Consider the following 57,245-nt stretch of genomic DNA (forward strand, 5'->3'; position numbering starts at 1 on the left):
GGGTGCGAACCGCGCGGACCGGGGTCTCCAGGGCGCTCGGCGCGCGGGCGCGATGCGAGGATGAGGAGCGTACGACGGATGGTGGACTCGAGGGGTGCCCTCACGCAGGACGGGCGGCGCGCCGAGCGACTGGAACTGCGGGTGCCCACCACCCCGACCCAGCTGCCCGCCGTGCGGGCCATGGTCGGTGACCTGGCGATGCGGATGGACTACGACCTCGACGCGGTGGAGGACCTCCGACTGGCCGTGGACGAGGCCTGCGCGACGCTGTCGGCGATCGTCTCCGACGACCGCCGGCTGACCGTGGTCTTCGAGACCACCCGCCGGGGCCTGCACATCGACGCCTGGGTGCCGACCACCGAGGGCACCGACGTCCCCCGCGACGGCTTCGGCTGGGCGGTGCTGCACACCCTGGTCGACGAGGTCGAGGCCGGTCCCGCCACCCAGGCCACCGTGCCGGCCGGCGACGGCACCAGCTCACCGGTCGCCGTGATCTCCATGGACAAGTACCTGCCGGGACAGCACCCGGACCAGCGGCTCGGGGACGCGGGCCAGAACGTCTCGGTCGCGCGGTGACCGGGGCGCCAGCCCCGGAACCCCGGACCGTCGAGGAGGACACCCTGCGCGACGACGAGTTCCCGACCGGCCGCCGCGGCACGGAGGGAGAGGTCGCGTCCGAGGAGCAACCCGTCGTGGTGCCCGACCCGCGCAGCGAGGTCGTGCCCGGCCCGGACGCCGGCACCCCGGTCGGGAGCGACGTGGCGGACGAGGACACGGCGGACGCCGACGCGGAGCTCGAGGACGACGTCACCGAGGACGCCGACTCCGAGGACGAGGAGTCCGACGAGGACGACGAGACCGCGTCGGGCGACACCGGCTCCTCCGGCGCCGCGCCCGTCTCGGAGAACCGGCGGCGGGCGGAGCGCACCGCGCCGCTGTTCGCCGAGCTGGCCACCCTGGACAAGGACGACCCGCGCCGTGAGCGGCTGCGCGAGATCCTCGTCGAGGAGCACCTGCCGCTGGTGCGGCACTTCGCCCGCCGGTTCAGCAACCGCGGCGAGCCCTTCGACGACCTGCTGCAGGTCGGCACCCTCGGCCTGATCGCGGCCATCGACCGGTTCGACCCGAGCCGTGGGGTGGAGTTCCTCTCCTTCGCCGTCCCCACCATCACCGGCGAGATCAAGCGGCACTTCCGCGACCAGGGCTGGTCGGTGCGCGTCCCGCGGCGGCTGCAGGAGCTGCACCTGTCGCTGAACGCGGCGGTCGGCGAGCTGGCGCAGAAGAACGGCCGCGCGCCGACGCCGTCGGAGCTGGCCGAGCACCTGGGCATCCCGCGGGCGGAGGTGCTCGAGGGCCTCGCCGTCGCGAACGCCTACCGCAGCAGCTCCCTCGACGAGCGGCTCTCCGGTGAGGACGACTCCCCGACCCTGGCCGCCACGCTCGGCGAGGAGGACGCCGCGCTCGAGGGCGTGGAGTACCGCGAGTCGCTGCAGCCGCTGCTGGCCACCATCCCGGCGCGGGAGCGGCGGATCCTGATCCTGCGGTTCTTCGGCAACATGACCCAGTCGCAGATCGCCGCCGACATCGGCATCTCGCAGATGCACGTGTCCCGGCTGCTCAGCCAGACCCTGGCCAAGCTCCGCGAGGGCCTGCTCAAGGACTGAGGGAGGCCCCCTGCCCCCGCCACCCGCGAGCAGGCGGCGGGACCCTGCAGGGGGCCGGCCGCTGGCCGTGTCCCGGTCGGGAGGTCCTCCGGACCCCGCGACCGGGACACCCCGGCCGGGTGCCGTACCCGGCCGGCACCGGACCGCGCGCTGTCGCGGGTCGGGTCAGCTCGACGGCTGCGGGTTCTCGCCGGCGGCCTCGTGCTCGGCGGCGCGGGCCAGTGACGTCGTGTCCGGGATCGCCGGTGCCGGCACGGCGGGCGCGGTGTCGGCGATGCTCGTCAGCTCGATCTTCGCCTCGGGCTGGTCGGCGGCGCGGGGCAGTGCCGACTCGAACCAGCCCGACGTGTCCAGCTCGGCGGCCGGCCGGCCGGCACCGTCCGCCGACCCGTCGACGTCCATCCAGGACCGCCCGTCGCCGTCCGCCCCGCCCAGCTTGGCCAGGCCCTCCAGGGCCTTGCTGAACTCGCTCGGGACGATCCACATCTTGTTCGCGTCGCCCTGGGCGATCTGCGGGAGCGTCTGCAGGTACTGGTAGGCCAGCAGCCCCTGGTCGGGCTTGCCGTCGTGGATGGCCTGGAAGACCGTCTCGATCGACTTGGCCTGGCCCTGCGCCTGCAGGAACAGCGCCGCGCGCTCACCCTCGGCCCGCAGGATCCGGCTCTGCCGCTCGGCCTCGGCCTCGAGGATCGCCGCCTGCTTCTTGCCCTCCGCGGAGAGGATCGCCGAGGCCTTCTGCCCCTCGGCGGTGGTGATCGCCGACTGCCGGGCACCCTCGGCCTGCAGGATGATCGCCCGCTTGTCGCGGTCGGCCCGCATCTGCTTCTCCATCGAGTCGCGGATGGACGGCGGCGGGTCGATCGCCTTGATCTCCACCCGGGCGACGCGCAGACCCCAGGGCCCGGTCGTGCCGTCGAGCACCTCGCGCAGCTGGCTGTTGATCCCGTCGCGGCCGGTCAGCGCGCCCTCGAGGTTCAGCCCGCCGACCACGTTGCGCAGCGTCGTCGTGGTCAGCTGCTCCATGCCGGTGATGTAGTTGGCGATGCCGTAGACGGCCAGCCGCGGGTCGGTCACCTGGAAGTAGACGACGGTGTCGATGCCGACCTGCAGGTTGTCCGAGGTGATCACCGGCTGCGGCGGGAAGGAGACCACCTGCTCGCGCAGGTCGATCGTGGCCCGTACGCGGTCGATGAAGGGCACCAACAACGACAGGCCCGGCGAGAGCGTGCGGCTGTAGCGGCCGAGCCGCTCGACGACCTTGGCCTGCGCCTGCGGCACGATCGTCACGCTCTTGGCGACGACGACCACCACCAGCAGGGCGATCACGATCAGGGCGATCAGTGCGGGTGTCACGGGAACGCTCCCTCCTCCGGGTCCAGTCGCCGATCCTGCCCGGCTCCGGTGACGATGCGGTCACGGCGCGACGCGCGATCACCCGTGGGAGGCGCTACTCCAGTTCGAGGGCGTCACCGACGACTGCGGTGGCGCCGTCCACCTGGAGGATCCGCACGGTCGCGCCGACCGGGAAGTGCTCACCGCCGTACTGGCTGCGGGCGGTCCACTCGTCGGCACCGAGGCGGATGCGCCCCCCGTGCCCGTCGACGGCCCGGGTCACCTTCGCGGTGCGGCCGACGAGCGCGGCGACGCCGTCGGGCTGCTCGGGGGTGCCCTCGGTGAGGTGGCGCCTGGCCAGTGGCCGCACCACCGCCAGCAGCAGCGCCGAGACCACGACGAAGGCGACCAGCTGCAGGACGACGGGACCGCCGAGCAGCGCGACCCCGACGCCGCCGAGCGCGCCGCCGGCCAGCATGAGCAGGAACAGGTCGCCGCTGGCCAGCTCACCGGCGGTGAACAGGCCCGACGCGATCAGCCACAGCACCCAGGCGTCCACGTCCGCACTCTCCCAGATCCGGACCGCGCTGTGATCGATCGCGACCGGATCGTCATCTCGGCCGGGGCCCGGCATAACCTCGCCGGGTGCACGACTTCCCCGCGGGCCGGTTCGCGGTGTGGGCGACCGCCTGGCTCACCGGCCGCGCCTCCTACGACGACGCACTCGACGCCCTGGTCGGCGACACCGCGCACCGGGTCTGCGGCCTGCCCGGCACCGACGCGGCGGTCCCCCTCGGCTGGGCTCTGAGCGCACTGCGCGGCGCCGGCGAGCACCGCGTCCGGCTGGTGCTGCCGGTGCCCGGCGACGTCCGGGGGCTGCCGCGCGTCCCGGGTCTGGCCGAGCTGGCCGTGGAGGCCGGGCAGGCCGCCGTCGGCGAGCGGGTGGCGCTGGTGCCCGAGCCCCTGGGTCCCGAGGTGGTGCAGTGGACGGCGTTCGACCTGACCGGCGCCCCTCCGGTGCCGCCGCCGGTCGAGGGATCGCTGCGCGCGGTGTCCGGCGCGCTCGACCTGGCCGTCGGCGACGCGGCCCGCACCCTGGCCGGGCTCGACCTGGCGCGGTGGCACCCCGAGGTGCCGGCGCTGCTGGCCGGGCTGGCGAAGGCCGCGCACGTGCCGGGGATGCCGCCGGGCACCGACCCGGTCGCGATGGCCCTGCTGGCGCGCGCCCAGCGGCTGGCGAGGGTGCTCGACCTGGCGCTCACCGACGCGCCCGGCGGCGCGGTCACCCACCGCCAGGCCGCGGCCCGGGACGACGCGCTGCGCCCGCTGGGCGACGCCGTGCGCGAGGCGGTCACCGCCGCCTACAACGCCGTCCCGAGGTGACGGACCGCTCGGCCCCCACGAGTACCTCCGACGAGACCATGGCGCAGATCGTCGCCGCGGTGGAGCTCGGTCGTGGCGGTGCACGTGCCGAGGCGCGCCAGCGGCTGACCGGCCTGTGGGAGCGGGTGGGGCCCGACGGCGACCCGCTGCACCGGGTGACGCTCGCCCACTTCCTCGCCGACCTGCAGGACGACGTCCGGGCGGAGCTCCGCTGGGACGAGCGAGCCCTGGCGGCAGCGGGCGCCCTCACCGACGAGCGCGCACGACAGCACGACGCGGCACTCCGGGTGCGCGGCGTGCTGCCGTCCCTGCACCTCGACCTCGCCGACTGCCTCCGCCGGCTCGGCGATGCGCCGGGCGCACGGCGGCACCTGGCAGCGGCGGCGTCGTCGATCGACGAGCTCACGGACGACGCCTACGGGCGCATGGTCCGCGCCGGCCTGTGGCACGTCCAGGAGGCGCTCGGGGCGGGGTCGACCGAGCCGCTGCCCTCCGCGCCCTGAGCGGCGGATCCCGCCGAGTGGGGCCCGGAGGGCTCCGCGCAGGCGGGATGCAGCGGCTCAGCTCAGGCCGGGGACGGCTCCTGGCCGCGGCGGGGGCCGGTAGGCCGACGGACGAAGCAGCAGGCCGCCGGGCAGTTGGTGCCCAGCCGCGGCGGGGTGCCCGACCGGCGCTCCTCGACCAGCTCGCGGACCATCGCCACGAACGCCGGGTGGGTGCCCGCCGTCCCCGCCCGGACGAAGGCCATGCCGAGCTCCTCGGCGGTCTCCTCGGCCTCGTTGTCGAGGTCCCAGATCACCTCGACGTGGTCGCTGACGAAGCCGATCGGGAAGACGACGACGGCCTTCTCGCCCGCCGCGGCCAGCGCCCGCAGGTGGTCGTTGACGTCGGGCTCGAGCCACGGCACCGACGGCGGGCCGCTGCGCGACTGCCAGACCAGGTCGACGTCGCGGCCGGGCACGACCGCGTCGACCACGAGCCGCGCCGAGCGCAGCAGCTCGGCCTGGTAGGCGCCGCCGTCCGGCCCGGCCACCGCGGCCATGGTGTCGGGGATGCTGTGCGCCGTCGCGACCAGCCGCGCGGTGTCCCGGAGGTCCTCCGGCAGCGAGGCCAGCGCGGCCGCCAGCGCCTCGGCGTTGGCCTGCACGAAGCCGGGGTGGTCGCCGTAGTGCGGCAGCTTCTCGGCGGTCGGCCCGCCGCCGGGGGCCGCACCCGTGAACACGGAGCGGGCCCGGGCGACGTCCTCGTGGTACTGCCGGCAGCCCGACCAGGAGGCGAACCCCGACGTGGGGAAGACGTAGACGTGCTCGATGCCGTCGTCGGCCATCTGCTGCCAGACGTGCTCGACGTAGGGCGACCAGTTGCGGTTGCCCCAGTAGACCGGCAGGTCCAGGCCGGCGTCGGCGAACTCCTGCTCGACCGCCGCGGTCAGCGCCCGGTTCTGCTCGTTGATCGGGCTGACCCCGCCGAAGTGCATGTAGTGCTCGGCGACGTCGAGCAGGCGCTCGCGCGGGATGCCGCGGCCGCGGGTGACGTTCTCGAGGAACGGCATGACGTCGTCGGGCCCCTCCGGGCCGCCGAAGCCGAGCACGAGCAGCGCCTCCCGCCGTCCGGACGGCGCGGGGTCGGCGGACGGCGGCGTCCCGCCGTTGTTGCGGACGGCGAGCGACGGGTCCTCGTCGGGACGCTGGCCGGCGGGCGTGATGTCGACGTCGGTCTGGAGCGGCACGCTTCCCCTTCTACCCCAGGCCGCGGGCGGATGCGGCGAGACCTCTCACACGCCGACGGCGTGGAAGCCCCCGTCGACGTGCACGATCTCCCCGGTGGTGGCCGGGAACCAGTCCGACAGCAGCGCGACGACGGCCTTGCCGGCCGGCTCGGTGTCGGTCACCGACCAGCCGAGCGGGGCGCGCGCCTCCCACGCCTCCTCGAACTGGGCGCTGCCCGGGATGGACTTCATCGCCATGCTGCGCAGCGGACCCGCGGCGACGAGGTTGACCCGCACGCCCTCGGGGCCCAGCTCCCGGGCCAGGTAGCGGGAGGTGGACTCCAGCGCCGCCTTGGCCGCGCCCATCCAGCCGTAGACCGGCCAGGCGACGGTGGCGTCGAAGGTCAGGCCGACGACCGACGCCTGCTCCCCGAACAGCGGCCGGCAGGCCTGGGTGAGCGAGGCCATCGACCAGGTCGACACCTGGAACGCCGTCGCCGCGTGCTCCCAGGCGACCTCGGGGAAACCCTCCCCCATCGCCTCCTGCGGCGCGAAGCCGATGGAGTGGACGACGCCGTCGAGGGTGTCGCCGACGTGCTCGCGCAGCCGGTCGGCCAGCGTGGCCAGGTGCTCGGTGTTCGTCACGTCGAGCTCGACGACCGCCGCCTCCTGGGGCAGCCGCTTGGCGATCCGCTGGCACAGCGACAGCGCCCGGCCGAAGTTGGACAGGACGACGGTGGCGCCCTGCTCCTGCGCGATGCGCGCGGTGGCGTAGGCGATCGAGGCCTCGGTGAGGACCCCGGTGACCAGGATCTTCTTGCCCTCGAGGATGCCGCTCATCAGTGCCCCATTCCCAGTCCGCCGTCGACCGGGACGACCGCCCCGGTGATGTAGCCGGCCGCGTCGCTCGCCAGGAAGCGCACCACGCCGGCGATCTCCTCCGCCGAGGCGTACCGCCCCAGCGGCACCTGCCCGAGGATCTCCTGCTGCCGCTCCTCCGGCAGCGCGGCGGTCATGTCCGTCTGCACGAAGCCGGGGGCCACCACGTTCGCGGTGATGCCCCGGCTGCCCAGCTCGCGGGCGATCGAGCGTGCGAGCCCGACGAGCCCGGCCTTGGACGCCGCGTAGTTCGTCTGGCCCGCCGAGCCCAGCAGCCCGACCACCGAGGAGACGAAGACCATGCGGCCGCGACGCGCGCGCACCATCCTGGCCGCGGCCCGCTTGGACACCCGGTAGGCGGCGGTGAGGTTGGCGTCGAGGACGTCGGTGAAGTCCTCCTCCTTCATCCGCATGAGCAGCCCGTCCCGGGTGATGCCGGCGTTGCTCACCAGGACCTCGACCGGCCCCTGGTGCTCCTCGACCTCGGTGAAGGCCCGGTCGACCGCCTCGGTGTCGGTGACGTCGCACTGCACCGCGAACAGCCCCTCGGGGGCGCCGCTGCCACGGTGGGTCACCGCCACCCGGTCGCCCTGCTCGGCGAACGCGCGGGCGATCGCCAGCCCGATGCCGCGGTTCCCACCGGTCACGAGCACCGATCTCGCCACGTGCCACACCCCCTGCGCCGATCGCTGACGTCCGGGTCCCGAACCTAGTCGGTGGGTGCAGGTCACACCCGGTGACGGGCTGCCCGGGCGTGACGTGCGGGGGCCCGGGCTGGTGGAGTAGTGGGGCACGGCTCGGGTAGAGCGCGACGGACGAGGGCGGCACGTGATGGGGAGCCGGCCCGGCGGAGGACTGGATCCCACAGATGAGCAGCAACAGCACACGCAGGTTCACGAACACGGCGGTCCTGGCCGTCCAGACCGAGGACGCCACCCGGGTGGTCGGCTCCGACGACCTCGACGACGCGCTCGAGGGGACCTACCAGCGGGTGGGCCTGCGGCGCGGCCTGCTCGAGCGCCTCGCCGGCATCCGGGAGCGCCGCTGGTGGGCCGACGGCGTCACGTTCGTCGACGGGGCCGCCATGGCCGGCGCCAAGGCGATCAGCGAGAGCGGCGTCGACCCGGCGTCCATCGGCCTGATGGTCAACACCTCGGTGAGCCGCCGGTACCTCGAGCCCTCGACGGCGGTCGCGGTGCACCACGCGCTGGGCCTGCCGCGCTCGTGCCAGAACTTCGACGTGACGAACGCCTGCCTCGGCTTCGTCAACGGCATGGAGCTGGCCGCCGCCATGATCGACTCCGGCATGGCCGACCACGTCCTGGTGGTCAACGGCGAGGACTCCCGGCCGGTCCAGGAGCGCACCGTCGAGCGGCTGAACCGCCCGGACACCACGTCCAAGGACGTGCTGGCGCAGTTCGCGACCCTGACCCTCGGCTCGGGTGCGGTCGCCATGGTCCTCGGGCGCGCCGACCGGCACCCGGAGGGGCATCGCCTGGTCGGCTCCGCGAGCCGGGCCGGCAGCGAGCACCACGAGCTCTGCACCGGCGACAACGACGAGATGCGGACCGACCTGAAGGGCCTGCTCGAGGCCGGGCTCGGCCTGTCCGAGGAACTCTGGGCGGACGCCGCCGGTGAGTTCGACTGGGCCCGCGGCATGAGCCGGTACATCGTCCACCAGGTCTCCAAGGTGCACACCAAGGCCATGTGCGACCGGTTCTCGATCGACCCGGCCCTGGTGCCGACGACGTTCCCGACCCGGGGCAACCTCGGCCCGGCCTCGGTCCCCTTCACGCTGGCCGGCCAGCAGGACTCCCTCGTCGGCGGCGACCGGGTGCTGCTCATGGGGATCGGGTCGGGCCTCAACGCCTCCTGCCTCGAGATCGCCTGGTGAGGGCGGCCGACGAGACGCCCGCCCGGCCGGCGCTCCCGGGGCTGGACCCGGCCTGGTCCCGGCTCCTGACCGTCGCCGATGCCGACGGCGTGGAGCACTGCTGGCACGTCCTCGACAACGGCGTCCGGGAGCCGGTCGGCACGCTGCTGTGCGTCCACGGCAACCCCACCTGGTCCTACCTGTGGCGCCGGCTGCTGGCCGCCGCCCCGCCCGGCTGGCGGGTGGTCGCCCCCGACCAGCTCGGCATGGGGTGGTCCGACCGGCTGACCGGGCCGCGGCTCCTGCGGCAGCGGGTGGCCGACCTCGGCGACCTCACCGCGGCGCTGGGCGTCACCGGCCCGGTGGTCACCGTCGGGCACGACTGGGGCGGGGTCATCTCGCTGGGCTGGGCACTCGAGCACCGCGACCAGCTGCGGGGCGTCGTCCTGGCCAACACGGCCGTCGCCATGCCCGAGGGCGACCTCGGGCCGGCCCTGATCCGGCTGGCCTCCGCGCCCGGCGTGCGCGCGGCGGTCACCGTGGGCACCCCGGTGTTCGTCCGGGCGACGACGGCGCTGTCCCGGCCGGCCCTGCCCGCCGACGTCCGCCGCGCCTTCGCCGAGCCCTACCGCTCCCCGGCGCGGCGCCGGTCGGTCGGTGACTTCGTCGCCGACATCCCGTTCTCCCCCGGCCACCCGTCCCGCCCGGCACAGGAGGCGATCGCCGAGGGCATCCGCGGCCTCGACGTCCCGGCACTGCTGCTGTGGGGCCCCCGCGACCCGGTGTTCGGCGAGCGGTACCTGACCGACCTGCGCAACCGCCTGCCGCAGGCCCGGCTGCACCGCTACGAGGGCGCCTCCCACCTGCTCCCCGAGGACGCGCCGCAGTACGCGCGAGCCGTGGCGCAGTGGGTGGCCGACCTCGACGCCGGGGACCGCGCACCCGCGCGGCCGGCGCCCGCGACGACCGGACGCCGGCTGTGGTCGGCCCTGGACGAGCGGGCGGACGACGACTCGCCCGCGGTCGTCGAGGTCGGCGGCGCGACGGTGAGCTGGTCGCAGCTGTCCCGGCGGGTGGCGCACCTCGCCGCCGGGCTGGCGGCGACCGGCGTCCGCCCGGGGTCCCGCGTCGCGCTGCTGGTGGAGCCCTCGGCCGACCTCACCGCGACGGTCTACGCCGTCTGGCGGGCCGGGGGCGTCGTCGTCGTCGCGGACAAGGGCCTCGGGCTGGCCGGCATGCGCCGGGCGCTGCGCAGCGCCGCGGTCGACTGCGTCGTCGGCAGCCGGTCGGGTCTGGCCGCAGCGCGCCTCATGGGCCTGCCCGGGTCCCGCGTCGCCGCGGGTCCGGGAGGCCGGACGGCGCTGCGCGGCCTGGGTGCCCGCTCGACGCTCGCCGACCTGGAGGCCCTCGGCCGGTCGGCACCGGTGCCCGCCGAACCGCCGCTGGACGCCGACTGCGCCGTGCTGTTCACCTCCGGGGCCACCGGACCGGCCAAGGGCGTCGTCTACACGCACCGCCAGGCGGCCGCCCAGCTCGAACTCGTGCGGTCCACCTACGGCCTCACCGCCGACGACCGGTTCGTGGCGGCGTTCGCGCCGTTCGCGATCCTCGGGCCGGCGCTGGGCATCGGGTCGGCGGTGCCGGACGTCGACGTGACCGCGCCCGGCTCGCTGACCGCGGCGGCGCTGGCCGACGCCGCGGCCGCCGTCGACGCGACCGTGGTGTTCGCCTCCCCGGCGGCGCTGCGGCGCGTGGTGGCCACGGCGGCGGGCCTCTCGGCGCAGCAGCGCACGGCCCTGGCCCGCGTCCGGCTCCTCATGTCCGCCGGCGCGCCCGTCCCGGCGTCCCTGCTGCGGTCGCTGCGGACGGTGCTGCCCGCCGCCGATCCGCACACGCCCTACGGGATGACCGAGGTGCTGCCGGTCACCGACGTCTCGCTCGCCGAGATCGAGGCCGCCGGCACCGGCGACGGGGTGTGCGTGGGCCGGCCCCTGCCCGGCGTCGACGTGCGGGTCAGCCCGCTGTCCTCCGACGGGCGGGCCGACGGCGCGCTGACCGACCGCCCGGGCGTCCCCGGCGAGGTCTGCGTGCGGGCCGCGCACGTCAAGGACCGCTACGACGCGCTGTGGGCGCTGGAGCGGTCGACGTCCCGGGACCCCGGCTGGCACCGCACCGGCGACGTCGGGCACCTCGACGCCGACGGGCGGCTCTGGGTCGAGGGGCGTCTCCAGCACGTGGTCACGACGGCCGCCGGGCCGGTGACGCCCGTCGGGGTCGAGCAGAGGGTGGAGGCGGTCGACGGCGTGTCGGCCGCCGCGGCCGTCGGCGTGGGACCCGTCGGGGCGCAGGTCGTCGTGGTGGTCGTCGTGCCGTCCGGACGCCGGACCCGGCTCGGCGGCCGACCGGCCCTGGCCGGGGCGGACCTCGCCGACGCCGTCCGCGCGGCCGCCGGCGTCGACGTCGCCGCGGTCCTGGTCACCTCCCGGCTGCCGGTGGACGTCCGGCACCAGTCGAAGGTGGACCGGGGCGAGGTCGCCCGCCGGGCCGCGCGGGTGCTGGCCGGCGCACGGGCCCCCCGCCGGCCGTGAGGGTGCTGGTCACCGGGGCGAGCGGGATGCTCGGCCGGACCACGGCCACCGGGCTGCTCGGGCGCGGGGACGAGGTGACGGTGCTGCAGCGCCGTCCCTCCGGCCTGCCGTGCGCGGAGGTGCTGGGGGACGTCGCGGACCCGGACGTCGTCGGGCGGGCCGCCCGGGGGCAGGACGCCGTGCTGCACCTGGCCGCGAAGGTCGACGTCACCGGTCCGTGGGCCGAGTACGCGCACGCGAACATCGCCGGCACCCGGGCCGTCCTCGACGCCTGCCGGGCCGCGGGCGTCGGCCGGCTGGTGCACGTCTCGTCCCCGTCGGTGGCGCACGCCGGGACGGCGCTCGCCGGGGTCGGTGCCGGACCCGCCGACCCCGCACGTGCCCGCGGCCGCTACTCCCGCTCCAAGGCCGTGGCCGAGCTCGACGCGCTGGCCGCGGACTCCCCCGCGCTGGCCGTGCTGGCCGTCCGCCCGCACCTGGTGTGGGGCCCCGGCGACACCCAGCTCGTCGGCCGCATCGTCGAGCGGGCGCGGGCCGGGCGGCTGCCGGTGATCGGGTCGGGCGCGGCGCTCATCGACACGACCTACGTCGACAACGCCGCAGCGGCCCTGGTCGCCGCCGTGGACGCGTGCGGACCGGTGCACGGCGAGGCGCTGGTCGTCTCGAACGGGCAGCCCCGCCCCGTCGCCGAGGTGCTCGGCCGGCTGTGCCGGGCGGCCGGGGTCCCGGGGCCGCGCGGCCGGGTGCCGTTCGGTGCGGCCTGGGCGGCCGGCGCTGCCGCGGAGGCGGTCTGGGCAGTCACGCGCCGGCGGTCGGTCCCCCCGCTCACCCGCTTCCTGGCCGAGCAGCTGGCGACCGCCCACTGGTTCGACCAGCGGCGCACGCGGGCCGCGCTGGGCTGGCGGCCCGAGGTCAGCCTGGACGAGGGGTTCGCCCGCCTGCGCGCCTGGTACGCCGGGGACGACGTCCGCTCCGCCGCCTCCTGACCGACGAGTTCGTGGGGTGGTCGGAGTCGGGACCGCATGAGCACCCCGCCTGCCCTGTCCCGTGCCGCCGTCGACGCGGCGGTGGCCGCCGAGCGGCACCGCGTCGCCGACCTCGTCACCGACCTCCCCGACGAGGGGTGGACGACGCCGTCGCTGTGTGCCGCCTGGACGGTGCGCGACGTCGTCGCCCACCTGACGGTCACGACGAGGATCACCGTGCCCCGCCTGCTGCGCGCGGCGGTGCGGGCGCGCGGCAGCTTCGACCGGGTGGCGGTCGACCTGGCAGCGGAGCGGTCGGCGGCGTACGGCCCCGAGGATCTGGTCGCGCAGCTGCGCGAGAGCGCCGACTCCACCCGGCGGTTCCCCGGCAGCACCCCGAGGGACCCGCTCATGGACCTCGTCGTGCACGGTCAGGACATCGCCCGGCCCCTGGGCCGGCGCCACGTGTCGCCTCCCGACGTGGTGGCGGACTGCCTGGCCTACGTCGCCACCAACCGGTTCATGGGCGGGCCGCGGCGGCTGGCCGGGGTGCGACTGGTCTCGACCGACACCGGGTGGACCCTCGGCGACGGGGCCGAGCTGCGCGGGCCCGACGTCGACCTGCTGCTGGTCGCGGCGGGACGACGCGCCGGCCTGGAGGCGCTGGAGGGTCCCGGGATCGCGGTCGTGGGCGCCCGCCTGGGCTGAGGGCCGCTGCCCCGGCGCGGGTCGGCCGCGCAGTCCCCTGCCACCATCCCCCGCATGCGGAAGCGCGCGCTGGTCCGCCGCCCCGGCCCCCGGCTGGCCGACGGGCTGGTCACCCACATCCCCCGCACGCCCGTCGACGGCGACCTGGCGCTGCGCCAGTGGCAGGGCTACGTCGACGCGCTGCGGGCCGAGGGCTGGGAGACGATCGAGGTGCCGCCCGCTGACGACTGCCCCGACGCGGTGTTCGCGGAGGACACGGTCGTCGTCCACGGCGACCTCGCCGTCGTGTCCCGGCCGGGCGCCGACGAGCGCAGGCCCGAGACCGCGGGGACCGAGCGGACGCTGGCGGCCCTCGGCTACCGGATCGCCCGGATCGAGGCGCCCGGGACGCTCGACGGCGGCGACGTCCTCGAGCACGACGGCACCGTGTGGGTCGGGCTGGGCGGGCGCACGAACGAGGCCGGTCTGGCGCAGCTCGCCGCGCTGCTCGCTCCCCTGGGCGCGGAGGTGGTGGGCACCCCGGTCACCCGCGTCCTGCACCTCGAGTCCGGCGTCACCGCGCTGCCGGACGGCACGGTGGTCGGCTTCGAGCCGCTGGTCGACGACCCCGCCGTCTGGCCCGGGTTCCTCGCCGTCCCCGAGCGGGAGGGGGCGCACGTCGTCCTGCTCGACGGCACGACGGTGCTGATGTCCTCGAGCGCGCCGGCCACCCGGGAGCTGCTCGAGGCGCGCGGCCTGCGCGTCGTCGCGGTGGACGTGACCGAGTTCGAGGAGCTCGAGGGCTGCGTGACCTGCCTGTCCGTGCGCCTGCGAGGCTGACCACGGGCCCGCTGCGACCACGGGTGCCGGGAGAGAGGACCTCGCCAGTGCAGGAGCCAGTCGCGACGTCCGGCGCGGGCGCGCCGCCCGTCGTCCGCGAGACGGTGCAGCAGTTGGTCGACCGGGCGACGGCCCTGGCGTCCGGAGGGCGGCGACTGCTCGGCATCACCGGCGCGCCGGGGGCGGGCAAGTCGACCGTCTGCGCGGCACTGGTCGAGGCACTCGGGGAGCGGGTCGCGCTGGTGGGGATGGACGGCTTCCACTACGCCAACCAGGAACTGCTGCGGCTGGGGCGCCGGGACCGCAAGGGCGCTCCCGACACCTTCGACGTCGACGGCTACGTCGCCCTGCTCCGGCGGCTGCGGACGCCGTCCGACCGCACGGTCTACGGCCCCGTCTTCGACCGCGACCTGGAGGAGGCCATCGGCAGCGCCGTCCCGGTGCCCCCGGACACGCCCCTCGTCCTCACCGAGGGCAACTACCTGCTCGTGCAGGACCACGGGTGGGACGAGGTCCGGCCGTGCCTGGACCAGGTCTGGTACCTCGACGTGCCCCCCGAGGTGCGCACAGGGCGGCTCCTCCGTCGCCGCCTGTCCCACGGCCACGAGCGCCGAGCGTCCGAGGACTGGGTGCAGACCGTTGACCTGCCCAACGGCGAGGTCGTCGAGGCCTCGAGGGAACGCGCCGACCTCGTCGTGCTCCTCGACGCCCCGGAGCTCCCGGCCGGGGAGGGACAGCAGGGCTGAGCTCGGCGGCGCTCCCCTCAGCGGTCCCCGGACCGCCGTGACCGCACCGCCTCGGCCAGCTCGGCCAGCATGACCTCCGTCGTCCCGGGGTCGACGCAGGCGTCGGTGACGCTCAGGCCGTACTGCAGCCGCTCGGGGTGCCGGCGGTCGAGGTCCTGCCTCCCGGCGACGAGGTTGCTCTCCACCATCACGCCGCGGATCGCCCGCTCACCGCCGGCGACCTGCCCGGCCAGGTCCCGTACGACGTGGATCTGGCGCCGGTGGTCCTTCTGGCTGTTGCCGTGGGAGGCGTCGACGACGACCACCTCCGGCAGCCCGCGCTGCGCCAGCTTCCGCTTCGTCTCGGCGATGTGCGCGGCGGAGTGGTTGGGGCCGTCCTCGTCGCCACGGAGGATCACGTGGGCGGTGTCGTTGCCGGTCGTCGACAGCTGGGCGCTCACCCCGTGGTGGTCGACGCCGAGGAACTCGTGCGGTGCCCGCGCGGTCAGCACGGCCGAGACGGCGGCGTCGATGCTGCCCTCCGGGGAGTTCTTGAAGCCGACGACGGACGAGAAGCCCGACACCCGTTCCCGGGCGGTCTGGTCGGTGACGTTGCGCGCGCCGACGCCGTTGTAGGTGACCAGTCCGTTGACGTACTGCGGCGTGAGCGCGTTCAGCGGCTCGGCCGCCACCGGCACGCCCAGGGCCGTGATGCGGCACATGAGCAGCCGGGTCGCGACCAGCCCGACGCTGATCCGGCTGGACCCGTCGAGCAACGGGTCGTAGGCGAACCCCTTCCAGTCGACCTCGGTCCGCGGCTTCTCGGTGTAGGTCCGCATCAGGATCTCGAGGTCGTCGCCGTGCCGCTCCCGCATGCGGGCGAGGAAGGCGGCGTACTCCAGCGCGGCCTCCGGGTCGTGGATCGAGCAGGGGCCGGCGATGACGGCCAGGCGGTCGTCGCGGCCGGCGACGATGTCGGTCACGGCGCGACGCCCGGCCCTCGTCGTGGCGGCGGACCCGGCCGGCAGGGGGACGACGGTCGCGACCGCGGCCGGGGTCACCACGACGCTCAGGCCGGTGATCCTGGTGTTCACCAGGCCGGAGGGGTCGACGCCGTCCGCCGGTGAGACGCCCAGCCGCTGCTGGACCCCGGGCAGCAGCTCGGTCAGCGCGGCGTCGATCTGCCCGTTCACCCGCGTCTGGACGTCGAGCAGGAGATCGGCGATCCGCGTCGCCTCGTCCAGGATCTGGTCAGCCGGAATGAGGCCCTCCTCCGTCGTCCCCGCTCGTCGAGCCAACCACAGCCTCCGCCGGTGGCACGGCAGCCGCAGCTGCTGCGACCCCACATCGTGACGGGCCCTCGACGCGCCGCTGTGGGCGGCGGCAGGATGCCCGGTGACCCATCGTCCCCACCCGGGGACACGAGGGGGTGGGCGGCCGCAGGAGGCCCTCGTGCCGGACCCGTGCCAGCGCCCGAGCGACGACGTACCCGGCTCCCCCGCCGGGATCACCCGGCGGCGCGTGCTGCAGGCCGGCGGACTGCTCGCCGCGGCCGCCGCACTGCCGATCCCGTGGGCTCCGCCCGCGCGAGCGGTGGACGGCCTCCCCACGACGCTGCGGCAGGCCACCAACGTCATGGTCGCCGCATCGCCCGACGGACGGGAGCTCGCCCTCGACCTGGTGGTGTCGATCTGGGTGCTGCCCACCGGCGGCGGCCCGGCCCGACGGCTCACCGACGACCTGCAGGACGCCACCCGGCCCGCCTGGTCGCCGGACGGGCGGACCCTCGCGTTCCAGTCCTACCGCGACGGCAACTACCACCTGTGGACGATCCGTGCCGACGGCAGCGGGCTCACGCAGCACACCTCCGGCCCGTACGACCACCGGGAGCCGCGGTGGCTGCCCGACGGCTCGGGGATGCTGCTCTCCTCCGACCGCGCCGGTGCCGGCACGTACGACATCCACCTGCTCGACCTCGCGACCGGACGGGTCCGCGCCGTCACCGCCGGCCCGGGGGAGGACGGGGAGCCGACGGTGTCGCCCGACGGCACCCGGGTCGCCTTCACCGTCGACGCCACCCGCATCGACGAGGTCGTCCTCGCCAGCGGGGCCCGCCGCACGCTCGTGCCGACCGTCGAGGGCAGCTCCGTCCACGGCCCGTCGTACTCGCCCCGGTCGGGCCGGCTCGCGCACGTGCGCCTGACCGGCGCACGCAGCGACCTCGTGGTCGACGGCAAGCAGGTCACCCAGGGACGGGACGTCTTCGCCCTCCCGCCGTCGTGGTCGTCCGACGACGAGCTCGTCTACACCGCCGACGGGCGCATCTGGCGGCAGCTGGTCGACGGGTCCCCCGGCGAGGTCCCGTTCACCGCGGTCGTGCCCGTGCGGACGCGTCGCCCGGAGCCCCGGCGCCCCGACCTCGGCTCCACGGGCACGCGCCGGGCGCTCGGCATCGCCGGGCCGGTCGCGTCGCGCGACGGTCGCCGGATCGCCTTCCGGGCCCTGAACGCGCTGTGGACCGCCGACGTGGCCGGGAGCGGCCGACCGCGCCGGCTGGTCGCCGACGGCTACGTCAACTCCGACCCCGACTTCGCCCCGGACGGCCGGAGCCTGGTCTACGCCAGCGACCGGGCCGGTGAGGCCGACCTGTGGCTGCACGACCTCGTCACCGGCACCGACCGGCGGGTCACCGCCCTGCCCGGCGCCCAGACGGCGCCGCGCTTCTCCCCCGACGGCCGGCAGATCGCCTTCCAGGACCAGAACGGTGTCGGCAGCGTCCTCGACCTGGACACCCTGCAGGCGCGCCCGGTGACGCCGGCCCTGTTCCAGCCCGGCCGGATGAGCTGGTCCCCCGACGGGCGCACGCTGGTCCTGGCCGCGGTCAAGCCGTTCTCCGGGCGCTTCCGGGAGGGCACCAGCCAGCTGCTGTTCGTCGACGTCGCCTCCGGCGCCCTCGAGTACGTCGAGCCGATGCCGTTCCGCTCGCTGTCGACGCGCGGCGACGACGGGCCGGTCTTCTCCCCCGACGGGCGGCACCTGGCCTTCGTCGTCGAGAGCCTGCTGCACGTCGTGCCGGTCGGCCCGACCGGCCGGCCCGCAGGCACCCCGCGCGCGGTGACGAGCGAGATCACCGACTCCCCGGTCTGGCTCGACGCGCGCACCCTGCTCTACCTCAGCGGCGGCCGGCTGCGGCGGACGACCATCGCCGGGAACCCGGCGACCACGGTGCCGCTGGACCTCACCTACACCCGGGCGAGCGTGCGCGAGCCGCGCACCGTCCACGCCGGCCGGCTCTGGGACGGCGTCGCGCAGCAGCTGCGCCCGGACGTCGACGTCGTGCTCGACGGGCCGCGCATCGCCGCGGTCCGCCCGCACGACCCCGCCCGCCGTCCCGACGTCGACGCCTCCGGGCTCACCGTGATGCCGGGCCTCATCGACGCCCACGTCCACTGGCACCTGCGCGGGCGGGCCTGGGGAGCACGGCAGGGCCTGGTGTGGCTCAGCTACGGCATCACCACCACCCGCTCGCCGGGCGACCCCGCCTACCAGATGCAGGAGACCCGTGAGGCGCTCACCGCGGGCACCCTGGTCGGCCCGCGCCTGTTCGCGACCGGCGAGGCGATCGACGGCTCGCGCGTCTACTACAACTTCATGCGGCCCACGCTCTCGGCCGAGCAGCTGGACCTGGAGGTGCAGCGCGCCCGCCGGCTGCGCTACGACCTGGTCAAGACCTACGTGCGCCTGCCGGTGCGGCTGCAGAGACGCGCCGTGCGGCTGGCCCACGACCTCGGGCTCCGGCTGACGTCGCACTACCTCTACCCGGCGGCCACGATCGGCATGGACGGCATGGAGCACACCGGCGCCACCAACCGCCTGGGCTACTCGCACACGGTCAGCCGCCTCGGCCGCGCGTACGACGACGTGATCACCCTGTTCACCACGTCCGGGATGTCGATCACCCCGACGCTGTTCAACTCCACGGTCGTGCACGTCGACGACCCGGCACTGGTGGAGGACCGGCGCACCCGCACGCTGTACCCGGCGTGGGAGTACCAGCTGCTGCTGGACCGGGTGGCGCAGGCCGCGGGCCCGGCCGGTGCGACCACCCGCGCGCTGCTGGCCGGCAACGTCGACATGCTCCTGCGCATCCACCGCGGCGGCGGGTTCGTCATCGCCGGCACCGACGCCCCGCTGGACAACGTGGCCATCTCGCTGCACGCCAACCTGCGGGCGATGGTCGGCGGCGGTTTCACCCCGTACGAGGCGCTGGTCACGGCGACCCGCAACCCGGCCCGGTGGCTGGGCGCGGAGGACCGGCTCGGCGTCGTGCGGCCGGGCGCGCAGGCCGACCTGTCGTTCGTCCGGGGCGATCCGCTCGCCGACATCCGCGCGGCCGCGGACGTGGCGCAGGTGATGGTCGGCGGGCGGCTGCACACCGTCGACGAGTTGCTCGCGCCCTTCGACGAGCGCGCCCGGCCATCCGCCGTCCCCGCGCTGGTGCGGGCGACCGCGGGAGCGACCCCCGGCTGGCGGCTCGGCGACCACCCCCACGACCGGACCCACTGGTGGCACGAGCCGGAGTGGCTGCACCGGGCGTGCTGCGAGGGGTGATCGCGGCCCCGGTCCGACCCGGACGGCGAACGGACACGACGGATCGACGGGAGCCTGGGCAGCAGGTGCTCGACGTCTCCGCCGGCGCCCACTACGCCGACGCGCACCCCCGTCCGTCCGTCAACTGCCCTGACGCTCGCGGAGCTGCGCAGCCGGGACCGTCACGACCGGATGAACTCCAGCAGGTCGGCGTTGATCGTCTCGGCCTGCGTCGTCGGCATACCGTGCGGGAAGCCCGCGTAGGTCTTCAGGGTCCCGTTCTGCAGCAGCTTGGCCGACAGCGGTGCCGAGTCGGCGTACGGGACGATCTGGTCGTCGTCGCCGTGCATGACCAGCACCGGCACGGTGATCTTCCGCAGGTCCTCGGTGAAGTCCGTCTGGGAGAAGGCCACGATCCCGTCGTAGTGCGCCTTCGCACCACCCATCATCCCCTGCCGCCACCAGTTCTGGATGATCGCCTCGGACGGCTCGACCCCGGGCCGGTTGAACCCGTAGAACGGCCCGGCCGGCAGCGCGCGGTAGAACTCCGACCGGTTGGCGGCCAGCTGGGCCTGCAGGTCGTCGAACACGCTCTTCGGCAGGCCGCCGGGGTTGTCCTCGGTCTGCACCATGAGCGGGGGGACGGCGCTGATGAGCGCGGCCTTCGCCACGCGGTCCTCACCGTGGCGAGCGATGTAGTGCGCCACCTCGCCGCCGCCGGTGGAGTGACCGACGTGCACGGCGTCGTGCAGGTCCAGGTGCGTGGTCAGGGCAGCCAGGTCGTCGGCGTAGTGGTCCATGTCGTGCCCGTCCCCGGTCTGGCTCGAACGACCGTGTCCGCGCCGGTCGTGCGCGATGACCCGGTAGCCCTGCTGCAGGAAGAACAGCAGCTGCGCGTCCCAGTCGTCGGCCGACAGCGGCCAGCCGTGGCTGAACACGATGGGCTGGCCCGTGCCCCAGTCCTTGTAGAAGATCTCGGTGCCGTCAGCGGTCGTGATGCTGCTCATCTCTGTCTCCCGGGTTCGGCACTGGATGGGATGGGGCCCGGGCAGACCGCCGCCCGCCGCACCACCGCGGGACCCCCGGCAGGAGGATCGCGGCCGCCCGTCACGCACCGAGGGGTTTCGTCGCCGGGTGTCCGCACGCTGCGAGCGCCCCACCGGATGCGTCACGGGGCGGTCGCGTTCCGCTGACTAGCCTCATCCGCATGCGAGCCGTGCAGATCACCGAATCCGGTGGCCCCGAGGTCCTGGACGTCGTCGACCTGCCCGACCCCACGCCGGGCGAGGGACAGCAGCTCTCCGACGTCTCCACCGCCGGCGTCAACTACGCCGACACCCACCACCGGCTGTCGACCAACTGACCTGACAGCCGCACCCGCAGTTCCGTGTCTCGCCGACCCGCAACGGCACGCGTCAGCGGTGCAGCGCGGTCCGGACGAGTCCGGCTACCGCGAGGGATCGACCATGCGGAGGCCACGCGCTGACGGTGGCGACCGCTGGCGCATCCACGACTGGCACCAACGGTCCTTCGCGCAGCAGGAGACCCATGAACTCGGCAGTCCTCGGTGATAGCAAGGTCGGATCCGCCTTCGAAGCGCGGCTGGCATCCAGCGGTCACCGCGTGATCTACGGAACGCGCATCCCACCGAGCTCGACAGCTCGTGGCAGCGAGTTCGGGTGGAGCGTCATGGCTCCAGGACGTCCAGCGCCCAGGGCGTGTGCGGCGATCTCCCGGGAGCTCGGCCACCGGGGTCCCCGCCCGGCGCACCACCGCGAGCTCCCGAGCGATGGCGACCAGGTGTCCGGCCGGACGGCCAGCCGTCCGGGAGAGGGACGGCGTGCTCACAGAGACGGGTCGCCCTCCGGAACCTCGGTCGCGACCACCTCGGCCACCTCCGCGTCCCTACCGGCAAGCCGGACCGCCGGTGGACCGGCCGGCCTACGGAGCCGCTGACCGACGGTCACCCGGCTCGCGCTGCGGATCAGCCCTCGAAGTCGGTGCTGACGCTGAGCTCCTGCCACTCGTCGGTCTCGGCGAGGGCCGCGCCGAGCACCTGCCGGTAGCTGGTCAGGGCGTCGCTGCCCAGCATGAGCATCGCCGGCGGCTCGGCGGACTCGACGGCGGTGAGGATGGCCCGGCCGGCGCGCACCGGGTCGCCTGGCTGGGTTCCGTGCGTCGTGTCGCGCTCCTTGCGGCGCCTGCCCGCCGTCTCGGCATAGTCGTCGATCACGCTCCGGGACTGGGTCAGCGACCGACCGGAGAAGTCCGTGCGGAATCCGCCGGGCGCGACCACCGTCACCGAGATGCCCAGCGGTCGCAGCTCGGCGCGCAGGGAGCCGGACATCCCCTCGAGTGCCGCTTTCACCGCTGCGTAGTACCCCGATCCCGGTGGCTTGATGTGGGCCCCGATCGAGGAGATGTTGACGATCGCCCCCGCGCGACGCGCCCGCATCCCGGGCAACACCGCCTTGATCATGGTCACCGCCCCGAAGAAGTGGGTCTCGAACAACGCACGGACGTCGGCGTCCTCACCTTCCTCGACCGCGGCGCGGTACCCGTATCCGGCGTTGTTGACCAGGACGTCGACGGCGCCGAAGCGATCCTCGGCCTGTCGAGAGACAGCTGCCCCTCGCGCCGGGTCGGTGACGTCCAGTGCCGCGCCCAGCACGCGATCCGGAGCCAGCTCCACGAGGTGGGCGACCTTGGCCTCGTCGCGTGCGGTGACCACGGCGTGATGGCCGGCCCGGATGACTGCCTCGGCAAGGGCTCGCCCGAGCCCGCTCGAGCAGCCGGTGATGAACCAGGTGGACATGCTGTTCCTCTCCAGGGTGGTCCCGTGCGGGCTGCCGAGGCCCGGACGGTCGACCGCGACCGCTCCCGGTCTGCTGGCAGGTTCCCCAGCCGGGAACGGTCCCAACCACACGGGCCAGCCGCTGACGGACGGTCCACCGCGTGCCGGTCGCCCCGTGCGCGGACGGCTTCCCGGCCGCGTGGACGCCGGTCGCGGGGCTCGGGGAGGATGGTCGCGCCATGCTCACAGCCCCGCCGCCCCCGCGACCGGACCCATGGCCCGGAGGCAGCCGACCCCTGGCCGTCATCGTCCTCCGGGAGTACTGGTGATCGGCCGGTTGCTCCTGCTCGGTGCCACGGGCGACCTCGCTGGGCGGTTCCTGCTGCCTGCGCTCGCCCGGCTGTCGGCCGACGGCCGGATGCCCGACGGCCTGCAGGTCGTGGGCGGCGCCGTCCAGGACTGGGACGACCGGACCTTCCGATCGCACGTGGCCACCCGATTGCACGAGCACGCCGGGGACGTACCGACCGCGGTACGGGACGCGCTGGTCGGTCGCCTGCGGTACCGGACGGTCGACCCCGGAGCGGCCGGCACCGTCGCCGCCGCGGCGCGGGCCTTCGACGACGGCGACGGCGATGCCGCTGACCGCGCGGCGGTGGCCGTCTACCTGGCCCTGCCCCCGGCGCTGTTCCCCGCGATGCTGGGCGCGCTCGGCGACGCGGACCTGCCGGCCGGCAGCCGCATCGCGGTGGAGAAGCCGTTCGGTACCGATCTGGCGAGCGCAGTGGCACTGAACGACCTGCTCACCCGCGTGACCGGCGGCGTCGAGGAGGCTGCGTTCCGCGTCGACCACTTCCTCGGGATGCCCAGGGTGCAGGCGCTGCTGGACCTGCGCGCGCCCGGCCGCTCGCTGGCACCCGTCTGGGACAGTGCCTCCATCGCGGAGGTCGACGTGCTGTGGGAAGAGACGCTGGGGCTCGAGGGCCGGGCGGACTTCTACGACCGGACCGGTGCCGTCAGGGACGTCATGCAGAACCACATGCTCCAGGTCCTGACCCTCGTCGCGATGGAGCTGCCGGCTCGGCAGACCGAGGGCGACCTGCACGCGGCCAAGCTGGAGCTGCTGCGGTCGGTCCGCGTGCTCTCCGCCGCGGAGGTCCCCGTCCGGACCCGACGGGCGCGCTACACCGCCGGGACACTGAGCGGGACGGGCGCCACCGCCGGTCGGACCGTGCCCGGGTACACCGACGAGGACGGCGTCGACCCCGCTCGCGGCACCGAGACCTACGCCGAGGTGCTCCTGGAGCTGGACACCCCTCGGTGGACCGGCACCCGGTTCGTGCTGCGCACCGGGAAGGCTCTCGGCACGCCCCGCAAGGGAGTCGCCCTCCACTTCCGGACCGCCGCGCCGGCGTGCGACCCGTGCGACGCCGATCGGGTGGCGGCCGACCGGTCGTGGATCGAGCTGGACGCGCCGGAGGAGGGCCGGCAGCCCGGTGCGCACGTGGCAGCCCCGGGCGAGCGCACCGCCTACGGTCAGGTCCTGACCGACCTCCTGTCCGGCGGGAGCCGACTCTCGGTGAGCGGCGAGGAGGCCGAGCAGGCCTGGCGGATCGTCGATCCGGTCCTGCAGGCGTGGGCGCAGGACGCCGTGCCGATGCTGGAGTACCCCGCCGGCGGGGCCGGCCCTCCCCCGCTCGAGGAGACCGCCGGCTCGAGGCGGTGGTGAGCGTTCCGAGACGAGCGGCACCATCCGGTGTCGGGGGCCTGCCCGCACAGGACTGCCTCGTGCGCCGTCCGCTGTCGGCCCCTGGAGCCGTTGCATGCCGGTGGAGCCCTAGCCTCAGGCGCGTGCGAGCCGTGCAGATCACCCGCTTCGACGGCCCCGAGGCATAGAGCTCTCCTCGTCGACGCGATGTGCGGAGGCACAGTGTGCCTGCCGAGGCGCCAATGGACGCCGCTGTGGATGCCGGCGATCCGCTCTGCCTCCCTCGGCGCTGGAGCCCAGGACGATCGCCCAGCCGTGCTCCCGGCGCAGCTCGGGCACGTCATCGCACTGGGCACCCAGAAGGAAACAGCGGACCGGGTCGCGGTGTTCACCCGTCGTGCTGGACACAGAGGGAGGCACACGTGACCACTGAGACCGCGATCCTCGCCGGGGGCTGCTTCTGGGGCGCCCAGGAGCTGCTGCGCCAGCGCCCGGGAGTGCTCTCCACCCGGGTCGGGTACTCCGGCGGCGACACACCCAACGCCACGTACCGCAACCACGGTGACCACGCCGAGGCGGTCGAGATCGTCTTCGACCCCGAGAAGATCTCGTTCCGGGAGCTGCTGGAGTTCTTCTTCCAGATCCACGACCCGTCGACGAAGGACCGGCAGGGCAACGACATCGGCCGGAGCTACCGCTCGGCGATCTACTACACGAGTGAGGAGCAGCAGCGCGTCGCGCTCGACACCATCGCCGACGTCGACGCCTCGGGCCTGTGGCCGGGCAAGGTCGTCACCGAGGTCGCGCCGGCCGGCCCGTTCTGGGCGGCCGAGGAGGAGCACCAGGACTACCTGCAGAAGATCCCCTTCGGCTACACCTGCCACTACATGCGCCCCGACTGGGTGCTCCCGCGTCGCGAGGCGCAGACCACCCGCTGACCTGAGGTCCCGATCGGCGCGTCCCGGATAGTCCAGCCGGGGCGCTCATCGAGGCCACCGGTGCGACGACGCCGAGGGGGACGTCCCTGCGAGGGGTGCGTCCCCCTTGACGCCTCTCCTGCCGGTGCTGGTGGGACACGTGGGGGTCGTGGGGCGCGGTCTCACCACGGCGCAGCGGCCGTGCGCACGATGGGGGCATGCCCGCCCGACCGGATGCCGTCGCCGCGCTGCCGACCGCTCCGGGCGTGTACCGCTTCCGGGACGACGGCGGCCGCGTGCTGTACGTCGGGCGGGCCGGAGAGCTGCGCCGCCGGGTCAGCTCCTACTGGGGCGACCTGCGGGACCGCCGCCACCTTCGGGGGATGATGCCCCAGGTCGCCCGGATCGAGGCGCTGGTCTGCGACTCCACGCACGAGGCGGCCTGGGCCGAACGGAACCTGCTCGAGCGGTCGCTGCCGCCGTGGAACCGGATCGTCGGCGGCCTGGAGGTCCCCGTCGGTATCCGCCTGGACGCCTCGCCGGAGGCGCCGCGCCTCGGCCTCGCCTCAGTGCACCGGCCGGCACCGGGTGTCCGGTTCTTCGGGCCCTACCTCGGGGCCCGCAAGGTGCGGCTAGCCGTGTCCGGACTGGAACGGCTGTACCCGCTCGGCCACGCCGGTCCGACCCGCAGCGCCGGCGAGCGGGAGCTGGCGCGGCTGCGCGGCGGGCAGGGCACCCCCGTCGCGCAGTTGGCGAGCGCCGTGGCGTCCGTGCTCGACCGCGAGCCGACGGCGGTCGCCGACGCCCTGGCGGCGCTGGCCGCCCGGCGCGACGCCGCGGCCGGGGCGCAGGCCTACGAGGCTGCGGCCCGGCTCCAAGCGGAGATCGAGGCTGTCGAGTGGGTGGTCGCGCCGCAACGGGTCACCGCACCGGGCCAGGGAGGCGACGAGGACGTCACCGCCTGGGGGGACGACGTCCTGGTCCGGCTGCGGATCCGGGACGGCCGGCTCCGCGCCTGGGAGCAGGAGACCTGCACCCGGTCGGCGCCCGGCACGCGGGCGCCCGACGGATGGGTGCCCTTCCTGCGTCGCAACGCGGAACTGGCCGCCCGACTCGCCTCGCTGCCCGTCGGCTGAGCTCCTCCGCGGCGAGAGGTGGCCCCCGCCGCGTGCGGGGGCCCGGCCGGCGGGTGCGCCGCCGAGCGCTGCCGCAGGTGAGGTGCTGGGGCGGGTCGGTGTCGGCTGTTTGACCAGGGAAGCGATGCGCGGATGCAGCCGGAGGCCGGATCTTGGCGTCACCGTTCGCAGTGGACTTCTTCGCGCACCCGCTCACTGTCAGATTGGCCGACGGCGCACCCGATAGCGCAGGTGGAGCACCCGGTTGCTCTGGATCACGACGTCCGGATCCTCCAATAGGTGCTGCGCGTGGACCGACCCAAAGTAGCGCTTGCCGGACCCGAACACGACGGGTATGACGTCCATGCGCACCTCGTCGACCAGACCCGCGGCAAGCACCTGGCCACCGACGTCGCCAGCGGCGACTTCGACCATGCGGTCACCCGCAAGCTCCTGCGCCTTGGCCACGGCTGCCTCGACGCCGTCGACGAAGTGAAACGGCGCCTCGGGGTCCCAGCCCTCGGGCTCCGACCGGTGCGTCACGACGACCACGTGGTCGATCCCGCCCGGAGGCTTCCCGTCCCAGCCGTCCGTCATGTCGAAGACGTGGCGGCCGACGACTGTCGCCCCGATCTGGTCCCAGTACGGCCGGGTGTAGTCGTAGGAGGTCTGCGAGACCTTCAGCTCGCCGCTCTCGTCCAACGGGACATCGCCGCGGGACAACCAGTCGAACAGCGGTCCGGGCTGGTCATTCTGGTCCGCGACGAAGCCGTCCACCGACACCGAGCTGTACGTGACCACCGTGCTCACGGGGCTCTCCTCTGCTTCGGGGTGTCCGCAAGTTGGCGCGTCGTGAGCTGTCGCTCTTGTGCGCAATCAATCGGCCGGCAGGAGATCGCCGGCGCCGCCGGCATCCTCATCGGCCTGTGGCTCGAGCCGCTTGGCACAGCCGCCGCCATCGGGCTCGTCGCCTACTTCGTCGGTGCCCTCATCGGCCACCCCCCTGTCGGGGACACCAAGGGCGCAACTGCCCCCGTCGTCCCGCTGGTGCCCTCGATCGCCGTCCTGGTGCCCCCGACTCCCCACCGTTTGTGCGTGGCCGACCGCTCGGGTACGCGCGCCATAGCCTGACCGTCATGCGCGCTGTGCAGATCACCCGCTTCGGCGGCCCCGAGGTCCTCGACGTCGTCGACCTGCCCGACCCCGTCCCCTCGGACGGCCAGCAGCTCTTCGACGTCGCCACCGCCGGCGTGAACTACGCCGACACCCACCAGGTCGAGAACAGCTACCTCGCCGCCCAGCAGCTGCCGTTGGTGCCGGGCCTGGAGTTCGTGGGGACGCCGGCCGGCGGCGGCCCGCGGGTGGTCGGCCTGCTCGACGGCGGCGGCTACGCCGAGAAGGTCGCCGCACACCCGCGGCTGACCTGGCAGGTGCCCGACGGCGTGACCGACGAGCAGGCGCTGGCCGTCGTCCTGCAGGGCAGCACCGCCTACCACCTGCTGCGCACCAGCGCCCACCTGGCCGCCGGCGAGACCGTCGTCGTCATCGCCGGCGCCGGCGGTGTCGGGTCGCTGGCCGTGCAGCTGGCCCGCCGCTGGGGCGCCGGCCGGGTGATCGCCACCGCGTCCAGCCCGGAGAAGCGGGCGCTCACCGAGGAGCTCGGCGCCGACGCCTCGGTCGACCCGGCCCTGGCCGACGACGACCCGAAGGCCTTCACCGCCGCGCTGCGCGAGGCCAACGGCGGCCGTCCGGTCGACGTCGTCCTGGAGATGACCGGCGGCAACGTCTTCGCCGGCTCGCTGTCCGCGCTGGCTCCCTTCGGCCGGGTCGTCACCTACGGGATGGCCGCCCGCCAGGAGACCGCCCCCGTCCCGCCAGGGGTGCTGCTGCAGAAGAGCCGCGCGGTCGTCGGCTTCTGGCTGGCCCACTGCATGGCGCGGCCCGCGATGCTCGACGACGCCATGGCCGAGCTGCTGCCCCTGGTGGCCGACGGCGCGCTGCGCCCGGTGGTCGGCGGCCGCTACCCGCTGTCCGCCGTCCGCGAGGCGCACCAGGACCTGCTCACCCGCCGCACCACCGGCAAGCTCGTCCTCGACCCTGCCCGGTGACCGTCCGGGCAGCCCCCGACCAGCGGGAGTCCTCCCCGGACGGGTGATACGAGCCTGACTTCAGGTGACGATCCCCCTACTCTCAGGCATGACCGCAGCCGGAGGCCGATGCCGCTCTCCCCCGTGCGGGTGTCCGTCAGCCGCGGCCTCGTGCCGCACCCAGGGAGAACCTCGTGATCACACCCGTGTCCCGGCAGCTCCGGGTGGGGGTCGTCCTGCTCGTCGCCGCCGGCGTGGCCCTCTCGGGCTGCACGCTGCCCGACGTCAGCATGAGCCCCGGACTCGGCGACGCATCGGCGTCGACCGCTGCGCCCCCTCCGAGCCCGGAGCCGGAGGCACCCGCCACCGTCCCGGTCGTCGCCCCCGCCCCGACGCGGCCGGCCGGTGACCTCGACACCGGCTCCACCACCCGCACCGTGCCGGCCGGCGAGCGCACCCTGGTCGTCGACTGGTGGACGACCGAGCAGGCCACGCAGTGGCGGGCCGCCGGCACCAAGGGCGTACAGCTGTCGGCCCACCTCGAGGGTGGGGACGCCGACGTCGAGGTGCTGGTCACCCGCTTCGTGGCCACCACGGACGACGGGACCGCGCGCACCACCGTGGCCGAGGACCGCGGCGAGTTCGCGCTCCAGCCGCCCTACAGCTACGGCACCGCCCTCGTCCTCACCCCCTCGGCCCCCGACGCCGAGCAGGTCACCCTGTCGATCCAGTTCGACCTGCTGGTCGAGACCGAGCCCGGGTCCCAGCGCTACTTCCGCCAGACCGTCCTCGACAGCATCGTGCTGCCCTTCTCCCAGGAGGAGACCCCGTGAGTCAGGTCGTCCTGCACGGCATGCGGCGGGCGACCGACCGCGTCCAGCTGCTCGCCAGGGGGACCGCGCAGGTCCCCGACATCAGCTCCCTGGTCCCCGCCGAGTTCGGTGGTCCCCAGGCCGCCGAGGAGCGGCGGCACGCGACGATCAGCTGCGTCATCCCGGCCTACAACGAGGAGTCGACGATCGCCGACGTCCTCTCCTCGCTGCTCAGCCAGACCCGGCTGCCCGACGCCATCCACGTCGTCGTCAACAACACCGACGACGACACCCCCGAGATCGCCCGCCGCTTCGAGGGCGAGCACCAGCGGGTGGTCAGGGGCGAGGTGTTCACCACCGTGGTGCACGTCCACGACATCGGCGCGAACCCCGACAAGAAGGTCGGCGCGCTCAACTTCGGCTACTACGTCAGCCGCGGCCACGACTACATCCTCGGGGTCGACGGCGACACGACGCTGGACCGGCGCTGCGTCGAGTGGCTGGAGAAGGAGATGGTCTCCGACCCGCGCATCGGCGGGATCTCGGCCATCTACACGTTCGACAAGACCAGGGTGAAGGGCGCCATGGCGAGGTTCCTGGTCGCCGGTCAGCGCGCCCAGTTCGCCGGCTTCAACATGGACAACCTGGTGCGCGGGCGGAACATGGCCGTGCTCGGCGGCCAGTGCAGCCTGTTCAACGTCCGCGCGCTGGAATCGGTGATGTACCGCCACCACCAGGCCGCGCCGTGGGTGCGCGACTCGGAGGTCGAGGACTCCAAGCTCTCGCTGCAGATCAAGGACGCGGGCTTCAGCACGAAGATCAGTGCCCATGCACGGGCGTTCGTGGGTCCGATGGAGACCCTGCGCGCCCTGCACGGCCAACAGGTGAAGTGGAACTACGGCGGCATCGACCTCCTGTGGCCCGGTCAGCGAGGCGACAGCAAGGGGCAGCCGCTGCACCCCAACCTGCGGCTGCGCTGGTACGAGAACATCGCGATGCTGTCCAACATCACCGCGCGCATGGGCTTCCTGCTGCTCCTGGCCGCGGCACTGTCCATCGACGCGTTCGTGTTCAACCCGGTCTGGCTCATCCCACCGGTGGTGGCGACGCTGCTCAACCTGCGGATCGCCGCGTCGATGCACGACAAGAGCGCCTCGGACATCCTCTACGCGCTGCTGGTCGCGCCGGCCGAGCTGTACATGTGGCTCCGGATGGGCCACTTCCTCACCGCGTGGGTGCAGTTCTTCGCCCGGGTGGAGAAAGACAACTGGGCCGCGCAGGCGGCCGCGGAGCGGGGCCGCGGGTCGGCCTACGTCATGCCCGCGGTCTGCGCCGTGGCGACCTTCGTGGTGCTGATCGTCGCCTGGGGTCAGCAGAGCATCGGCATCCAGTCGGCGATCCTGTCCATCGGCTGGCCGGTGCTCTACCTGCTCACGGTGCTCCAGACGCTGTTCATGGTGCGGAAGCTGGTTCGCCGCCAGCGCGGCTTCACGGTCTGAGCGGACCCCCTCCCGGGTCCCCGGTGAGCGCGGGGACCCGGGAGGCCTCCCCCACCTACAGCAGGCGGTTGGTCCAGAGCAGGCTGAGGACGACGCCGAGCAGCGCGAACAGCACCCCGCCGCGGACGAACCAGTAGCTGACGTCGCGCGGCTCGGTCGTGTAGCCGATCTGGCTGCCCAGGTCCTGGTAGACCTCCTCGAGCTCGGCGGCGCTGGCGGCCTCGCTGTAGCTGCCGCCGGTCTGGTCGGCGATCTCCTCGAGCGTCGCGCGGTCCACCGGCACCGGGACCCGCTCGCCGTCGAGGTCGAGGGTGCCGTAGTCGGTGCCGAACGCGATGGTCGAGACGGGGATGCCGGCGTCAAGCGCGGCGTCGACGGCCTGCGTGTCGGGGCGGCCCACGGTGTTGTAGCCGTCCGAGAGCAGCACGATCCGCGCCGGCGGCACCTCCTCGCCGTCGGCGTCCAGCGACGACTGGAAGTTCTCGATGGCGGTCAGCGAGGTGAACACCGCCTCGCCGATCGCGGTCGACTCGGCCAGCTCCAGGTTGTCGATCGCGGTGCGCACCTGACCGCGGTCGGTCGTCGGGGTGACCACCGTGGTCGCGGTGCCGGCGAAGGACACCAGGCCGAGGTTGATCCGCTCGGGCAGCACGTCGACGAACTGCTTGGCCGCCACCTGCATCGCCTCGAACCGGCTGGGCTCGATGTCGGTCGCCTGCATCGACAGCGAGACGTCGACGGCCATGACCACCGTCGCCCGCTCTCGCGGCACCCGCACCTCGGTGCTGGGCACCGCCAGGGACACGATCAGCGCGGCCAGCCCGAGCGCGACCAGCCCGAAGGCCAGGTGCCGCCGCCAGCCGGGGCGCTTGGGCACCAGCGTGCCCAGCAGCGCGACGTTGGTGAACCGGGCGGCGTAGGCCTTGCGACGCAGCTGCAGCACCACGTACAGGGCCACCAGCGCGACGACGGCCAGCAGGCCGAGCAGCCACCACGGGGCCTGGAAGCTCATCGGGAGGCTCCTCCGCTGCCGGCGCGCCGGCGGTCGGCGACGAATCGGACGACGTCCATCAGCCAGTCGCGGTCCGTGCGCAGCTGCAGGTGCCCGGCGCCGGCCCGGCGCAGCGCCGCGGCGATGGCCCGCCGCTGGGCCGCGGCGCCCTCGGCGAACCGGGCCCGGAACCCGGCGTCACCCGTGGGGACCTCCAGGGTCTGGCCGCTCTCCGGGTCGACGACGGTGAGCAGGCCGACGTCGGGCAGCTCGAGCTCCCGCGGGTCGACCACCTCGATGGCCAGCAGCTCGTGCCGGGCCCGCAGGCCCCGCAGCGGGCGCTCCCAGTCGGGCGCGCCCTGGGCGTCGGAGCCCAGGAAGTCCGAGACGACGACCACCAGGCCCCGGCGGCGCGGCGGACGGCGCAGCGACTCCAGCGCGGCGGCGAGGTCGCCCCGGCGCCCGCCGGCGGCCCGCGGCGTCGCGACGACGGCGCGCAGCAGCCGGTCGGCGGCCAGCCGTCCGGCGGTGGCCGGGTAGCGGTCGACCCGCTCGCCGGTGGTGACGACGGCGCCCAGCCGGTTGCCGCCGCGGACGGTGAGGTGGCTGACCGCGGCCAGCCCGGCGATGGCCAGGTCGCGCTTGGTGCAGTTGGCGGTGCCGAAGTCGAGGCTGGCCGAGAGGTCGACCACCGCCCAGGTCTCCAGCTCGCGGTCGGCGATCGTCTCGCGCACGTGCGGCACCTGGGTGCGCGCGGTCACCGGCCAGTCCATCCGCCGGACGTCGTCCCCCGGGTGGTAGGTGCGGGAGTCGCCGGCCTCGGTGCCCGAGCCCGGCACCAGGCCGAGGTGGTCGCCCTGCAGCAACCCGTCGAGCCGGCGCCGGACGGTCAGCTCGAGGCGCTGCAGCAGGACGTCGGCCGGGCCCTCGGCGAAGTGCGGCGGGGCGCCGTCCCCCGCGCCGGGGTCGATGCCGGAACCCGGGGTGGGCGGCGGGCCGGCCTGCTCCGGAGCGTGTTCCGGGGTCGTGGCGCCGCCGGACCGGCGACGCAGGATCACGCCGGCGAGGACCCGCGCTCGGCGCCGTTGGCGGACGGGTCCGGGTGGACCTGCGGCGCCGGGCTGGGCTGACCCGCGGCCGGCTGACCCGGGGCACCGAAGGGACCGGTCGGCGGAACGGGACCGGGCTGGCCGGGACCGTTGTAGGGCTGCCCCGGCTGCCCGTACTGGGGTCCGGGCGGGCCGAACTGCGGCGCGCCGAACGTCGGCGCGGCCGGCACCGAGGGGCCGCCGGGGGTGCCCGGGCCGAAGCCGCCGGAGCGCTGGCGCGGGGCCACCTGCGGCAGCGGCACGCTCTGCAGGATCCGCTTGACCACGTGGTCGGCGGGCACGCCGTCGGCCAGCGCGTCGTAGGAGAGCACCAGCCGGTGGCGCAGCACGTCGGCGGTGACGTCGAGGACGTCCTGCGGCAGCACGTAGTCGCGGCCGCGGACCAGCGCCAGGGCACGGCCGGCGGCGATCAGCCCGAGCGAGGCGCGCGGGCTGGCGCCGTAGGAGACCCACTGCGCGACGTCCTCCATGCCGTGCTCGCGCGGCGCGCGGGTGGCGACCACCAGCCGGACGACGTAGTCGACCAGGGCGTGGTGCACGAACACCTGCGAGGCGGTGCGCTGCATGCGCACGAGGTCCTCGGGGCCGAGGACGGTCTCGGGCACCGGCGGCGTCGAGCCCATCCGGTAGATGATCTCGCGCTCCTCCTCCGGGCTCGGGTAGTCGACGAGCACCTTCATGAGGAAGCGGTCGCGCTGGGCCTCGGGCAGCGGGTAGACGCCCTCGGACTCGATCGGGTTCTGGGTGGCCAGCACGAGGAACGGGTCGGGCAGCGGGTGGGTCACCCCGCCGATCGACACCTGGCGCTCGGCCATCACCTCCAGCAGCGCCGACTGCACCTTGGCCGGCGCGCGGTTGATCTCGTCGGTGAGCACGAAGTTCGCGAACACCGGGCCCAGCTCGGTGTCGAAGGCGTCCTGCCCCGCCTTGTAGATGCGGGTGCCGATGATGTCGGCGGGCACGAGGTCGGGGGTGAACTGCAGGCGGGCGAAGCGACCGCCGACGACGGTGGCCAGCGTCTCGACGGCCAGGGTCTTGGCCACGCCGGGGACGCCCTCGAGCAGCACGTGGCCCCGGGCCAGCAGGGAGACGAGCATCCGCTCGACCAGCCGGTCCTGACCGACGATCACCCGCTTGATCTCGAACAGCACCCGCTCCAGGCGGGCGGCGTCGACCGACGGCGGGACCGGCTGCCCGGCGGACTGGTCGAGCGAGGTGCTGGCGGCGCTGCTCACGGAACTCCCCGATCGTGCCGGTCCACGGCCCCGGGTCCGACGAGGCGCCGCGGGGTCGGCGACGGGCGGCGTGCCCGTCCCCGCCAGTGTCCTACACGTTCCTGGGGGCCAGCTGGGCACGCACGCGGGCGAGCCGATCGGACACCGAGGGTGAGCGACGCTCGGGGAGCACGGGTCGCGTGCACACACCTGCCCGCAGCCTCCGCCGACTGCTAGCCTCGGTCCTGCGTCGGGCAGCTCCCCCCGTGGCTGCCCGACGCCCCATCTCGTGGCCCCGTCCCGCGGTCCCGTCGGCCCCCTGCAGGTCGCGGCGAGCCCGCGAGCGGTGAGGGGCAGGGGTCCTCGGTCAGGCGGTCGGCCGGACGGCGCCGTAGTAGTCGCGGCCGAACCACATGTCCGAGATCCGCACGACGTCCCCGCTCTGCGGCGCCTGGACGACCTGGCCGCCACCGATGTAGAGCGCCACGTGGTAGATCGACGTGTGGTCGGCGGTCTCGCCCCAGAACACCAGGTCGCCGGGCTGCAGGTCGTCGGCGGCCACGGTCCGGTCGCGGAAGCGCCAGTACTGCTCGCGGCTGGTACCGCCGATCCGCACGCCGGCCTGCGCGTAGGCGTACTCGGTCAGGCCCGAGCAGTCGAACCCGAAGACGTCGGTGTCCGGCGGGATGCCCCACGTCGGGCCGTTGGCGTTGCCGCCGCCCCAGCTGTAGGGCAGCCCCCGCTGGCTCTTCGCCGCCGCGATGGCCCGCTGCACCACCGACCCGGTGGGTGCCCCGGCCGTGGTGTCCGTGCCGGTCGGCGAGTCGCTGCGGGAAGACGACGACCCGGAGGACGACGTGCTCCGCGCCGGGGACCCCGCCGACGGGGAGACCGACGGCGTCCTCGGCGCCGGCGGGCGCGCCTGCGCCGCAGCGGTCGCGGCCTCGGCAGCAGCTGCCGCGGCCGCCGCACCCTGGGCGCCGTGGAGGACCTCCTGCGCCTCGGCCAGCTCGGCCTCCAGCACCTCGCGCCGGTCGGCGAGCTCGGCGGCCTGGGCGCGCGCCGAGACCTCCTGCTCCTGGGCGCTGGCCAGGGCCCCGGCCGCGGCGTCCTCGGCCTCGTCGGCCGTCCGCACCGCGGTCTGCGCCGCGACGTCCGCCGCGGCGGCCTGCTGCTCCAGGACGGTCAGCTCGGCGACGACGTCGGCCCGGTGACCACCCGCGGCCTCGAGCAGCGCGGCGCGCTCCACCAGCTGGGCCGGACCCTCGGCGGTGACCAGCGCGGCCGCCCCCGGGGTGGTGCTGCCCTGCATGTAGCTCGACCGCGCGAAGGCGACCACCTGGTCGCGGCCGCGGCCCAGCTCGGCAGCAGCCCGCTCGGCGGCAGCGGCGGCGGCGTCCGCCGCGACGCGCGCCTCCTCCTGCGCGGCCTGCCGGACCTCGTACTCCTGCAGCGCGATCTGCGCGCCCCGGCGGGCGGCGTCCACCTGCTCCTGGGCCTGCGCGAGCTGCGCGCTGATCGCGCCGACGCGGGCGGCCGCGGCGTCGCGCTCGGTCTGCGCGGCGGCGACCTCGTCGTCCCCGGGGGCGGCCACGGCCGTCCCCGGCACCAGACCGGCCAGCACCAGGGCGGTGACCGCCGCCCCGGCTCCGCGCGCCAGCCACCCGGAGCGCCTCGGATGGCTCTCCCGCTCGTCCGTCCTGCCCACGTCCGACCTTCCTCACGACCTCGTCGACCGGCGCCCGGAGGCGCACTCCGGTGCCGATACGACAAGATCAAGGAAGGGGTTGAGCGGGCACTCCCCACATGGGGGGACGCCGCTGCCGGAACTGGGGTGTCGGGCGCGGCCCCTCCAGGAGGTCCTCTCACGCGCTCGGGGACCTCCTGGACGGGCCTCCTTCAGTTCACCTGGCGGTCGGAGTCCGACCAGAAGGCCTCGCGCAGCTTGAACTTCTGGATCTTGCCGGTCGCGGTGCGGGCCAGCTCGTCGCGGAACTCCACCCGCTTGGGGATCTTGTACCCGGCGATGCGGCCGCGGCAGTGGGCGACGATCTCCTCGGCGGTGACCTGCTGGCCCTCGGCGACGACGACCACGGCGGTCACCATCTCGCCCCACTTCTCGTCCGGGACGCCGATGACCGCGACCTCCGCGACCGCCGGGTGGCTGAAGACGACGTCCTCGACCTCGATCGACGAGACGTTCTCGCCGCCGGTGATGATCACGTCCTTCTTGCGGTCGGAGATCGTGAGGTAGCCACCGTCGTCGATGCTGCCGCCGTCCCCGGTGTGGAACCAGCCGCCCTCGAGGGCCTCGGCCGTGGCGTCGGGGTTGTTCCAGTAGCCGGCCAGCACCGTGTTGCCCTGCGCGAGGACCTCGCCGGACTCGCTGACCTGCAGCCGGGTGCCCAGCGCCGGCACCCCGGCGCGGGAGAGCCGCTTGGCCCGCTCCTCGCGCTCCAGGTCGTCGTACTCGGCGCGCGGCCGGTTGATGGTGATCAGCGGCGCGGTCTCGGTCAGGCCGTAGATCTGGTTGAACTCCCAGCCGAGCTCCGCCTCGACCCGCGCGATCGTCTTCGAGGGCGGCGGGGCGCCGGCCACGATGATCCGCACCCGGTCGCGCCCGGGGACCTCGCCGTCCCACTCGGCCGCGGCGTCCAGGACGGCGTTCCACACCGCCGGCGCCCCGGCCATGACGGTCACGCCGTGCTGCTCGACCCGCCGCAGGATCTCCGCGCCGTCGACCTTGCGCAGCACCACCTGGCGGGCGCCGACGCCGGCCGTGCTGTAGGGCAGGCCCCAGCCGTTGCAGTGGAACATCGGCAGCGTGTGCATGTAGACGTCGCGGTCGCTGAGCTGCATGTGCATGGCGAAGGTGACCGCGTTGACCCATTCGTTGCGGTGGGTCATCTGCACGCCCTTGGGCCGGGCCGTCGTCCCGCTGGTGTAGTTGATCGTGGCGGTGGCGTCCTCGTCGGGCTCGGACCACGGAACCGGCTCGGTGTCGAAGCGCAGCAGCTGCTCGTACTCCTCGCCGGTGGTGAACCGGTGCTCGGCCTCCACGCGCTTGAGCGAGGTCTCCAGCTCGGGGTCGACGAAGAGGACCCGCGCGCCGCAGTGCCCGACGATGTAGCTCACCTCGTCCGGCTGCAGCCGGAAGTTCACCGGGACGACGACCCGCCCGGACGACGGCAGCGCCAGCAGGCACTCCAGCAGCCGGCCGGCGTTGTGGCTGACGACGGCGATCCGCTCGCCCTCCCCCACGCCGAGCGCGTCGAGGCCGGCCTGGAGCGCGCGCCCGCGCCGGGCGACCTCCCGGTAGGTGACCTCTCCCAGCGAGGGCGCGGGCTGGTTGGGCTCGTCGACGATCCCGACGCGGTCGCCGTAGACCAGCTCGGCGCGGTCGAGGAAGTCTCGGGTGGTCAAGGGCACGCGCATCGGGGCTCCCGGGTCCTCGGGCCGACCAGCCGGCCGGCCGCTCGACGTGGTGCCGATCACGCTAGCGGCCGGTCCGGCTCCGGTGGTCCCCGGCTCAGCCGAGCAGCGCGGCCAGTGCGGTCGCGACCCCTGCCGTGGCCGCGACCGCGCGGCCGGTGTCGACGCGCAGGAGCCGCCGGTACGCCGCGTCGTCCCACGCCGTCCCGAGCCCGCGGTGCAGCGGGACGGCGCCCAGCGCGGTGGCCCCGAGGACGACGGCCAGGCAGGCCGCGCCGAGGAGGACCGGCAGCAGCGGCGTCCCCTCCGGGCGGGCGACGAGCAGCCACGCCGTCGTGACGCCCTGGCCGGCGAACAGCGGGCCCACGACCCGGGTGATCCGCTGCTGGTGGCGGCGCTCGTAGGCCGGGAAGGCCGCCGGCGGGACGAGCGCGAACTGCGGGTAGACCAGCGCCCGCACCGTCCACTGGAAGCCGGCGTAGGCGGCGGTCAGCGCCAGGTGGACGGCGAGCAGGGTCACCGCTTCGATCGCTTGCCGCGCCAGGCCAGGCTCCGCGCGTCGAGCGCACGCAGCAGCGGGTCGCCCTCGACGAGCACCCGCTCGGCCAGCGCGACCGCAGCGGCCAGCTGGGCGTCGTCCAACTGGGCGGAGGCCGGCGAGCGGCGCCGGTCCAGGACGTCGTACCAGCGCCCACCGACGGCGTGGTCGAGCAGGATCCGCCCGAAGCAGTGGTCGGCGGTCACCACCCAGCGGCCCTCCCGCGCCCGCCGCGGCAGCTCGTCGTCCACCAGCTCCCGGTAGCGGGCGAGCAGCGCGTGCCGGCGTGCCCGGCCCAACGGCTCGTCCCGCGTCACGGCGCCAGCAGCCGCGGGAGCGACGTCCCGATCGGCTCGCGCACGACCAGGTCGGCGAGGTGGTCGTAGGGGGTCGGCTCGGCGTTGACGACCACGACCCGCGCGCCGGACTGCTGGGCCAGGTCGGTCAGCCCGGCCGCCGGGTGCACGGTCAGCGAGGTGCCGACGGCGAGGAAGACGTCGCAGTCGGTCGCCGCCTCCGCCGCCGCCTCGACGACCGCGGGGTCCAGCGCCTGGCCGAAGCTCACCGTGGCCGACTTGAGGATGCCGCCGCAGACGCGGCAGGCCGGGTCGGGCTCGCCGGCGGCGACGCGGGCCAGCGCCTCGGCCATCGTCGTCCGGTCGCCGCAGGCCAGGCACTCGACGGCGTGCACCGTGCCGTGCAGCTCGACGACCAGCTCCGGTGACGACCCGGCCGCCTGGTGCAGCCCGTCGACGTTCTGGGTGAGCAGCGCCCGCAGCCGACCCTGCCGCTCCAGGTCCACCAGCGCGGCGTGCCCGGCGTTGGGGCGCGCGTCGGGCGCGGTGTCGCGGCGCATCAGCCAGGCCCGGCGGCGGATGTCGGGGTCGGCGACGTAGTAGGACAGCGTCACGAGCTTCTCGGCGTCCGGGTCGCGGGTCCACAGGCCGTCGGGCCCCCGGTAGTCGGGGATGCCGCTGTCGGTGGAGATGCCCGCGCCGGTGAGCACGGTCACGCGCCGCGCGCCGGCCAGCCAGCCGGGAGTCGTCACGTCGTCCACCGTAGGAGCCCCTCCCCCGAGGATCAGCCCGGACCACCGATCCGGCTCCTGGCTCACCACCGGTGCTGGCCAGGAGCCGGATCGATCAGCTCACCTGGTCGTCGAGGGGCCGCCAGGAGCGCCGCGGGACAGCCCTCGGGACGAGGAAGGGTCGCCTCACCTCCGCAGGGTGGCGGGGCCCTGGGATGATGCGGGGTGGCAAGCAGCGCGACGGACGAGCTGAGGGGTAGGCGCAGAGAAGTGGCAGCCAGCAAGGACAGCTTCGGAGCGCGGGCGACGCTGAGCGTCGACGGCACCGACTACGACATCTACCGGCTCGACGCGGTGGAGGGCGCAGAGCGGCTGCCCTTCAGCCTCAAGGTCCTCCTCGAGAACCTGCTGCGCACCGAGGACGGCGCGGACATCACCGCCGACCACATCCGCGCGCTGGCGAGCTGGGACCCGAACGCCGAGCCGGACCAGGAGATCCAGTTCACCCCCGCCCGGGTGGTCATGCAGGACTTCACCGGCGTCCCCTGCATCGTCGACCTGGCCACCATGCGCGAGGCCATGGCCGAGATCGGCGGCGACCCGCAGAAGATCAACCCGCTGGCCCCGGCCGAGCTCGTCATCGACCACTCGGTCATCGCCGACGTCTTCGGCACGCCGGAGTCCTTCGAGCGGAACGTCGAGATCGAGTACCAGCGCAACGGCGAGCGATACCAGTTCCTCCGCTGGGGCCAGGGCGCCTTCAGCGACTTCAAGGTCGTCCCGCCGGGCACCGGCATCGTGCACCAGGTCAACATCGAGCACCTGGCCCGCGTGGTCTTCCCGCGCCAGGAGGGGGACCGCGTCGTCGCCTACCCCGACACCTGCGTGGGCACCGACTCGCACACCACGATGGTCAACGGCCTGGGGGTGCTCGGCTGGGGCGTCGGCGGCATCGAGGCCGAGGCCGCGATGCTCGGCCAGCCGGTCTCGATGCTCATCCCCCGCGTCGTCGGCTTCAAGCTGACCGGCGAGTTGCCCGACGGCGCCACGGCCACCGACCTGGTCCTGACGATCACCGAGATGCTGCGCCGGCACGGCGTCGTCGGGAAGTTCGTCGAGTTCTACGGCGAGGGCGTCTCGGCGGTGCCGCTGGCCAACCGCGCCACGATCGGCAACATGAGCCCGGAGTTCGGCTCGACCGCGGCGATGTTCCCCATCGACGAGGAGACCATCGGCTACCTGCGCCTGACCGGCCGCAGCGACGAGCAGATCGCGCTCGTCGAGGCCTACGCCAAGGAGCAGGGCCTCTGGCACGACCCGTCCCGCGAGCCGGCCTTCTCCGAGTACCTGGAGCTGGACCTCTCCACCGTCGTCCCCTCGATCGCCGGCCCGAAGCGCCCGCAGGACCGCGTCGCCATCACCGACGCGAAGGCCTCCTTCCGCGCCGCGCTGGCCGACTACGTCCAGGACGACGAGACCGGCGGCGAGGACCGCAAGCCGGGTGTCCCGCAGCAGGAGCAGCCCTACGGCGTCGAGTCCGAGGCCGACGAGGCCTCGGCCGAGTCGTTCCCGGCGTCGGACCCGGTCAGCCCGTTCGCGCACGGCAACGGCGAGGCCGGCAAGCCGCACAACGCGGTTCCCGACCGGGTGCCCGACCGCCCCTCGAAGCCGACCAGGGTCGTGCTCGAGGACGGCACCGAGACCTTCGTCGACCACGGCCACGTGGTCATCGCCGCGATCACGTCGTGCACCAACACCTCCAACCCGCAGGTCATGATCGGTGCCGCCCTGCTGGCCAAGAACGCCGTCGAGCGCGGCCTGGTCAGCAAGCCGTGGGTGAAGACCACCCTCGCCCCCGGGTCCAAGGTCGTCATGGACTACTACGAGAAGGCCGAGCTCACCCCGTACCTGGAGAAGCTCGGCTTCTACCTGGTCGGCTACGGCTGCACGACCTGCATCGGCAACTCCGGTCCGCTGCCCGAGCCGGTCAGCCAGGCGGTCAACGACGCCGACCTCGCTGTCGTCTCGGTGCTCTCGGGCAACCGCAACTTCGAGGGCCGCATCAACCCCGACGTCAAGATGAACTACCTGGCCAGCCCGCCGCTGGTCATCGCGTACGCCCTGGCCGGGTCCATGGACGTCGACCTGAACAACGACCCCCTGGGCAAGGACACCGACGGCAACGACGTCTACCTGCACGACATCTGGCCATCCCCCCAGGAGGTCCAGCGGGTCATCGACCAGGCCGTCTCCGCGGAGATGTTCAGCAAGGACTACGCCGACGTCTTCGCCGGCACCGAGCAGTGGCAGAACCTGCCCACGCCCACCGGGGACACCTTCGCGTGGGACCCGGAGAGCACCTACGTCCGGCGTCCTCCGTACTTCGAGGGCATGCCGGCCGAGCCGGCCCCGGTGCAGGACATCACCGGCGCCCGCACCCTGGCGGTGCTCGGTGACTCGGTGACCACCGACCACATCTCGCCGGCCGGTTCGATCAAGGCCGACAGCCCGGCCGGGCAGTACCTGCGCGAGCACGGCGTGGAGCGGCGCGACTTCAACTCCTACGGCTCCCGGCGCGGGAACCACGAGGTGATGATCCGCGGCACGTTCGCCAACATCCGGTTGCGCAACCAGCTGGTGCCCGGCACCGAGGGCGGGGTCACCAAGAACCACCTGACGGGCGAGACGACGTCGATCTACGAGGCCTCGCAGGCCTACCAGGACGCCGGCATCCCCCTGGTCGTCCTGGCCGGCAAGGAGTACGGCTCCGGCTCGTCGCGCGACTGGGCGGCCAAGGGGACGGCGCTGCTGGGCGTCAAGGCGGTCATCGCCGAGAGCTACGAGCGGATCCACCGCTCCAACCTCATCGGCATGGGCGTGCTGCCGCTGCAGTTCCCCGCAGGCCAGAACCGGGAGTCGCTGGGCCTGACCGGCGACGAGGAGTTCACCATCACCGGGATCACCGCGCTCAACGACGGCGAGACGCCGCGCACGGTGAAGGTGAAGGCCGGGGACGTCGAGTTCGACGCCACCGTCCGGATCGACACCCCCGGCGAGGCGAACTACTACCGCAACGGCGGGATCATGCAGTACGTGCTGCGCTCGCTGCGCGGCTGATCCTCCGCATGGACCTGGGCCTGGGCGGCCGCGGATACCTGGTCACCGGCGCGAGCCGGGGGCTGGGGTTCGCGGCGGCCCAGGCCCTCGTCGCTGACGGGGCGCGCGTCCTGGTGAACGCGCGCGCCACCGACGCCGTGGACGCCGCCGTCGCCACGCTGGGCGGGCCGCCGGCGGCGCACGGCCTGGCTGCCGACCTCACCGCCGCCGACACGGCCGAGCGGCTGGTCGCGGCCGCCCGGGACCGGCTCGGCCGGGTGGACGGCGCGCTGATCAGCGTCGGCGGCCCGGAGCCCGGCACCGTGCTGGACACCCCCGAGGACGCCTGGCGGGACGGCGTGGAGGCCGTGCTGCTCGGCCCGCTCCGGCTGGTGCGCGCGCTGGTCCCCCACCTCGGCGCGGGCGCCGTGATCGGCTTCGTGCTCTCCACCTCCGCCCGCTCCCCGCTGCCCGACCTGGCGGTCTCCAACGGCCTGCGTCCGGGCCTGGCCATGACCGCCAAGCAGCTGGCCGACGAGCTGGCCCCCCGCGGGATCCGGGTGGTCGGCCTGCTGCCGGGCACCTTCGCCACCGAACTGGTCGTCGAGCGCGAGGACGCCTCCGGCGACCCGGCCGGCGCCCGCGCCTGCGCCGAGGCCGGCATCCCGCTGGGCCGGGTCGGCGAGCCCGCCGAGTTCGGCCGGGTGGCCGCCTTCCTGCTCTCCCCTGTGGCCTCCTACGTCACCGGCACCTCCGTGGCGGTGGACGGCGGCCGGCTGAGGACGCCGTGAGCCGACGGGGGCGTGAGCATGGCAGCGAGCGCCAGCGAGCGAGGAGCGGAGCGGCCGCGGAGGTGGACCCATGGACGCCGTGACCGATGCCCCGGTGCTGGTCGCCTGTGCGCACGGCACCCGCAACCCCGCCGGCCGACGGCTGATCGCCGAGCTGGCCCTCGCCGCCCGCGGTCTGCGCCCCGGATTGGTCACCACGGCGGCGTTCGTCGACGTGCAGCCGCCCACGGTGGCCGACGTCGTGGCGGGCCTGGCCGGGGACGGCCGGCCCGCGGTCGTCGTCCCCCTGCTGCTGTCCGGCGGCTACCACGTGCACGTCGACATCGCCCGGGCCGTGCGCGAGCACGCCGCGGTCCGCGCCGCCCGTCCGCTGGGCCCCGACCCGCGGCTGGTCGCCGTCCTGCACGACCGGTTGCTCGCCGCCGGCGCCGACCCCGACGACCCGACCACCGCCGTGGTGCTCGCCGCCGCCGGCTCCAGCGACCCGCGCTCGGTCGCCGACGTCGACGCCACCGCGGCGGCGCTCCAGGAGCGCTGGACCGGGCCGGTGACGACCGGCTACGGCTCAGCCGCGCAGCCCCCGGTGCCCGAGGCGGTCGCCGCCGCCCGGGCTGCCGGCGCGCGGCGGGTGGTGCTCGCCGCCTACCTGCTGGCGCCCGGCCACTTCCACGACAAGCTCGGCGGGGCCGGCGCGGACGCGGTCACCGCTCCCCTGCTGCCCGACGACCGCATGGCCGCCGTCCTGCTCGACCGCTACGACGCCGCGGTCGCCGCCTGGTCCGCCTGAGCGGAGCCCGCCTCCCCGCCCCCTCGGAGGAGGCCTGCGGGATCCGGGACGGGGCCGTCGAGACCTGTCCCCTCCCCGGTGCAGCTCCTACAGTGGCTGTACCGAGACGGTGAAGCCGCAGGTCACTGCGCCGCGAGCAGCCCCCGCAGCTCCTGGGTCAGCGCCTCGCGGCCTCCCGGGTGCTGCTGCCAGGCCGCGGGGGTGGCCTGGAGCAGGGAGATCCGCCAGCGGCCGGCGCCCTCGTCGACCGCGACCACCGTGTGGACCGTGTGGTAGCGCGGGTCGATGTCGTTGTCCCCCGGCGGGATCATCCCGGCGTGGGCCAGCAGCATCGCCACGCCCGGCGCCACCGGTCGCACGGAGCGGATCACCGCGACGTAGGCGGCCGTCGGGTGGCTCCCGAAGATCTGCCGGAAGTCGGCCGCGATGGCCAGACGCCCGTGGTGGTGGGTGCCGTCGTACCCGATGATGTCCCCGTCGTCGGCGAAGGCGGCTGCGACCGCGGCGCCGCTGCGCCGGTTCCAGCCGTCGAGGAACTGGGCGTAGAGACCGCGGATCTGGGCGTCGTTCGGGTGCGCGGACGTCACGCTGGCTCCTCCTGCGTTGCTGGGACAGGAGTGACGGTAGTGGTCACGCCGCGCCGACCGTTCGCCCCTCGCCGACGGCGAACTGGGTGCGGTAGAGGTCGGCGTACCGGCCTCCGAGCGCCAGCAACTCGGCGTGTGTGCCCGACTCCACGATGCGACCGCCGTCGACCACGAGGATCTGGTCGGCGCTGCGGATGGTGGACAGCCGGTGGGCGATGACCAGCGACGTCCGGCCCTCCAGCGCGGTGTCCAGCGCGTGCTGCACCGCCACCTCCGACTCGCTGTCGAGGTGCGCGGTGGCCTCGTCGAGGATCACGATGCCCGGCGCCTTGAGCAGCACGCGCGCGATCGCCAGCCGCTGCTTCTCCCCGCCGGAGAGCCGGTAGCCGCGGTCGCCGACGACGGTGTCCAGGCCGTCGGGCAGGGACCGCACCAGCCCGGCGATGCGGGCGCCGCCCAGCGCGGCCCACAGCTCGTCGTCGGTCGCCTGCGGCCGGGCGTAGAGCAGGTTGGCGCGGATCGTGTCGTGGAACAGGTGCGCGTCCTGGGTGACCACGCCGATCGCGTCGCGCAGCGAGGCCAGCGTGGCCCGCCGGACGTCGATGCCGCCGACCCGCACGGTGCCGCTGGTCGCGTCGTACAGCCGCGGTACCAGGTTGGCGATGGTCGACTTCCCGGCGCCGGAGTGGCCGACCAGCGCGACGAGCTGGCCGGGCTCGACGCGGAAGGAGACGTCGTGCAGGACCGCCGTCGGCCCGCCGTGCTCGGGCAGCGACACGTCCTCCAGTGACGGTAGCGAGACGTCCGCGGCCGACGGGTAGCTGAAGGAGACGTGGTCGAACTCGATCGACCGGTCGTCCGCGGGCACCGGGACGGCGTCGGGCTCCTCGCGGATCATCGGCTGCAGGTCGAGCACCTCGAAGACGCGGTCGAAGCTGACCATCGCGCTCATCACGTCGACCCGGACGTTGGACAGCGCCGTCAGCGGGCCGTACAGCCGGGACAGCAGCAGCGCCAGCGCCACGACGTCGCCGGGGCTCAGCGACCCGGTGAAGGCCAGCCAGCCGCCGAGGCCGTAGACCAGCGCGGTGGCCAGCGCTGCCACGAGGGTGAGCGCGGTGAAGAAGGTGCGGCCGTACATGGCCGAGAGGACGCCGATGTCGCGGACCCGCGCGGCCCGGCCCCGGAACCCCTCGGCCTCCGCCTCGGGCCGGCCGAAGAGCTTGACCAGCAGCGCGCCGGCGACGTTGAACCGCTCGGTCATCGTCGCGTTCATCGAGGCGTTGAGCCCGTAGGACTCCCGGGTGATCTCCTGCAGCCGCCGGCCGATCCGGCGCGCGGGCAGCACGAACACCGGCACCAGCACCAGCGAGAGCGCGGTGATCTGCCAGGACAGCGAGAACATGACGCCGGCGGTGAGCACCAGGCCGATGGCGTTGGACAGCACCCCGGACAGCGTCGAGGTGAAGGCCTGCTGGGCGCCGATGACGTCGTTGTTCAGCCGGCTGACCAGCGCTCCGGTCTGGGTGCGGGTGAAGAAGGCGACCGGCATCCGCTGGACGTGCTCGAACACCCGGCTGCGCAGGTCGTAGATGACGCCCTCGCCGATGCGCGCGGAGTACCAGCGGGTGGCCAGCGAGATGCCGGCGTCGACGACCGCGAGAGCGGCGATGAGCAGCGCGATGCGGACGACGTCGCCCGCCGTCCCCTCCAGGCTCGCGATGTGGTTGACGATCCGCCCCGCCAGCAGCGGGGTCAGCACCCCGATGACCGACGAGCCGACCACCAGCAGCACGAACCAGGTCAGGTCGCGCCGGTAGGGCCGGGCGATGCCGAGGATGCGCCGGACGGTGCCCTTGGGCAGCTCCCGCGCGACGACCGACGGGTCGCGGCGGAACGACCGCATCGCCGCCATGGAGGTCATGGGACCGCTCACGTCCATGCCACCCCCTCTCCCGACCGGCCAACACCCCCACCGGGCGGGCTGTTCCGGAGGCAGTCTGGCAGTGCCCTCCGACGGTTCAGCGGCCGCCGACCAGCTCGGCCAGGCGCCGGGTCTGGGCCGCCCGCTCGGCGGCGTCCTGGGTCTCCGGGTCGTTGCGGACGGCGGAGCGGACCAGCGCCGCGGTCTCCCGGCTGGCCCCCACGGGCGCCGCCGTGATCGCGGCGACCAGCGCGCCGACCGCCCCGTCGAGCGCGTCGGCGGGGACGACGGCGTTGGCCAACCCGAGCGCGAGCGCCTCGGCGGCCGGCACCGGCCGGCCGGTCAGGCAGATCTCCATCGCCCGCGAGTAGCCCACCAGCTCGGTGAGCGTGCTCGTGCCGGTGAGGTCCGGCACCAGCCCGAGGGTGGCCTCGGGCAGCCGCAGGTCGGCGTCCTCGGTCAGCACGCGCAGGTCGCAGGCGAGCGCGAGCTGCGCACCGGCGCCGATGGCGTGCCCCTGCACCGCCGCGACGGAGACGATCCCCGGCGAGCGCAGCCACCGGAACCCGCCCTGGTAGCGGCGGATGCGCTCCTGGGTCTCCTCGGCGGGCAGCCGGCCCAGCTCGCCGAGGCCGCCGGCGGTGCCGGGGTCGGTGCTGAACAGGCTGCGGTCCAGACCCGCGGAGAACGAGCGCCCCTCGCCGCGGACGACGACGACCCGCACGTCGTCGTCCAGGGCTGCTCCCACGGCGGCGAGCGCCGCCCAGGTGGCCGGGGTCTGCGCGTTGAGCCGGTCCGGCCGGTCGAGGGTGACGGTGAGGACGGCGCCGTCGCGAGCCGTCCTCACCCGCCCGTCCAGGTCGGGACCGCTCAACTCTTCTTGCTGTTCCGGTTGGCTCCCCCTCGGCTGCGCAGCGTGGCACCGGACTCCGACAGGAGCCGGTGCACGAAGCCGTAGGACCGGTTGGTCGACGACGCCAGCGACCGGATGCTCTCCCCGCCGTCGTAGCGCTTGCGCAGCTCGTCGGCCAGCGACGTGCGGTCGCCCCCGGTGATGCGCTTGCCCTTGCCCAGGTCCGCGGTGCTCGAGTCGGCCATGACTCCCCTCCGTCAGCAACCAGCCGCGGGCCCGTGGCCCGTCGAGGCTGCTCGTCCCGTCGGCGCCGGGCCCCGCTGACCTCGGCGTCCCACCTCCTCATGATCACCCACGAGGGCGACGTCGGCCACGCGAACGGGTGACTGGGTGGACCGACTCCACCGACGTGCGGAGGGCTGCCCCGGAGGGCGGCCGTCCCCGTGGCTCAGGCCAGCTCGACCAGGTCGGCGAGGTCCTCGCTCCAGGCGTCCTCGGTGCCGTCGGGCAGCAGGATCACCTTGTCCGGGTCGAGCGCGCGCACCGCGCCCTCGTCGTGGGTGACCAGCACGATCGCCCCGGTGTAGGTGCGCAGCGCGTCGAGCACCTGCTCGCGGCTGGCCGGGTCGAGGTTGTTGGTCGGCTCGTCGAGCAGCAGCACGTTGGCGCCGGAGACGACGAGCGTGGCCATCGCCAGCCGGGTCTTCTCTCCGCCGGAGAGGGTGCCGGCACGCTGGCCGGCGGCGTCCCCGGAGAACAGGAACGCGCCGAGGATCCGGCGGAGCTCGGTGTCGGTGCTCTGCGGGGCGGCCGCGCGCATGTTCTCCAGCAGCGAGCGGTCGTGGTCGAGGGTCTCGTGCTCCTGCGCGTAGTAGCCGATGCGCAGCCCGTGCCCGGGCTTGACCTCGCCGGTGTCGGGCACCTCGGTGCCGGCCAGCATCCGCAGCAGCGTCGTCTTCCCGGCGCCGTTCAGCCCGAGGACGACGACCCGCGCGCCCCGGTCGACGGCCAGGTCGACGTCGGTGAAGACCTCCAGCGAGCCGTAGCTCTTCGACAGCCCCTCGGCGGTCAGTGGCGTCTTCCCGCACGGCGCCGGCGTCGGGAACCGCAGCTTGGCCACCCGGTCGGCGACCCGGACCTCCTCGAGCCCCGCGGCCAGCCGCTGCGCGCGCTTGTCCATGCTCTGCGCGGCCTTGGCCTTGGTGGCCTTGGCGCGCATCTTGTCCGCCTGCGCGGTCAGCGCGTCGATCTTGCGCTCGGTGTTGGCCCGCTCCTGCCGCCGCCGGCGCTCGTCGGTCTCCCGTTGGGCGAGGTAGGGCTTCCACCCGAGGTTGTAGACGTCGACCGTGGCCCGGTTGGCGTCCAGGTGCCACACCTTGTTGACGACGGCGTCCAGCAGCTCGACGTCGTGGCTGATGACGATCAGGCCGCCCTTGTGCGCGGCCAGGAACGTCTTGAGCCAGGTGATCGAGTCGGCGTCGAGGTGGTTGGTCGGCTCGTCGAGCAGCAGCGTCTCGGCGTCGGAGAAGAGGATGCGGGCGAGCTCGACGCGGCGCCGCTGACCGCCGGACAGGGTGCGCAGCGGTTGGGCCAGCACGCGGTCGGGCAGCCCGAGCGCGGTGCAGATGCGCGCCGCCTCGCTCTCCGCGGCGTACCCGCCGAGCGCGGCGAACTGGTCCTCAAGACGCCCGTAGCGGCGCACCGCCCGGTCGCGCTCGGCGTCGTCGGCGGGCTCGGCCATCGCGACCTGCGCCTTGGTCATCTGCGCGCGCAGCACGTCGAGCCCGCGGCCGGACAGCACGCGGTCGCTCGCGGTGGTGTCGAGGTCGCCGCTGCGCGGGTCCTGCGGCAGGTAGCCGATCTCCCCGGTGACCTCCACCTTGCCGGCGTGCGGGAGACGCTCCCCGGCGAGCGTGGTGAGGGTGGTGGTCTTGCCGGCGCCGTTGCGGCCGACGAGGCCGATGCGGTCGCCGGGCTGCACGCGGAGGTCGGCGTCGCTGATGAGGACGCGTGCCCCGGCGCGCAGCTCGAGGCCGGTCGTCGTGATCACTGATCCCAGGATAGGCGCTCGACGGCCCACGCCCGACCGAGTTGCGGGTGACGTCGGCGGCAGCCTGTCGTCCACAGACGGCCGGTGCGGCTCCCACGCGGACCCCCGGCACGCCACCATCCCGGCCATGACCTCGACGTCCGGCCCCTCGTGGGGCCCGCCGTGCCCGGTGTGCGGCCTGCCGAGCGCCGGACCGGGGCCGGCACCCTGCCCCTCCTGCGGGCTGCCCGCCGTCGGCGAGGCGGCCCGCGTCGTCGCCCGCATCGGGGCGACCATCGACGAACTGGCGCGCGACCGCGACCGGCTGCTGGCCACCCTGCGCGCGGCGGCCGCGCCGCCACCCCCGATCCCGGCCGCCGTGCCCGTCCCCCGCGTCGCCGGTCCCGTTCCCCCGGCGCCACCGGTCGCCGCTCTCCCGCCGGTGTCCCCCGCGCCCGGCCGGCCGCCGCGCCGGGTCAGCCCGCAGCAGGTGCTCCTGGGGCTGGGTGCGCTGCTCGTGGTCGCCGCCGGCATCGCGTTCGTCGCGGTCGCCTGGACCCGGCTGGGCCTGGTCTTCCAGTCCGCGGTGATGGCGACCGTGACCGCCACCGCCTGCGGCGTCTCGGCGTGGACGGCGCGCCGCGGCCTGCGGGCCACCGAGGAGGCCCTGGCCGCGGCGGGAGCGGCGCTGCTCGCCGTCGACCTCGGCGCGGCGCACGCGCTGGGGTTGTGGGGTCTGGACGGCGTCCCGGTGCGGCTGTGGACCGCGGTCTCCTGTGCCGTCGTCGCCGCGGTGGCGCTGGGCCTCGGCCGGCTGACGCGCGGCACGGTCACGTGGCCGCTGGCCGCCCTGCTCGCGGTGCAGCTCGTCCCGCTCCTGCTCCTCCCCGAGGACGCGATCGCCGGGGCCGCCGGGGTGGCGGCCGTGCTGGGCAGCGCGCTGCTCGACGTGGTGGTCCTGCTGCGCCTGCGCCGGGTGCAGGCACGGGTCGCGCAGGTGCTGGCCGCCCTGTGGGCGGCCGCGGCGGCGGCCGTCGGCGTGCCCGTGGCCTGGGTGGGGACGGCGGTCGACGCGTGGACCGGAACCGCTCTGCTGGCGGTCGCCGGCGCGGTGGGGCTGCTGCTGCGGCAGGACGCGCGGCTGGCCGATCGGCTGCCCGCCGCCCCGGTCGTGGCCGCCGCGGGTGGCGCCGCCACCGCCCTGGCGCTCACCGGCGCGCTGGCCCGTGCCGACCTGCCCGGCTGGGTCGCCGCCGCCGCGCTGGGACTCGTCCTGCTCACCGCGGCCGTGCCCGCCGCGCCGCACCGGACGGCGCTGGCCGCCCTGCTGTCCTCCGGTGGGCTGCTCACCGCGGGCGGCGCGGCGCTGCTGGCGGTGGACGCCCGCGCCGGCGTCCTGGGTCTCGTCGTCCTCGCCGGCACGGTGCCCGCGGTGCTGGTCGCGGTCCGGCTGCCGGCGCTCCGGCAGCCGGCCACCGCCGCCGCGCTGCTGTGCCCGGTCGCAGCGGTGCTCCTCGCCCGCGAGGACGGGTGGCTGGCCACCTCCGTCGCCGGCCTGCTGGTCGTGCTGGTCGCCGCGGCCGGGTTCGCGCTGGCCGCCGCCCGCGCCGGCCGGCCGGAGGAGTGGGCCGCGGCGGGGGCGGCGGCCGTCGCCACGCTGCTGGCCGCGGGGTCCACGGCGGGGACCGGGGCCTGGGGCCAGGTGGCCGTCCAGCTCGCGGTCGCCGGCGCCGCCGCCGGGGTCTACGCGCTGGTGGCGCACCGGCGCGACGTGGCCGTGCTCGCCGTCGCCGACCTCGTGGTGGCCTGCTGGGTGGCCGCGGGCGGCGCGGCGGTCCAGACGGTGGAGTCCTACACGCTGCCGGCCGCCGCGGGTCTCCTCGTCGTGGCCGTGCCGCGGCTGCGGGCCGGCGCCCGGTCCTGGGCGGCGGAGGGCGCCGCGGTGGCCACAGCGCTGGTCCCCTCGGCACTGGCGGCGGTCGCGGAGCCGTCGGCGCTGCGGCTGGTGCTCGTCGTCCTGGCCGCCGGTGCGCTGACCATCGTCGGCACGCTGACCCACCGGCAGGCACCGTTCGTGGTGGGCGCCGCGTCGCTGGCGTTCGTGGTACTGGGCCGGCTGACGCCCTACGCGCCGCTGGCCCCGCGGTGGCTGACGCTGGCGGTCGTCGGCCTGCTCCTGCTGGCGCTGGGCGCGACCTACGAGCGCCGGCGGCAGCAGGCCCGCGAGGCGGTGGCGTGGGTGGCGCAGATGCGCTGAGCGACCGGAGCGCGCCGGGGGTCGCCCCGCCCTACCGTGGACCGGTCGCACGGACGCGGGAGGGGGAGGTCGTGGGCTCAGCGCCTGTGCCGTCGCTCCCCTACCGCGCCCGTCCGTCGCAGTTGCTGCTGGTCGTCGGCGCCGTGCTCGTCGTCAGCGCGGGCGGCGCAGCGGCCGCGGTCTACGGCGGCGGGTCCGCGCGGGTGCTGCTGCTCGCGCTCGCCGCCGCGGCCGCCGGTGCCTCGGCCTGGGGGTCGCACGCCCGGCTGCGCGCCACCGAGGAGACGCTCGCCGCCGCCGCGGTGGCGCTGGCCGTGCTGGGTGCCGACGCCGGGACGCCGCTGCTGCGCGGCTCCGTCCTCCCGCCGCTGGTGCTGGGCGGGGTCTTCCTCGTCCTCGCCCGCCTGCTCCCGCGCCCCGTCACCTGGCCGTTGGCGGCCTGGCTGGCCCTGCAGCTGGCCGCGGTGCGCGCCCTGGACGGGTCCGAGACCGGCGTCGTCCGCACCGCCGAGGTGCTGACCGTCGCACTGGTCGGGCTCGGCGTCGCGCTCGGCGCCCGTCGGCTCGTGGCACGGGTCGCCCTGGTCACCACCGCGCCGTGGTGGGGAGCCGGTGTGGTGAGCGCCCTGGGGACGGCGTGGAGCGACGACGCGGCCGCCCGCTGGACGTCGGCCGCGCTGACCGTCGCGGCTGCGCTGGAGCTGCTCGCCGCCCGGCTGGTGCGCCACCTGGAGCCACTGCTCGGGCCACCGGTCGCCGTCCCCGTGCTGGCCGGCGCGGTCTCGGGCGCGGCGCTCGGCGGCGCCCTGGGCGCCCCCGGACCCGGTGCGGTGCTGCTCGCCGGCTACACCGGGGTGCTGCTCGCCGCGGCCGCCGCGGCGCTGCTGACCGGCTGGGTGCGCGGACTGCTCCTGCCGGCGGCCCTCGCGGCCGGCGGCACGTTGGTGGCGCTGAGCGTCGGCCAGCTGGTCGCCGGGGCGCGGTGGCTGGAGCTGGTCCTCCTGCTGGTGCTCACCGCGCTGCCGTGCGTGCTGGTCGCGGCGCTGCGCGGGGACGACCGGCCGGTGGCCGTCCCCGCGGCGGTCGGCTGCCTCGCCGCCGCCGCACTGGTCGCGGCCGCGAGCGGGCTGGTCGGCGTCGGCGGAGCCGCGGGCTTCCTGGGCGTGCTCTACGCGGCGTCGCTCGGCGCGGGCCTGGCGCTCGACCCGCAGACCCGGCGGGCCACCGTCGTCACCGGCGCGGTGTGCGCGGCCCTGGCCGTGGTGCTGCTGGTCCTCGCCCGGGACCGGGGGATGCTGGCGGTGCAGCTGGCCGCGCAGGGACTGCTGACAGGCGCCTGGGGCTGGTCGGTGTGGCACACGCCGGACCCGCGCAGGGGCGCACCCGAGGGCTCCCCCGCGTGGCGGGCGGGCTCGGCCCAGCTGGTCGTGGCCGCGTGGACGGTCGCCGCGCTCGCGGGCTGGTCGGTGCTCGAGGCGTACACGCTGCCGGCGGCGCTGGGGCTGCTGCTCGCCGCGGGACCGCGGCTGGCCGGCGGACCGTCCTGGCCGGCGTGGGGTCCGGGACTGCTGGTCGCGGCGGTGCCGTCGGTGGCGTGGGCGGTCGTGGCGCCCGGGAGCACCCGCCCGGTGCTGGTGCTGCTCGTGGCCGCCGCGGTGATGGCCGTGGCCGCGTGGCGGGCGGTGCGCGCTCCCCTGGTGATCGCCGCCTGGACCACGGTGGCGCTGGCCCTCGGCCTGGCCGTGCTGGCGCTGCCGCTGCCCGTGTCTGGGGCGCTCGTGGTGGGCGTGGTGCTGCTGGCGGTCGGCGCCCGGCGTGAGCGGTACCCCGTCGCCGGCTTCGACGCCCGTCTGGCCGACATGCGCTAGACGCGACGACGGCCCGCACCCCGGAGGGGTGCGGGCCGTCCCGGCCTCAGAGGCGGCCCCTCCGCAGGGCCCCGCCCCGAGCGTGCGAGGGGTGAGGGGTGGAGGGGTCCTTCCTCAGACGCGGAAGCCGAGGGCGCGCAGCTGCTCGCGGCCGTCGTCGGTGATCTTGTCCGGGCCCCACGGGGGCATCCAGACCCAGTTGATCCGCACGTCGTCCACCAGGCCGGGGCCGGGGCCGCCGGTGAGGGCCTGCCGGGCCTGGTCCTCGATGACGTCGGTCAGCGGGCAGGCCGCCGAGGTCAGCGTCATGTCGATGACCGCGACGTCGTCGACGACGTCGATGCCGTAGACCAGGCCGAGGTCGACGACGTTGACGCCGAGCTCGGGGTCGACGACGTCGCGCATGGCCTCCTCGACGTCCTCGAGCAGGGCCGACTTGTAGGCCGGCAGGTCGCCGGGCGCGCCGTCGGTCGCCGGCGTGGCGTTCTCGGTGGTCTCGCTCATGCCTTCTCGCCTCCGGTGGGGTGGGTGGCCGACGCGGGGGTGGCCGCCAGGGCCCGGGCGGACGCGTCCTTGAGGGCCATCCAGCTCATCAGCGCGCACTTGATCCGCGCCGGGTACTTGGACACGCCGGCGAACGCGATGGCGTCCTCCAGCTCGTCCTCGAGCTTCTCGGCCACCGCCGCGTCGCCCTTGCTCTGCATCAGCGTCATGAAGTGCTCGCCGGTCTCGAGTGCCTCGGGCAGCGACTTGCCGATGACGAGCTCGTACATCGCCGACACCGACGCCTGGCTGATCGAGCAGCCCATCCCCTCGTAGGAGACGTCGGCGAGGGTGTCGCCGTCCAGGTGCACCCGCAGGGTCACCTCGTCGCCGCACGTCGGGTTGACGTGGTGCACCTCGGCCTCGAACGGCTCGCGCAGCCCGCGGCCGTGCGGGTTGCGGTAGTGGTCCAGGATGATCTCCTGGTACATCGACGCCAGCTGCATCAGTTCGCCTCACCCGGTGTCACGGCAGGTGCAACGCCGAAGAAGCGCTGGGCTTCCCGGACGGCGTCGGCCAGCGCGTCGATGTCGTCGTAGCCGGTGTGCACGTAGAAGGTGGCCCGTGTCGTGGCCGGGACGCCGTAGCGGCGCACCACCGGCCAGGCGCAGTGGTGGCCGACCCGCACCTCGACGCCGAGGTCGTCGAGGACCTGGCCGACGTCGTGCGGGTGGATGCCCTCGACGGTGAAGGAGATCGCACCGCCGCGGGCGACGGTGTCGGGCGGGCCGATCACCGTGACGCCGGGGATCTCGGCCAGCTTCTCCAGCGCGTAGGCGGTGAGCGCCTCCTCGTGCGCCTGCACCCGGTCCATGCCGAGCTGCTGCAGGTACTCGACGGCGGCAGCGAGCCCGATCGCCTGCGCGGTCATGGGGACGCCGGCCTCGAAGCGCTGCGGCGGCGGCATGAAGGTGCTGCCCTCCATGCGCACGACCTCGATCATCGAGCCGCCGGTGAGGAAGGGCGGCAGCGCGTCCAGCACCTCGTAGCGGCCCCACAGGACGCCGATGCCCGTCGGCCCGAGCATCTTGTGCCCGGAGAACACCAGGAAGTCCGCGCCCAGGGTGGTGACGTCGACCGGCTGGTGCGGCACCGACTGCGCGCCGTCGACCAGCACCAGGGCACCGACCTCGCGGGCCCGGGCGACGATGTCCTCGAGCGGGTTGATCGTGCCGAGGATGTTCGACTGCTGGGTGACCGCGACCAGCTTCGTCCGCTCGTTGACCACGGTGCCGAGGTCGGAGAGGTCGAGGCGGCCGTCGTCGGTCAGCCCGAGCCAGCGCAGCGTGGCGCCGGTGCGCTCGCACAGCTGCTGCCAGGGCACCAGGTTGGCGTGGTGCTCCATCTCGGTGACGACGATCTCGTCGCCCTGCCCGACGGCGTACCGCCGGAACTGCTCCTCCTTGGCCGTGGCCGCGTTCGACAGCGCGTAGGCGACCAGGTTGATCGCCTCGGTGCTGTTGCGGGTGAACACGACCTCCTCGGCCGGCGCCCCGATGAACGCCCCGATGGTGGCGCGGGCCGCCTCGTAGCGGGCGGTCGCCTCCTCGGCGAGCTGGTGCGCGCCCCGGTGCGGCGCGGCGTTGCAGGTCAGGTAGAAGTCACGCTCGGCGTCGAGCACGCTGAGCGGCTTCTGCGAGGTGGCCCCGGAGTCCAGGTAGACCAGCCGCTTCCCGTCCCGCACGGTGCGGGACAGGATCGGGAAGTCCGCCCGGATCGCCTCGACGTCCAGAGGCAGGGGCGCCTTCTGCGCCCCGACTTCGGGACGCGAGACGGTCTGGGTCATGCCTTCGCAGTCTCCTTCGAGCCCTTGATGTAGGCGGCGTAGCCCTCGTTCTCCAGCTTCTCCGCCAGCTCCGGGCCGCCCTCCTCGGCGATCCGGCCGTTGACGAACACGTGCACGAAGTCGGGCGTGATGTAGCGCAGGATGCGCGTGTAGTGGGTGATCAGCAGGACGCCGACGTCGCCCTCCTCGCGGGTGCGGTTGACGCCCTCGGAGACGACCCGCAGCGCGTCGACGTCGAGGCCGGAGTCGGTCTCGTCGAGGATCGCGATGGCGGGCTTGAGCAGCCGCATCTGCAGGATCTCGTGGCGCTTCTTCTCACCGCCGGAGAAGCCCTCGTTGACGTTCCGCTCGGCGAAGGCGGAGTCCATCTCGAGCAGGTCCATCTCGCTCTTGACGTCCTTGACCCAGGTGCGCAGCTTGGGGGCCTCGCCCTTGACCGCGGTGGCCGCGGTCCGCAGGAAGTTCGAGACCGAGACGCCGGGGACCTCGACCGGGTACTGCATGGCCAGGAACAGGCCGGCGCGGGCGCGCTCGTCGACGCTCATGGCGAGGACGTCCTCGCCGTCGAGGGTCACCGTGCCGCCGGTGATCGTGTACTTCGGGTGGCCGGCGATCGAGTAGGCCAGGGTCGACTTGCCCGACCCGTTCGGCCCCATGATCGCGTGCGTCTCGCCCGAGCGGACGGTCAGGTCGACGCCCTTGAGGATCTCCTTGGCGTCGTCACCCTCCCCCACGCTGACGTGCAGGTCGCGGATCTCCAGAACGGACACTTCTCTTCTCGCTCCTCAGTTGCCGGCCGCGAGCGGGAGGCGGCCGTCGGCTTCGGTGTCGACGAGCACGTCCTCCCCCTCCACGCGGACCGGGTAGACGTCGACCGGCTCGGTGGCCGGCAGGTTGGTGGGCTCGCCGGTGCGCAGGTCGAAGCAGGACCCGTGCAGCCAGCACTCGATGGTGGGGGCGCCGTCGAGCTCCTCGACGTCGCCCTCCGACAGCGGGACCTCGGCGTGGGAGCAGACGTCCTGGAGGGCGTACACCTCCCCCTCGAACCGGACGACGGCGATGTCGATGTCGTCCAGCTCGACCCGCAGGGCGCCGTTCTCGGGCACCTCGGAGAGCGCGCAGACCCGCTCGAAGGCCATGGGTCAGGCCACCTCGACCGGCTGCTCGTCCAGGCCCGGCAGCGCACCGAGACGGGTCTCGATGGTGCGCATGAGCCGGTCCTGCAGCTCGTCGATGCCGATGCGCTGGACGACGTCGGCGAAAAAGCCGCGGACGACCAGGCGGCGCGCGGTCTCGGCGTCGATGCCCCGGGAGCAGAGGTAGAACAGCTGCTCGTCGTCGAACCGGCCGGTGGCGCTGGCGTGGCCGGCGCCGACGATCTCGCCGGTCTCGATCTCCAGGTTGGGCACCGAGTCGGCGCGGGCGCCGTCGGTGAGCACCAGGTTGCGGTTCAGCTCGTAGGTGTCGGTGCCGGTGGCCGCGGGGCGGATCCGGACGTCACCGATCCACACCGTGCGCGCGCCCTCGCCCTGCAGCGCGCCCTTGTAGAGCACGTTGCTGGTGCAGTTGGGCACCGCGTGGTCCACCCAGAGCCGGTGCTCCTGGTGCTGGGTCTCGTCGGAGAAGTAGACGCCGAAGAGCTCCGCCGTCCCGCCGGGACCGGCGTACTGCACGTTGCTGACCAGCCGGACCAGGTCGCCGCCGAGGGTGGCCACGACCTGCTGATAGGTCGCGTCACGGCCGACGACGGCGTCGTACTGCGCGCCGTGGACGGCACCGGGCGCCCAGTCCTGCACCGAGACGAGGTTGACGTGCGCGCCGTCACCGACGAGGACGGCGATGCCGCCGGCGTACCTGGCCAGGCCGCTGTGGTCGAGGACCACCGTCGCCTGGGCGAAGGCCCCGACCTCGATCACCAGCTGGCCCCAGACGACGTCGTCCGAGCCGGTGCCCGACAGCCGCACCGTGACCGGGCGGTCCAGCTGGGCCTCGGCCGGCACGCGGACGACGGCGGCCCCGCCGCTGCGCTGCCGGGCCAGCGCGGCGAGGCGGTCGACCGGCTCGGGCAGGCCCTTGAGCAGCGGGTCGTCGACCTCGACGCTGGTGAGCTCGACGCCCTCGGGCAGGTCGGTGTCCCACTGCAGGTGGGCGTCCGACGGGGCGCCGTCCAGCAGCGGGCGGATCCGCTTCATCGGGGTGAAGCGCCAGGTCTCCTCGCGGCCGGTGGGCACGCCGAAGGCGTCCGGG

52 protein-coding genes (1 of these 52 running past the window's edge) are annotated in these 57,245 nt (G+C 74.7%); 24 read left to right on the forward strand and 28 right to left on the reverse strand.

All coding sequences use genetic code 11. From position 1 onward, the window contains the following. Positions 1-78: 78 nt before the first annotated feature. Both ACI79G_RS09155 and ACI79G_RS09160 read left to right on the forward strand, forming a co-directional pair. Positions 79-576: an ATP-binding protein gene (locus tag ACI79G_RS09155; protein ID WP_456880821.1), complete on the forward strand. Its 498-nt coding sequence runs from the start codon at positions 79-81 to the stop codon at positions 574-576. After that, positions 573-1,664 (forward strand): RNA polymerase sigma factor SigF, encoded by a 1,092-nt coding sequence (locus ACI79G_RS09160; RefSeq protein WP_456880822.1) that lies wholly within the window; start codon positions 573-575, stop codon positions 1,662-1,664. The genes ACI79G_RS09155 and ACI79G_RS09160 overlap by 4 nt, the downstream gene beginning before the upstream one ends. A 165-nt stretch (positions 1,665-1,829) precedes the next feature. Here ACI79G_RS09160 and ACI79G_RS09165 read toward each other — a convergent pair whose 3' ends face one another. Beyond that, positions 1,830-3,017 carry an SPFH domain-containing protein gene (locus ACI79G_RS09165; RefSeq protein WP_456880823.1) on the reverse strand — a complete coding sequence of 396 codons (1,188 nt, stop codon included), beginning with the start codon at positions 3,015-3,017 and terminating at the stop codon, positions 1,830-1,832. Between the two features lie 94 nt (positions 3,018-3,111). Further along, positions 3,112-3,555, reverse strand: coding sequence for an NfeD family protein (locus tag ACI79G_RS09170; protein WP_456880824.1), 444 nt, complete (start codon positions 3,553-3,555; stop codon positions 3,112-3,114). 86 nt (positions 3,556-3,641) lie between these two features. Here ACI79G_RS09170 and ACI79G_RS09175 point away from each other — a divergent pair, with 86 nt between their 5' ends. Both ACI79G_RS09175 and ACI79G_RS09180 read left to right on the forward strand, forming a co-directional pair. Further along, the gene (locus ACI79G_RS09175; RefSeq protein WP_456880825.1) at positions 3,642-4,379 is read left to right on the forward strand and encodes a hypothetical protein; all 738 of its coding nucleotides are present in this window, start codon (positions 3,642-3,644) and stop codon (positions 4,377-4,379) included. Positions 4,380-4,417: 38 nt separating this feature from the next. Beyond that, on the forward strand, positions 4,418-4,882 hold the full coding sequence (locus tag ACI79G_RS09180; RefSeq protein ID WP_456880826.1) for a hypothetical protein: 465 nt from the start codon (positions 4,418-4,420) through the stop codon (positions 4,880-4,882). 62 nt (positions 4,883-4,944) lie between these two features. On the opposite strand, the gene ACI79G_RS09185 is transcribed toward ACI79G_RS09180, so the two are convergent. From ACI79G_RS09185 to fabG, 3 genes are read right to left on the reverse strand one after another with little or no spacing between them, the layout of a single operon-like run. Next, positions 4,945-6,108, reverse strand: a complete 1,164-nt coding sequence (locus tag ACI79G_RS09185) for a ferrochelatase (protein ID WP_456880827.1) — start codon at positions 6,106-6,108, stop codon at positions 4,945-4,947. A 45-nt stretch (positions 6,109-6,153) separates the two neighbouring features. Continuing rightward, positions 6,154-6,927, reverse strand: coding sequence for an enoyl-ACP reductase FabI (gene fabI / locus ACI79G_RS09190; protein WP_448618667.1), 774 nt, complete (start codon positions 6,925-6,927; stop codon positions 6,154-6,156). Continuing rightward, positions 6,927-7,631 (reverse strand): 3-oxoacyl-[acyl-carrier-protein] reductase, encoded by a 705-nt coding sequence (fabG, locus tag ACI79G_RS09195; protein ID WP_456880828.1) that lies wholly within the window; start codon positions 7,629-7,631, stop codon positions 6,927-6,929. The genes fabI and fabG overlap by 1 nt, the downstream gene beginning before the upstream one ends. 203 nt (positions 7,632-7,834) lie before the next feature. Between fabG and ACI79G_RS09200 the strand changes: the two genes are divergently transcribed. Genes ACI79G_RS09200 through ACI79G_RS09225 form a run of 6 tightly spaced genes read left to right on the forward strand, consistent with a single transcriptional unit; the run spans position 7,835 to position 14,665 of the window. Further along, complete coding sequence (locus ACI79G_RS09200) at positions 7,835-8,860, forward strand: 3-oxoacyl-ACP synthase III (protein ID WP_456880829.1); 1,026 nt, start codon at positions 7,835-7,837, stop codon at positions 8,858-8,860. Beyond that, the gene (locus ACI79G_RS09205) at positions 8,857-11,427 is read left to right on the forward strand and encodes an alpha/beta fold hydrolase (protein ID WP_456880830.1); all 2,571 of its coding nucleotides are present in this window, start codon (positions 8,857-8,859) and stop codon (positions 11,425-11,427) included. Before ACI79G_RS09200 ends, ACI79G_RS09205 begins: the two co-directional genes overlap by 4 nt. After that, positions 11,424-12,413: an NAD-dependent epimerase/dehydratase family protein gene (locus tag ACI79G_RS09210; protein ID WP_456880831.1), complete on the forward strand. Its 990-nt coding sequence runs from the start codon at positions 11,424-11,426 to the stop codon at positions 12,411-12,413. The genes ACI79G_RS09205 and ACI79G_RS09210 overlap by 4 nt, the downstream gene beginning before the upstream one ends. A gap of 36 nt (positions 12,414-12,449) precedes the next feature. Then, positions 12,450-13,100, forward strand: a complete 651-nt coding sequence (locus ACI79G_RS09215) for a maleylpyruvate isomerase family mycothiol-dependent enzyme (RefSeq protein WP_456880832.1) — start codon at positions 12,450-12,452, stop codon at positions 13,098-13,100. A gap of 54 nt (positions 13,101-13,154) precedes the next feature. Then, positions 13,155-13,919, forward strand: a complete 765-nt coding sequence (ddaH, locus tag ACI79G_RS09220; protein ID WP_456880833.1) for a dimethylargininase — start codon at positions 13,155-13,157, stop codon at positions 13,917-13,919. A gap of 47 nt (positions 13,920-13,966) precedes the next feature. Further along, positions 13,967-14,665, forward strand: coding sequence for a nucleoside/nucleotide kinase family protein (locus ACI79G_RS09225; protein WP_456880834.1), 699 nt, complete (start codon positions 13,967-13,969; stop codon positions 14,663-14,665). Between the two features lie 17 nt (positions 14,666-14,682). On the opposite strand, the gene ACI79G_RS09230 is transcribed toward ACI79G_RS09225, so the two are convergent. Further along, on the reverse strand, positions 14,683-15,942 hold the full coding sequence (locus ACI79G_RS09230) for a 3-deoxy-7-phosphoheptulonate synthase (protein WP_456880835.1): 1,260 nt from the start codon (positions 15,940-15,942) through the stop codon (positions 14,683-14,685). Positions 15,943-16,096: 154 nt separating this feature from the next. Between ACI79G_RS09230 and ACI79G_RS09235 the strand changes: the two genes are divergently transcribed. Next, positions 16,097-19,255 (forward strand): amidohydrolase family protein, encoded by a 3,159-nt coding sequence (locus ACI79G_RS09235; protein WP_456880836.1) that lies wholly within the window; start codon positions 16,097-16,099, stop codon positions 19,253-19,255. Positions 19,256-19,416: 161 nt separating this feature from the next. On the opposite strand, the gene ACI79G_RS09240 is transcribed toward ACI79G_RS09235, so the two are convergent. Next, positions 19,417-20,241 (reverse strand): alpha/beta fold hydrolase, encoded by an 825-nt coding sequence (locus ACI79G_RS09240; protein WP_456880837.1) that lies wholly within the window; start codon positions 20,239-20,241, stop codon positions 19,417-19,419. A gap of 200 nt (positions 20,242-20,441) precedes the next feature. Between ACI79G_RS09240 and ACI79G_RS09245 the strand changes: the two genes are divergently transcribed. After that, positions 20,442-20,597: a Zn-dependent oxidoreductase gene (locus ACI79G_RS09245; protein ID WP_456880838.1), complete on the forward strand. Its 156-nt coding sequence runs from the start codon at positions 20,442-20,444 to the stop codon at positions 20,595-20,597. 621 nt (positions 20,598-21,218) lie between these two features. Here ACI79G_RS09245 and ACI79G_RS09250 read toward each other — a convergent pair. After that, positions 21,219-22,049: an oxidoreductase gene (locus tag ACI79G_RS09250; protein WP_456880839.1), complete on the reverse strand. Its 831-nt coding sequence runs from the start codon at positions 22,047-22,049 to the stop codon at positions 21,219-21,221. A 304-nt stretch (positions 22,050-22,353) separates the two neighbouring features. Here ACI79G_RS09250 and ACI79G_RS09255 point away from each other — a divergent pair, with 304 nt between their 5' ends. The 3 genes from ACI79G_RS09255 (at position 22,354) to ACI79G_RS09265 (ending at position 25,789) form a co-directional block, all read left to right on the forward strand. Next, positions 22,354-23,757 carry a glucose-6-phosphate dehydrogenase gene (locus ACI79G_RS09255; protein ID WP_456880840.1) on the forward strand — a complete coding sequence of 468 codons (1,404 nt, stop codon included), beginning with the start codon at positions 22,354-22,356 and terminating at the stop codon, positions 23,755-23,757. Positions 23,758-24,158: 401 nt separating this feature from the next. Further along, positions 24,159-24,674 carry a peptide-methionine (S)-S-oxide reductase MsrA gene (gene msrA, locus ACI79G_RS09260; RefSeq protein ID WP_456880841.1) on the forward strand — a complete coding sequence of 172 codons (516 nt, stop codon included), beginning with the start codon at positions 24,159-24,161 and terminating at the stop codon, positions 24,672-24,674. 197 nt (positions 24,675-24,871) lie between these two features. Beyond that, entirely contained in the window at positions 24,872-25,789 is a 918-nt protein-coding gene (locus ACI79G_RS09265; protein WP_456880842.1) for a hypothetical protein, read from the forward strand. 198 nt (positions 25,790-25,987) lie between these two features. Here ACI79G_RS09265 and ACI79G_RS09270 read toward each other — a convergent pair whose 3' ends face one another. Beyond that, positions 25,988-26,578, reverse strand: a complete 591-nt coding sequence (locus tag ACI79G_RS09270) for a dihydrofolate reductase family protein (protein ID WP_456880843.1) — start codon at positions 26,576-26,578, stop codon at positions 25,988-25,990. Positions 26,579-26,620: 42 nt separating this feature from the next. On the opposite strand from ACI79G_RS09270, the gene ACI79G_RS09275 reads away from it, so the two are divergent. From ACI79G_RS09275 to ACI79G_RS09290, 4 genes are all read left to right on the forward strand, one after another. Beyond that, positions 26,621-26,899: a DoxX family protein gene (locus tag ACI79G_RS09275; RefSeq protein ID WP_456880844.1), complete on the forward strand. Its 279-nt coding sequence runs from the start codon at positions 26,621-26,623 to the stop codon at positions 26,897-26,899. A 5-nt stretch (positions 26,900-26,904) separates the two neighbouring features. Beyond that, entirely contained in the window at positions 26,905-27,876 is a 972-nt protein-coding gene (locus tag ACI79G_RS09280; protein WP_456880845.1) for a quinone oxidoreductase family protein, read from the forward strand. A gap of 173 nt (positions 27,877-28,049) precedes the next feature. Further along, on the forward strand, positions 28,050-28,688 hold the full coding sequence (locus ACI79G_RS09285) for a hypothetical protein (protein WP_456880846.1): 639 nt from the start codon (positions 28,050-28,052) through the stop codon (positions 28,686-28,688). Then, a complete protein-coding gene (locus ACI79G_RS09290) occupies positions 28,685-30,166 on the forward strand; it encodes a glycosyltransferase family 2 protein (RefSeq protein WP_456880847.1) in 1,482 nt (493 codons plus the stop codon). The genes ACI79G_RS09285 and ACI79G_RS09290 overlap by 4 nt, the downstream gene beginning before the upstream one ends. Positions 30,167-30,221: 55 nt before the next feature. Here the strand turns inward: ACI79G_RS09290 and ACI79G_RS09295 are convergent, their stop codons facing one another. The 8 genes from ACI79G_RS09295 to ACI79G_RS09330 form a co-directional block, all read right to left on the reverse strand. After that, the gene (locus ACI79G_RS09295; RefSeq protein WP_456880848.1) at positions 30,222-31,178 is read right to left on the reverse strand and encodes a VWA domain-containing protein; all 957 of its coding nucleotides are present in this window, start codon (positions 31,176-31,178) and stop codon (positions 30,222-30,224) included. Further along, positions 31,175-32,215 carry a DUF58 domain-containing protein gene (locus ACI79G_RS09300; RefSeq protein WP_456880849.1) on the reverse strand — a complete coding sequence of 347 codons (1,041 nt, stop codon included), beginning with the start codon at positions 32,213-32,215 and terminating at the stop codon, positions 31,175-31,177. Before ACI79G_RS09300 ends, ACI79G_RS09295 begins: the two co-directional genes overlap by 4 nt. Then, positions 32,212-33,501: an AAA family ATPase gene (locus tag ACI79G_RS09305; protein WP_456880850.1), complete on the reverse strand. Its 1,290-nt coding sequence runs from the start codon at positions 33,499-33,501 to the stop codon at positions 32,212-32,214. The genes ACI79G_RS09300 and ACI79G_RS09305 overlap by 4 nt, the downstream gene beginning before the upstream one ends. Positions 33,502-33,847: 346 nt before the next feature. Continuing rightward, on the reverse strand, positions 33,848-35,188 hold the full coding sequence (locus tag ACI79G_RS09310; RefSeq protein ID WP_456880851.1) for an NlpC/P60 family protein: 1,341 nt from the start codon (positions 35,186-35,188) through the stop codon (positions 33,848-33,850). Positions 35,189-35,379: 191 nt separating this feature from the next. Next, positions 35,380-36,915: a long-chain-fatty-acid--CoA ligase gene (locus ACI79G_RS09315; RefSeq protein ID WP_456880852.1), complete on the reverse strand. Its 1,536-nt coding sequence runs from the start codon at positions 36,913-36,915 to the stop codon at positions 35,380-35,382. A gap of 94 nt (positions 36,916-37,009) precedes the next feature. Next, positions 37,010-37,432 carry a DUF1772 domain-containing protein gene (locus ACI79G_RS09320; RefSeq protein WP_456880853.1) on the reverse strand — a complete coding sequence of 141 codons (423 nt, stop codon included), beginning with the start codon at positions 37,430-37,432 and terminating at the stop codon, positions 37,010-37,012. Then, positions 37,429-37,767, reverse strand: coding sequence for a hypothetical protein (locus ACI79G_RS09325; protein WP_456880854.1), 339 nt, complete (start codon positions 37,765-37,767; stop codon positions 37,429-37,431). Before ACI79G_RS09325 ends, ACI79G_RS09320 begins: the two co-directional genes overlap by 4 nt. Further along, entirely contained in the window at positions 37,764-38,498 is a 735-nt protein-coding gene (locus ACI79G_RS09330; RefSeq protein WP_456880855.1) for an SIR2 family NAD-dependent protein deacylase, read from the reverse strand. The genes ACI79G_RS09325 and ACI79G_RS09330 overlap by 4 nt, the downstream gene beginning before the upstream one ends. A 249-nt stretch (positions 38,499-38,747) precedes the next feature. Between ACI79G_RS09330 and ACI79G_RS09335 the strand changes: the two genes are divergently transcribed. The 3 genes from ACI79G_RS09335 to ACI79G_RS09345 all read left to right on the forward strand — a co-directional run bounded on the left by ACI79G_RS09335 (position 38,748) and on the right by ACI79G_RS09345 (position 43,151). Beyond that, positions 38,748-41,594 carry an aconitate hydratase gene (locus ACI79G_RS09335; RefSeq protein ID WP_456880856.1) on the forward strand — a complete coding sequence of 949 codons (2,847 nt, stop codon included), beginning with the start codon at positions 38,748-38,750 and terminating at the stop codon, positions 41,592-41,594. Between the two features lie 8 nt (positions 41,595-41,602). Then, positions 41,603-42,364 carry an SDR family oxidoreductase gene (locus ACI79G_RS09340; RefSeq protein WP_456880857.1) on the forward strand — a complete coding sequence of 254 codons (762 nt, stop codon included), beginning with the start codon at positions 41,603-41,605 and terminating at the stop codon, positions 42,362-42,364. A gap of 70 nt (positions 42,365-42,434) precedes the next feature. Continuing rightward, the gene (locus tag ACI79G_RS09345; RefSeq protein WP_456880858.1) at positions 42,435-43,151 is read left to right on the forward strand and encodes a sirohydrochlorin chelatase; all 717 of its coding nucleotides are present in this window, start codon (positions 42,435-42,437) and stop codon (positions 43,149-43,151) included. A 122-nt stretch (positions 43,152-43,273) separates the two neighbouring features. Here the strand turns inward: ACI79G_RS09345 and ACI79G_RS09350 are convergent, their stop codons facing one another. From ACI79G_RS09350 to ACI79G_RS09370, 5 genes are all read right to left on the reverse strand, one after another. Further along, a complete protein-coding gene (locus tag ACI79G_RS09350; RefSeq protein WP_091217199.1) occupies positions 43,274-43,738 on the reverse strand; it encodes an SgcJ/EcaC family oxidoreductase in 465 nt (154 codons plus the stop codon). A 43-nt stretch (positions 43,739-43,781) separates the two neighbouring features. Further along, complete coding sequence (locus tag ACI79G_RS09355; RefSeq protein WP_456880859.1) at positions 43,782-45,680, reverse strand: ABC transporter ATP-binding protein; 1,899 nt, start codon at positions 45,678-45,680, stop codon at positions 43,782-43,784. Between the two features lie 79 nt (positions 45,681-45,759). After that, positions 45,760-46,536 (reverse strand): enoyl-CoA hydratase/isomerase family protein, encoded by a 777-nt coding sequence (locus ACI79G_RS09360; protein WP_456880860.1) that lies wholly within the window; start codon positions 46,534-46,536, stop codon positions 45,760-45,762. Beyond that, positions 46,533-46,760, reverse strand: coding sequence for a helix-turn-helix domain-containing protein (locus ACI79G_RS09365; RefSeq protein ID WP_100497576.1), 228 nt, complete (start codon positions 46,758-46,760; stop codon positions 46,533-46,535). Before ACI79G_RS09365 ends, ACI79G_RS09360 begins: the two co-directional genes overlap by 4 nt. A gap of 203 nt (positions 46,761-46,963) precedes the next feature. After that, positions 46,964-48,565, reverse strand: coding sequence for an ABC-F family ATP-binding cassette domain-containing protein (locus tag ACI79G_RS09370; protein ID WP_456880861.1), 1,602 nt, complete (start codon positions 48,563-48,565; stop codon positions 46,964-46,966). 127 nt (positions 48,566-48,692) lie between these two features. Here ACI79G_RS09370 and ACI79G_RS09375 point away from each other — a divergent pair, with 127 nt between their 5' ends. Together ACI79G_RS09375 and ACI79G_RS09380 are read left to right on the forward strand one after the other, a co-directional pair. Then, positions 48,693-50,801, forward strand: coding sequence for an SCO7613 C-terminal domain-containing membrane protein (locus ACI79G_RS09375; protein WP_456880862.1), 2,109 nt, complete (start codon positions 48,693-48,695; stop codon positions 50,799-50,801). 71 nt (positions 50,802-50,872) lie between these two features. Continuing rightward, on the forward strand, positions 50,873-52,669 hold the full coding sequence (locus ACI79G_RS09380) for an SCO7613 C-terminal domain-containing membrane protein (RefSeq protein ID WP_456880863.1): 1,797 nt from the start codon (positions 50,873-50,875) through the stop codon (positions 52,667-52,669). A 114-nt stretch (positions 52,670-52,783) separates the two neighbouring features. Here ACI79G_RS09380 and ACI79G_RS09385 read toward each other — a convergent pair whose 3' ends face one another. The 6 genes in view from ACI79G_RS09385 to sufD are tightly spaced (at most 15 nt apart) and all read right to left on the reverse strand, a layout consistent with a single transcriptional unit that may run on beyond the window. Then, positions 52,784-53,173, reverse strand: coding sequence for a metal-sulfur cluster assembly factor (locus ACI79G_RS09385; RefSeq protein ID WP_091217179.1), 390 nt, complete (start codon positions 53,171-53,173; stop codon positions 52,784-52,786). Beyond that, positions 53,170-53,658: a Fe-S cluster assembly sulfur transfer protein SufU gene (sufU, locus tag ACI79G_RS09390; protein WP_456880864.1), complete on the reverse strand. Its 489-nt coding sequence runs from the start codon at positions 53,656-53,658 to the stop codon at positions 53,170-53,172. The genes ACI79G_RS09385 and sufU overlap by 4 nt, the downstream gene beginning before the upstream one ends. Further along, on the reverse strand, positions 53,658-54,998 hold the full coding sequence (locus ACI79G_RS09395) for a cysteine desulfurase (RefSeq protein ID WP_456880865.1): 1,341 nt from the start codon (positions 54,996-54,998) through the stop codon (positions 53,658-53,660). The genes sufU and ACI79G_RS09395 overlap by 1 nt, the downstream gene beginning before the upstream one ends. Beyond that, a complete protein-coding gene (sufC, locus tag ACI79G_RS09400; protein WP_091217171.1) occupies positions 54,995-55,768 on the reverse strand; it encodes a Fe-S cluster assembly ATPase SufC in 774 nt (257 codons plus the stop codon). Before sufC ends, ACI79G_RS09395 begins: the two co-directional genes overlap by 4 nt. Before the next feature lie 15 nt (positions 55,769-55,783). Next, positions 55,784-56,137, reverse strand: a complete 354-nt coding sequence (locus ACI79G_RS09405) for a non-heme iron oxygenase ferredoxin subunit (protein ID WP_456880866.1) — start codon at positions 56,135-56,137, stop codon at positions 55,784-55,786. A gap of 3 nt (positions 56,138-56,140) precedes the next feature. After that, positions 56,141-57,245 carry the 3' portion of a Fe-S cluster assembly protein SufD gene (gene sufD, locus ACI79G_RS09410; protein WP_456880867.1) on the reverse strand. 218 nt of this gene lie beyond the right edge of the window, so 1,105 of the gene's 1,323 nt are visible here — the last part of the coding sequence; the start codon falls outside the window, past its right edge; it ends in the stop codon at positions 56,141-56,143.

The organism is Geodermatophilus sp. SYSU D00779 (assembly GCF_054050595.1).

Bases quoted from the DNA above. Each gene is read 5' to 3' on its own strand.
- ACI79G_RS09155 (WP_456880821.1), top strand. From the start codon at position 79: ATGGTGGACTCGAGGGGTGCCCTCACGCAGGACGGGCGGCGCGCCGAG.
- ACI79G_RS09180 (WP_456880826.1), top strand. From the start codon at position 4,418: ATGGCGCAGATCGTCGCCGCGGTGGAGCTCGGTCGTGGCGGTGCACGT.
- fabI (WP_448618667.1), bottom strand. From the start codon at position 6,927: ATGAGCGGCATCCTCGAGGGCAAGAAGATCCTGGTCACCGGGGTCCTC.
- ACI79G_RS09200 (WP_456880829.1), top strand. From the start codon at position 7,835: ATGAGCAGCAACAGCACACGCAGGTTCACGAACACGGCGGTCCTGGCC.
- ACI79G_RS09215 (WP_456880832.1), top strand. From the start codon at position 12,450: ATGAGCACCCCGCCTGCCCTGTCCCGTGCCGCCGTCGACGCGGCGGTG.
- ddaH (WP_456880833.1), top strand. From the start codon at position 13,155: ATGCGGAAGCGCGCGCTGGTCCGCCGCCCCGGCCCCCGGCTGGCCGAC.
- ACI79G_RS09240 (WP_456880837.1), bottom strand. From the start codon at position 20,241: ATGAGCAGCATCACGACCGCTGACGGCACCGAGATCTTCTACAAGGAC.
- ACI79G_RS09245 (WP_456880838.1), top strand. From the start codon at position 20,442: ATGCGAGCCGTGCAGATCACCGAATCCGGTGGCCCCGAGGTCCTGGAC.
- ACI79G_RS09250 (WP_456880839.1), bottom strand. From the start codon at position 22,049: ATGTCCACCTGGTTCATCACCGGCTGCTCGAGCGGGCTCGGGCGAGCC.
- ACI79G_RS09265 (WP_456880842.1), top strand. From the start codon at position 24,872: ATGCCCGCCCGACCGGATGCCGTCGCCGCGCTGCCGACCGCTCCGGGC.
- ACI79G_RS09280 (WP_456880845.1), top strand. From the start codon at position 26,905: ATGCGCGCTGTGCAGATCACCCGCTTCGGCGGCCCCGAGGTCCTCGAC.
- ACI79G_RS09295 (WP_456880848.1), bottom strand. From the start codon at position 31,178: ATGAGCTTCCAGGCCCCGTGGTGGCTGCTCGGCCTGCTGGCCGTCGTC.
- ACI79G_RS09315 (WP_456880852.1), bottom strand. From the start codon at position 36,915: ATGCGCGTGCCCTTGACCACCCGAGACTTCCTCGACCGCGCCGAGCTG.
- ACI79G_RS09340 (WP_456880857.1), top strand. From the start codon at position 41,603: ATGGACCTGGGCCTGGGCGGCCGCGGATACCTGGTCACCGGCGCGAGC.
- ACI79G_RS09345 (WP_456880858.1), top strand. From the start codon at position 42,435: ATGGACGCCGTGACCGATGCCCCGGTGCTGGTCGCCTGTGCGCACGGC.
- ACI79G_RS09355 (WP_456880859.1), bottom strand. From the start codon at position 45,680: ATGGACGTGAGCGGTCCCATGACCTCCATGGCGGCGATGCGGTCGTTC.
- ACI79G_RS09365 (WP_100497576.1), bottom strand. From the start codon at position 46,760: ATGGCCGACTCGAGCACCGCGGACCTGGGCAAGGGCAAGCGCATCACC.
- ACI79G_RS09375 (WP_456880862.1), top strand. From the start codon at position 48,693: ATGACCTCGACGTCCGGCCCCTCGTGGGGCCCGCCGTGCCCGGTGTGC.
- ACI79G_RS09385 (WP_091217179.1), bottom strand. From the start codon at position 53,173: ATGAGCGAGACCACCGAGAACGCCACGCCGGCGACCGACGGCGCGCCC.
- sufU (WP_456880864.1), bottom strand. From the start codon at position 53,658: ATGCAGCTGGCGTCGATGTACCAGGAGATCATCCTGGACCACTACCGC.
- ACI79G_RS09395 (WP_456880865.1), bottom strand. From the start codon at position 54,998: ATGACCCAGACCGTCTCGCGTCCCGAAGTCGGGGCGCAGAAGGCGCCC.
- ACI79G_RS09405 (WP_456880866.1), bottom strand. From the start codon at position 56,137: ATGGCCTTCGAGCGGGTCTGCGCGCTCTCCGAGGTGCCCGAGAACGGC.